This is a genomic window from Cognatundibacterium griseum (genome assembly GCF_014284195.1).
GTDB lineage: Bacteria > Pseudomonadota > Gammaproteobacteria > Burkholderiales > Burkholderiaceae_D > Undibacterium > Undibacterium griseum.
Genome location: NZ_JACOGC010000002.1, coordinates 172836 through 230506, shown reverse-complemented (window position 1 = coordinate 230506; position 57671 = coordinate 172836). Strand labels below are relative to the sequence as shown.

Here is a 57671-nt window from a genome sequence, read left to right as displayed (position 1 = left end):
CGCAGCATGATGCGAATTTTTCTGTGCGCTGGTCGATGATCAAACGCATGGTCTCGCAAGCTTGCGCGGCGGAATTTGGCGTGGACGATTTGTCCACTTCACGAACGCAAAGAAAAGAATCGGGTATCTGGCAACGACGTTTCTGGGAACATCAAATCCGTGACGACAAGGACTTTGCGCGGCATGTCGATTATATTCATTGGAATCCGGTTAAGCATGGTCTGGTTGCGCGTGCGGGTGATTGGCCACATTCGACATTTCATCGCTATGTGGCGCAACAGATGTTGCCGCAGGATTGGGGGATTGGTGCCGATGTTGCCGGGGACTTCGGAGAGTAACTATTTGCTGAGGATAGATTGGTGCGCATGGCGCACCCTACCTCTAATGATAATTTATTGATCTCTTCCCTTAGCCCGCGCCACGTGCAATTTTTTGTAGCTATCAATTAAGCGCTGGTGGCGCTCCAGACCTTCCAGTTTCATGCTCGTCGGCGTTAAACCATAGAAGCGCACGCTGCCGTTGACTGATCCAATCACTGCATCCATACGCTCATTGCCAAACATGCGGCGGAAATTGGTTTCGTAATCGTCCAGCTCCAGTTCATCGTCCAGCGTGACTTCGAGCACTACATTCAGCGCCTGATAAAACAAGCCACGTTCGACGCTGTTGTCGTTGTATTGCAGGAAGGCTTGCGTCAAATCCTGCGCATCATCGAGTTGCTCTAAAGCGAGATGGATCAGCAGTTTTAATTCCAGCACGGTGAGTTGTCCCCACACCGTATTTTCATCAAACTCGATGCCGATCAGGGTGGCGATATCGCTGTAATCGTCGAGTTCGTTATTTTCTAAACGATCGAGCAGCGCTTCTAAGGCATCATCGTCGAGCTGATGCAGATTCAGAATATCGTTGCGGAACAATAAGGCTTTGTTGGTGTTATCCCAGATCAGATCTTCGACTGGATACACTTCTGAATAACCCGGCACCAGGATGCGGCAAGCGGTGGCGCCTAACTGGTCGTACACCGCCATGTAAGCTTCTTTACCCATCTCGGCGAGGATGCCGAACAAGGTCGCGGCTTCATCGACATTGGAGTTTTCACCCTGACCGGAGAAATCCCATTCCACAAATTCATAGTCGGCTTTGGCACTGAAAAAGCGCCATGACACGACGCCGCTGGAATCGATGAAGTGTTCAACAAAGTTATTCGGCTCCGTCACAGCCTGACTGACAAAGGTCGGTTGCGGCAAATCATTCAGGCCCTCAAAACTGCGGCCTTGCAGCAATTCTGTCAGGCTGCGTTCCAGCGCAACTTCAAAGCTAGGGTGTGCGCCAAACGAAGCAAACACACCGCCGGTACGCGGGTTCATCAGGGTCACGCACATCACCGGATATTGCCCGCCGAGCGAAGCGTCTTTGACCAGCACCGGAAAGCCTTGTTCTTCCAAACCCTGTATGCCAGCGACGATGCCGGGATACTTTGCCAGCACGTCTTGCGGCACGTCGGGCAAGACGATTTCGCCCTCGAGAATTTCCCGTTTCACAGCGCGTTCAAAAATCTCAGACAGACATTGCACCTGCGCTTCGGCCAGCGTATTACCGGCGCTCATGCCATTGCTGGCAAACAGGTTTTCGATCAGGTTGGATGGAAAATAGACGGTCTCGCCATCTGATTGGCGCACAAACGGCAGCGAGCAGATACCACGTTCTGCATTACCGGAATTGGTATCAATCAGATGCGAACCACGCAGTTCTTTATCAGGGTTGTAAATCGCCAGGCTGTATGCATCCAGAATCTCTTTTGGCAGCGCGTCTTTTTTACCCGGCTTGAACCACTTTTCATTCGGGTAATGCACAAACTCCGCATTGGCGATGTCTTCACCCCAAAACGAACCAGCGTAAAAATGATTATTGCTCAAGCGCTCAATATATTCGCCCAGAGCCGACGCCAACGCGCTTTCTTTGGTCGCGCCTTTGCCATTGGTAAAACACATCGGTGAATGCGCATCGCGGATATGCAGCGACCACACATTCGGAATGATATTGCGCCACGATGCGATTTCGATTTTGATGCCCAAACCCGCCAGCAAGCCGGACATATTTGCGATGGTTTGCTCTAACGGTAAGTCTTTACCGAGGATGTAGGTGGCAGCGTCCGCATCGGGATTCAGGGTCAGCAAGGCCTGCGCATCGGCGTCGAGACTTTCGACTTCTTCGATCACGAACTGCGGGCCTTCCTGCACGACTTTTTTGACGGTGCAACGTTCAATCGAACGCAGAATACCCTGACGATCTTTATCAGAAATATCAGCGGGTAATTCAACCTGAATCTTGAAGATTTGCGCGTAACGGTTTTCCGGGTCAACGATATTGTTTTGCGAGAGGCGGATATTCTCGGTCGGAATATTGCGTGTATTGCAGTACAACTTCACAAAATACGCCGCGCACAAAGCAGACGATGCCAGAAAGTAATCGAAAGGCCCGGGCGCTGAGCCATCGCCTTTATAGCGGATAGGCTGATCAGCGATTACCGTGAAATCATCGAACTTGGCTTCCAGACGAAGCTTATCGAGAAAGTTGACCTTAATTTCCATGAGAGTATTCCAAAAAAGCAGCCAAAAGCGCGTTAAAAGTAAATCAGGCGCCATTATCCGTTCTTTTAGCCGCACAAGATAGGTTGCAGTACAAATCCCGCCCGCTTCGTCACACTGGCGTATGCGGCATAGCAGATACCTCGTCTGACTCTGTCAGCGACTTAACCTACGAGACATGCGGGGAACGATCTCCGAATGACGGTATGGTAAACTTGCCGCCCTCTGCCCGCACCGCGTTATCCAGGCAATACGGGTCTTACAGGATACTTATCGTGACTACTGCATCTGAGATCAATCAGTTATTTCCCCGCCCGCTGTGGCAATGGTTTGAGCAAATCTGCGCCATCCCGCATCCATCTAAACATGAAGCCGCATTGAGCGAACATATTCAGCAGTGGGCGAAGCAGCGCGGCTTGCCGGTGGTGGTCGATCACGTCGGCAACCTCATCATCCGCAAACCGGCCACTGCTGGCATGGAAGACCGCAAGACCGTGGTGATTCAGGCGCATCTGGACATGGTGCCGCAGAAGAATGCCGATAAAGTGCATGATTTCACGACCGATCCGATACAGCCGTGGATTGACGGTGAATGGGTCAAGGCAACCGGTACCACGCTGGGTGCAGACAACGGTATTGGTATGTCATCTGCGCTGGCGATACTGGGGGCTGAGGATATCCGCCACGGCCCGCTGGAAGTGTTGCTGACAGTGGATGAGGAAGCCGGTATGACCGGCGCTTTCGGCTTGCAGGCGGGCATGTTGAATGCCGACATCCTGATCAATACCGATTCTGAGCAGGAAGGTGAAATCTATATGGGTTGCGCTGGCGGCGTCGATGCTGAAATCAGCTTGCCATTGCAGTGGCAGGCACCGGCGCAGCAAGTGGCATACACGCTGAGTATTGCCGGTCTCAAGGGCGGCCATTCCGGTGTGAATATCCATCTGGGGCGGGGCAATGCCAACAAGCTGATCTCCCGCTTCCTTGCAGGACACGCGGCAGAACTCGGCTTGTCGTTGTCAGAGATCAAAGGTGGTTCGCTGCGTAATGCGATTCCGCGCGAAGCGCAGTGCAGCTTTGCGCTGGATGCAGCACAGCTTCCGTTACTGGAGCAACGCATCGCACAATATCAGGCGATATTACAGACTGAGCTGGCTGTCGTGGAGCCCGCATTAAAACTCAGTCTGCAAAGCACGCCATTGCCGGCGCAGGTATTGCAACCGGCAACCCAAAAAATGCTGATCAACCTGATCAACAGCTGCCCGAATGGCGTGATCCGCATGAGCGACGAAATCAGCGGTGTGACAGAAAGCTCGCTGAATGTCGGCGTCATCAGCACCGCACAAGATAAAGTGACAATCCTGTGTCTGATCCGTTCGCTGATTGACAGCGGTCGTGAAAATATCGAAAGCACCCTGCAATCGCTGAGCGACCTCGCAGGAGCGCAGATTACGTTTTCCGGCTGCTATCCGGGCTGGAAGCCCGACACCAGTTCAGCGGTCATGGCGATCGTCAAAGACACCTATCAAAGCATTTATCACAAAGAACCGGTGATCATGGTGATCCATGCGGGGCTGGAATGCGGTCTGTTCAAAAAGCATTATCCTGACCTGGATATGGTGTCTATCGGCCCGACTATCCGTTATCCGCACGGTCCCGATGAAATGGTGAATATTAAAACCGTCGGCCAGTACTGGACCTTGTTGCTGGCAGTACTGGAACGCATTCCCGTCAAATGAGCATGACGCCATATCCACTCCTGCTCGTTCTGGCGCTGCTGTCCGCTGGCAGTGCTCAGGCGGCGGGTGATGCGGTTGCCGGCCAGTCAGCCTTTCGTAAATGCGCATCCTGCCATCAGCTTGGTCCTTCGGCACGAGGCGGTTTCGCACCACAGTTAAACGCCGTTATCGGCCGGACGGCTGGGAGTACGACTGATTTTTCATATTCGGCTGCAATGAAAAATGCACGCATTATCTGGACGGAAAAAAATCTGGCGGCGTTTTTACGTGCGCCGGGTGATTTTATTCCCGGAAATAAGATGCGTTTTTACGGTATCAGCGATGAACAGCAAATTGCTGATTTACTGGCTTATCTCCGCACTCAGCACTAAAGTGCACCCGCCTTTTTTCGGGTGCGGACAATACAACGTGCTTTGAAAAATAATTCGTAAAATCCGGTAAAATGTTATTTTCTGCAATGAATCTGACTTGATCATCCATGAAAATACATGGCCTCTGGAAAATTTCGCTGGTTCGGAATGTGCTTGTCCGTACCACGGCCGGCAGTTTCAATGAAGCCGGGACACAAGCATGTTTTGCAGAAACACAGCAAAAAGCCCCCGTCGACAAACCCTGGGCTGGTCTCACGAATGCGGCCAACTGGGAAATGTCGAATGCCGCAGCGTTGCAATCTTTCCCCAAAATGCGTGAATGGGCGTTTCAGAACAACTGCGTGTGCCTTGCCGTGGTTGTTCCAAGCCAGATCCGACAATTGATCCATCAGCGTCAGACCGGCCACATGCCTGAAAATCTGGTGCGTTACTTTTCTAACATGGAAGAAGCATGCGACTGGCTGACAGAGCGCGGTTTTCCCTTTACCATTGCGGACTACCCTCATGAGGACTTTGTCCTCAGCACCCGCCAAGTACACAATACTGGCAAACACTGAAATGGCAGCATCCCTGCACTTCTGCATTCCGGATTAATGGCAATATCCTGCCGTCACTTATCCTGATTGACCTCATGCCAGGCAGCAATGCCATGGATTCACCTGCCTGTTGAAACTTTCGCTCATATTTTATGCATATCGTCTGGGAACAATTTACACCGTATTCTTCGCTCGCCGGAGGAATACTGATCGGCCTCGCCAGTATCCTGCTGTTATGGTGCCTCGGACGCATCGCCGGAATAACCGGTATCGTCGCTGGCCTGATCACGCCGGTTCGCGGTGACTGGAGCTGGCGGCTGGCCTTCGTCGCCGGGATGTTTTTATCTTCTTTTCTATACCGGATTGTTGCTCCCTTGCCTGCCATCCGTATCGATGCCAGTTGGGGTGTATTGATTCTGGCGGGATTCATCGTCGGTATCGGCACACGGCTCAGTAATGGCTGCACCAGCGGTCATGGCGTCTGTGGGCTGGCGCGCCTGTCCATGCGCTCCCTGATCGCCACACTGACTTTTATGCTGACCGGTTTCCTGACTGTTTTTGTGCTGCGGCACGTTTTCTGAGAAAGTTCACGGATGTTGAATATAATCATCGCCGCGATCAGCGGATGGGTGTTTGGCACCGGCCTGATCATTGCCGGCATGGCCAATCCTGCCAAAGTGCTGTCATTTCTCGACCTGGCCGGACACTGGGATCCGTCACTGGCCATGGTGATGGCCGGAGCAATCGGCATCGCGCTGTGGCCGTTTTATCTGGCGCGCAGGCGCCGCCGCAGCTTGCTGGATACGCCGATGCAATTACCGATACTGACCCGGATTACAGGGCGGTTAATTGCCGGCAGTGCCTTATTCGGTGCAGGGTGGGGGCTGGCAGGAATTTGTCCGGGACCTGCCCTGGTGGTCATCAGCATTGATCCGCTCAAAGGAGCTGCATTCATCCTGCCTATGTTGGCTGGCATGCTGCTTGTCGACCAGTGGGATAACAAAACCGAATCGTGAATATCTGATCAGTCATCAGAAACCGCATTTTCGGTTTTCAGAATTGCGGTTTCTGCTGATATGCCGGATCAGTCTATTTTCAGCTTCTGTACCCCGCCCGCTGTCCGTTTTTTAGGCAAGGTCAGCGTCAGGATACCATTGTCATATTTCGCGCCGGCATCACTGGCCTCAATATCCAGCGGTAACTGAAAACTGCGCGAAATCTCCCCAAAATACCGCTCGCTCCGCAGCACCTTGTGCTCCGTCTCGCTGCTGTCATGCTGCTTCACCTCAGCGCGCACCGTCACGACGTTGCCGTCCAGAGAAACATGAATATCGTCTTTCGCAACACCGGGTATTTCCGCATTCACGGTATAAGCGGCATCGGTTTCCTTCACATCAATCTTGATCTGGGAAGGATGTGGCAGCGGGTCGCCGTGGAGAGGTTTGACATAAAAACTGGGGCTCAAATCCCTGAAAAAATCATCAAAAAAACCACCACGATTACTTAATGCACCCATTTTCTTCTCCTTTTCAAAAATGAACTGGTTTCCAAAAAACCTCACCTAATGAGTAGTCCAGTATAGAAATTTTCCGGAGAATCACCAATTCTCCACTACCGGCATTTGATGCAAATCAAACCCCAAAAAAACGTCGTGGCAAGACCGGATTCATACATGCCTGATTACAACGGGGAAATAAAAAAGCCCGCAGAAAGCGGGCTTTTTTTCCAATATCTGATATCGCTCAGATCATCGAGTGCGGATCAGGCAGATTGCAGACTGCCATTAATCACCCGGACACGATCACCGGATTGCCAGCCGGGTTGGGAAGACGGTGTAAATGTGCGCAATTGCCCATTTTCCATACGAACCCGGACTTCATAGACGGTTGTCGTGTGCGTCCGTTTTTCAATCGCATTACCGGCAAAACCGCCACCGACAGCACCGGCGACTGTTGCTAATTTACGCCCGTCGCCACCACCGATCTGATTCCCCAGGACGCCACCGAGAACGGCACCAGCCACCGCACCCAGACCGCTGCCCTGTGCTGGCTGCTGCTCTACGGCACGGACAGATTCGACCACACCGCAATTGTCGCAGACCTGATGTGTCTGCTGATGCACGCTCTGATAGCTGCCACCAGAATGTGTCCGCGCTGGTTGTTCATGTGTTGATGTGGAGTTGGATGTAGCAACATTATTTCTGGTGTTATTGCCTTTTATTCCGGCATCTGTTTCAGCCACGGAAGATGCTGGCGCAGCGGCCAATAAAGAATCTGCCTTCGGTGTGCTGTTTGAGTTAGGGAATAAACCGGTCATCGCAGCAACGCCAACCAGACTCACCAGAATCACGGAAGCTGCTGCACCTGCAACCAGTGGATGAATACGTTTATTTGTTGTCTCGGCCATGATGTATTTCCTTTCAAAAAAGAGTGACTGCAATGTAATCCAAAAACGGTTCACGCCGTCATACAGTTGACTGGATCTGTGTTTCATTGGTAAGTAAATGTAAATCGGAAGGATATTGACCCGGTCAGGAAATGTGGCAGATAGTCCTGATTAAGCAATTCCTTCTTTCCAGTGCTGCAGAAAAGCAGCTGATAACTACTGTTACCGGTATCGCAGGAATTCGTGGTATCTCATGTGATGCGTGATATTTCCGGTATTGTTCATCGCCAGATGAATCACGAGTACTGAGGAAACCGCACCGGCAATCAAGCAGTACATATAGGGCAGTCAGCATTATGGAAAAATCTGCTGACTGCTCCGGCACAGATAGTCAGATGGCGTGATGAGTGCCGGATAATGATTTTCCAGCGAATTTCCGGTGCACTCACTTTTTCATTCAGCCCTGACAAAGTGAGGAGCCCACACCGGAATCAAGCAGTGCGGCGAGAGCCGGCACAGATCAGAAGCTGTATTGCAAACCGACAGAAACGTTATTCACAGCCTCTTTGTCGCCATTGAATTTGATCTTGCGTGTTTCAAATTCACCGCGCAGAGCCAGTTCTTTGGTCAGCTGATAGGTCGCGCCCAGCCCGAATACAGGTTGGGTCGAGGTCGTGCTGCCATTGGATACGCCAACACCTGCCACGCTGCCACTGCCTTCTGCTTTGATGCTGGCAATACCCAGTTTGGCAAATCCGCTCAGCTGCTGGGTGAATTCATGCTTATACAGGCCGGCCAGTTCAAAACCTTTTCCTTTTACTTCTGATGTTGCATTCACTCCGCCTGCACTGCTGTTGGCAGAAATCGTGCCCAGAGAAAAGTAACTGGCTTCGACTGCAAAATTCTTATCGATGTTGTAGCCGCCAAATACTTTGTAAGTATCCGAATTTGTGCTGCAGGAAACGACGTTTTTACAATCATCACTCCACTGCCCTTTACCGACAGTTGCGCCCATATATACCTGAGGCACCTGTGCCACCTGAGCAAATGCAGATCCGCTGACCATGGCTACTGCCATCAGACCAGCCAGAATGATTTTATTTCTCAACATGATGTTCTCCTTGTTTCATGAAATACCCTGACAGCTCCATCAGCTATTCAGGCAGAACCCGGAGTTGCTGGCATTCAGGAAGAATGCCGCTTAGGCCTCGGGTTTGAATCAAGTCTGGCACTGCGACGCATCATTGAAAACAAAAAATCCCCAGGCACCCCTCAGTGAAACAGCAGGTACCGCAATACGCTACCTTTCAATCGGTTACAAAATTTGATGAACGAATATTGCATCAGATCTGCAGGTCACACCGCACCTCTCATTGACCACCTGCACCAACGCGTTCTCGTTTGCGCGAAACATCTGGCGCATTTGATGGCGAATAGCTTTCTGCTCACTGGAAGATATCCATTCCCAAATACCTCTGATAAGAGCAAGTCGGGCAAGATACATGATTGGGGAAATAACCGCCCTTCCTGTGCTCTGCACAAGCTCCGTGATGTCAGCGTACAATGTAATCATTCTAAAAAAATAATTTGGTGTTTCTTCAGACGATCCCGCATCCCGGGTAATCCTGAATGCAAGAAACATCACGATGCGCTTACCTGCCGGCATCAGAACTGTCCGCCTATGCAAAATCCAAAATTTAATCCCGTTTTTAACGCCTATCTGATTTATATCGGTGTCGCGATTGCGTCCGGCGGAGTCGCCCTTTACACCCCTCTGATTGTTTCTGAAACAGGCCAGCATTTTTCCGGATTCTGGGCTGCTTCGATCTTATTTGGACTGAATCTGGGACGCGTGATCGGTTCCTATCTGGGCGGTAAATATTCAACACTGGCCAATCACCCCTGGTCAGTCTCTGGCAATATCCTGCTGGAAGGTGTTGCCCTGTACTGCATGGCTTTTCTTCCGCAGGCATGGATGCTGGCGCTGTTTGCATTACTGGCGGGACTGGGTAGCGGCCTGTCTTTTCCGGGATTGAAAAATTATCTGCTGAAACTGCGCGAACTGGATCAGTCTTCACTCTTCAGCCGTCTGGCGTTTGCAATCCGTATCGGCCTGGTGGGTGGCTATCTGACGGCAAGCTGGGTACCGCATGACAGCCTGAAACTGGTGTTTCTGATTGTGCTCATTACGTTCATTGCCTATGGTATTTTTATGCTGGTAGCCATGCGCTCCATTGCAGAGCATGAGCAGCAATACCTGTCGCAACAGGCGCTATCCGGACAAACTGGCACATCGGCCTCTGCGACCTATGCAACAGACAGAGTGGCATCCCCAGCGCAAGTCACAAAATTACCGCTGCTGTTTTATCTGTCGAATGCCGTATTCTGGTGCTTTGCGGTACAGCCGATGATCGGATTCAGCCTGCACATTCCAAAATTCACCCCCGAAATTCCGGTATCTACACCATTCTGGTTAGGTGCACTGGTGATCATTTTTTTCCAGATCCCGGTCTCAAAGCGTGCAATCCGTACCCGGGATCATTTCCTGTTTCTGCAGATCGGCTATGCATGCCTGTTTGCCAGCTTTGCCCTGATGGTAGGGCTGCCTCATTCCGCGGCGGCTGTGATTGCCTCTGCGGCATTGCTGTCATTTGGTCAGGTTTTTTACGGCCCGTCTCTCGATGTACTGACTGCGCGCTTTGCCAATAAGGTTTCTGCCGACACGGGAAAACTGATGTCGCAGCAAATGCTATATCAAAGCATGGGCAGTATGATTGGCAGCCTGACTGGCGGTGTTCTGTTCGATCTGGCGCAACGCTGGCACTTGCCAAGTCTGAACTGGCTGCTGTTGGCATTAGCCAGTCTGGTAATGGTCTTGCTCAGTCACAGGAAAATACCGGATCTGTACCGGAATACAGGCCAGCATTAACCGATGACATCTGGCGCCGCTTGTATCTATTCGTGTAATAAAACCAGTCGTTCACAATATTTTCCATTTTTACCAGTACCACAAATTCACGCCAGCGCTTAAAATCTGGACATGTTTTGCAGGTGATCCAATGAAAATACATGGTGAGTGGGAAATCAGTTTAGTCCGTAACATTGTGATACGCACTTTTGCGGGTGCGTTTAATGAACAGGGATTCAACGCTTTATTTGAAGAACTCAAAGCCATCGCACCCAGAGGGCGGCCGTGGGCCAGCATGGCGCAAGGTCAGTACTGGGAAATGGCGCCGGAAGCTGCCCTGAAATCCTACAGCTCCATGCTGCAATGGGTCCGGAAACATGGTTGTGAGTATGTGGTTTTCGTCTGCCCAAGCAAATTCCATCTGGATATTATGAAACGTAATGCCGGGGTCAATCCCGATGAGCGTTTTCATGTTTGCGAAACCACCGAAGAAGCCTGCGCCTGGTTAACCTCAAAAGGATTTCCACTCTCCATTCAGGAATACCCGCACCACGCCTTCATCGAAAAAGTCAGGATAGAGTTAGAAAGCGATCCGCATAGCAGCTTCTTTAAAGTGGCTTAGCCACGGGCTGGACGCTTTATCATCAGGTGACGCTCTGTTTCAATACTGGTCATATTTGCGCGCATCCCCATGAACGATATGGCGGGGATATTTCAGCGCATTCAAAGTCATTTTCTCATTCACGGCACTGATCAGATCAATCTCTAATTTATCTGCCAGCATCACCAGATAAGCCAGGACGTCTGCCATTTCATGCCGGACTGCCTGCCATTGCTGCTCCCCCAGTTCCTCCCTGTCTCCCCGTTGCAGCCATTGAAACGGCTCCAGCAATTCAGCCGCTTCCACGATCAATGCACTTGCCAGGTTTTTAGGTGTGTGAAACTGCGCCCAATTTCTCTGTGCAGAAAAGTCGCGCAGACGATCCCGGACATCTTCCAAATTTTGCATTGGTAATGACGAAGTTTCCATAGTGATACGCGCGTCCTTTAACATTTAAAAAAAAATCACGATTGCAGATGTTGTATCCCTGTCTTTTGGGACGCCGGATTTGTTGCATTGCAAATATATTTTGCAGCAATACCATACCAGCGATTACAATCAGCATTGCTGCATCGCGTCAATTTCTGATTTCCCATTGCCTGAAATATTCTGTCCCACCTTTAGGAGAGATTCATGCCTTTGATACAACAACAGATATCCACCGCTGCCCAAGAGCAGCTTGCGCAACAGATTACCGTGTTCCAGGCGCTGTCATCCACCACGCTGGCAGGTCTGAAAAAAATACTCGCACTGAATTTATCCGCTGTCAAAGAAGCCGTTTCTCAGGCAACTGCGCGCTCCCTGCAGCTATGGTCAGTCAAAGCGCCACAAGACTGGCTCCATCTGTCGCAGACACATAGCCAGCCTGAGGTAGAGCGTTTGCTGGCTTATGGACGACAGCTCGCAGCCATCTCTGAAGAAACCCGGGAAAACCTGTTGCAAACGGTCAGAACCGCACAAACTTCCGCCACACCGCATGCACATGCAACTCCAGTACACCGCACCGAAGCACCCGTTATCAAAGCTCAGGCTGCGCCGGAAGCCGATCACCCGCAGCAGCTGTTGCTTCCCGTAGTCAATACCGGTACAAAAAAAGCCAGTGTACCCGCCACCAAATCACCGGTAAAAGCGAACACAGCACAAAAAACATCCAAACCAGCTGCGAAGGCAAAAGCAACGATCGCTTCCGCAAAAACAGCTAAACCTGTCACCGCTGCCAGAACCGGAAAACCTGCATCCCCCGCGCCAGTCAGTGCAGCAGCGCCAGCCGCAACGCCGGCACCAGTTCAAAACACAATACCGGCATCAACCCCGTCAGTTCCTGCGACCAAAGCGGTGGCAGCAAAAGAACCAGGCGCCAAGTTTCCGTTTCCGGCACCGAAAAATTTGGCAAAGAGCACACCTGCCAATGCCAATGCAAACAACAAACCAACATCGAGCAGATCTGGCGCCGTCAAAAAACGTGCGTCAACACCTGGTGCCTGATTTATCCATTTTTTCCGGTGCCAGTCGTCTGCCGGCACCGGATTTTTATGCCACCGATGCAACAGGCTCAGCCGCGCAGCGCTTCCCAGTCTGTCCTGAGCAATGAGTACATCGCAATATCCACATGCTTGCCGCGTGAGAACACAGCACCCCGCGCAATGCCATCTTTCGTGAAACCGCAATGAATGGCTACTTTTTCCGAAGCCAGATTATCGGTATTCATGTGTATTTCCAGACGGTTTAACAAGGTCGTCTTAAACAGATAATCGGTCAGCAATTGCACCGCTTCCGTCATCAACCCTTTGCCTCGTAAGTGCCTGGCAAATAATCCGTATCCGATTTCGCGCGCATTAAAATAAGGTACGGTCTTGAAATGAAACACACGTCCAAGTATTTCATCGTTCTGGTCCACGATCAGGAATGTCTCACTGAACTCTTTGGAGCGCGATTCTTCTTCATATTTTTTCTCTGCAACGCCTGGCAACATTAATTCCAGTGACAGATAATCACCCTTTGAGTCGGGATGATTCAACAGCTCAACCAATTGCGACACATCATCTTTGCGGACATGACGGAGAGAAAAGCAACTGCCTTTGATCATAAACACGGCTCCGGGGAAAATTGTTGAAATCATATTTTAACAGTGCGTCTCCCTGACGGCTGCATACCCTGACTGACGAATACTGATGCGCCGGTGCGGACAAAACCCGTTTGTCGGCTACAATGCGCGCTCTTGCATTTCCATCTGCACACACTGCCATGAACATCATTCTTCACGACGAACTGCGCGCTTATATCGATCCGCTGACAGAGCATGAATACGCCGCACTGGAGCGCAGCCTGTTGACCGAAGGCTGCCGGGATGCGCTGATTCTGTGGGGAGATGTACTGATTGACGGACATAATCGCTATGCCATCTGCCAAAAGCATCAGCTACCGTTTAAAACGGTCCAGAACGGACAGTTTCAGAACATCGAGGATGTGCAGCTCTGGATGATAGAAAATCATTTGGCCCGGCGTAGCGTCAGCGATTTTCAGCGTGGAATGCTGGCATTACGAAAAAAAGAAATTCTGATCTCACGTCAGCAATCCACCAGCCAGACCGTCGTCGCGACAAGCGCTCCGGAACCAGCTGAAGAAGTCGCTCCTGTTATCAAACCGACACAGAGCCGCCAGGAAATCGCGCGGCTGGCTGGCATCAGCAGTCATGCTGTCGTACAGATCGAAAAAATCCAGCGTGCTGCCGCGCCAGAGCTGGTGCAGGCAGTCCGCGCCGGAACAATCTCCATCAGTGCCGCGGCAGCCATTGCCAGCCTTCCGGAGCAGGAGCAGGCCAGCGCCGTCGCCGGTGGACGCAAAGAGTTGCAACAACTGGCGCGCCAGGTCCGGGAGAAACAGCGCGAACAAAAACCACCCCGGAAAACACCTGCATCTTCCCCGGCTGACCAAGATGGCACGGAAATACCCCGTGAACAGATACCTGAAATTCCAGAACAGTCTGACATCAACCACCTGCTTCAGAAAATTCAGATACTTGAAGAAGAAAACTCTGCATTACATGCACAAATCCAGCAATTGAATCTGAGACTTTCCGCAGCAGCGAGCTGCACGACAGACTGAACGTCAACGCATCAGATATCAGCGAAAGATTCAACTTCCAAGTCCGTCATAGCGCATTTTTCTGCACCCAGCTTTTGTTTCCGATTTCAGGATATTTATGCCGACACGCCGCCAGAGTCTATCCAGCCTGTTCCTGAACAAACCCTCGCCGCAGGAAAAAATGCATCTGCAGGAGTTGGAAAAGCTATCGGTAGTCCATCAAGGTCGCCCGTTCCTGTTTGATGATGGTGATCTGCGTATGATGTACCTGACGCCTCACTGCATGCAAAGTGCCATGTCACGCTCTGAACCCGGGCGTTTGCTGTGTGCATATTCCAGAATGATGATGGGATTTTTATTATTTCATCCGGCACCACGACACATTATTTTAATCGGCCTGGGTGGCGGATCCTTAGTCAAATATTGCTATCACCATTTTCCTGCCTGTCGTATTACTGCGCTTGAAATCAGTGCTGACGTCATCGCCATGCGGGATCAGTTCAATCTGCCGCCTGACGGTGACCGGCTGACCGTTATTCACACCGATGCTGCTTTATGGCTGCGCGATCATCAGGAAAATGCTGACGTCATTTTTCTGGATGCCTATAGCGAACAGGGGCCGGTTCCGGCGCTCAACAGTACAGAATTTTATGCGGATTGCCAGCGTTGCCTGTCTCCAGATGGCGTGCTGGTTGCCAATATCTGGGGCAAACCCAGTGCTGTCGCACCGATGCTGTATCGCCTGCACCGGCAATTTGAACAACCTGTGCGCTGGATACGCTCAGAAGACAGCTATAACCTGCTGGTCTTTGTATCCCGCCACACGATATCGGATGACATGCTGCTGCAGCATCTGGAACTGTGTCAGGAAAAATTCCCCGAGCTGCCTTTACAGCAAATGCTGGCAACATTCCACCTGATTCAGCACCACACTGATCCGGATAATCTCATGCCCATCATTATGTCTCTGCGGTCGGTGCTGGTACACGATGTGAAGGTACCGCACACTTATGCCGAATGGAAAGCCAGCATACAAGCCATGGGGCAAGCTGCTGCGGCCGACAGAAATCGCCTGAAATGAATGCAAACAACACTTTCTGAATTTATGGCAATTGTCATTGCTGCATGAATTGTCAGAGCAACAGCTTTCTGGCAAGCTTAGGTATAAAGTTGTTAAAAAGCAGCAAAAATAAAGAAGCGTAAGGAGAAGGGCTATGTACGATGACAATGACTTTTTTGCAGTCGCCAAATTCCTGAAACTGGGAATTAAAATCGCGTTCAAAAATCCGATGGGGCAGCAACCATTGTTTGAAACCACTTTTCCCACCCCCAAAGGCGGCATGGTTTCGCTCAAAGAAGGCAGTCTGTACGAGATAGAAAAAAAACTTCGCGCGCTGATCAACAGTGATGTTCCGGTCAAAACAAAGCTGACTCCCTTCGCTTATCTGGGCACAAATTTCCGCGGACTGCTGTATTGCACCAAAGGATCAAACGAATATATCGTGCAGGAAACGCATGATCTTTTCGGTACAGAATCAAAGCGGATCGTGCGTCAGGCAGATCACTTCAATCAATTGCTCAGCTAAGCCTGCGGCGAATACGCAGATAAGCAAGCTGTCGCCTGCATGCTGCTGCAAATGCACCGACTGCATGAGGGTTTCTGCTGACGTTTGCTGATTTCATATCTCTTGAAACCGCTTGTCTTGCTCACTGTTTCACTGCTGCATTTCATCCGAAAATGGGCAGCAGCTTCATTTTTTCGCCATTCACCGACTATATTCCGCCACTCACCGAATTCAGAGCGACAAAATGCCGTCTGTCGCTTATCTTCACACCATCAGAAAAATGAATGCAGATCATTCGTTTCAGAATAAAAGGAGTCGCCATGAGTATCGATGAGGATAAAAGAAAATACAGGAATGGAAAAAATGTGAGTTTCGGTCTGGTGCTGGTTGTCATCGGGAGTTTATTTCTGATGGATAAGATGCACTGGGTCGATGCGGTCGACTATTGGTATCTGTTCCCGGCGCTGATTGCCTTGTCAGGCATCATCCTCATTTTCAGCAGCAGTCATCCCGACCTGATCGCGAAAGGTGTTTTTCGCATCATCTTTGCGTTCTGGCTGTATGCCTCCATCGAACATTTATGGGGATGGACTTTCCATTCCAGCTGGCCGGTGATCCTGATTGCCTGGGGCATACAAAGCATCATCGCCGGTATTCTCTCAAACCGTCAATAACGATTACGCTTTCAAACAGGAGCCAACATCATGGATAACCGCCAACCTCAGACCAGAATCTTTCTCGGTGCATTGCTATTGATTTTCGGTGTACTGGCAATGGTCGACAATCTGAACATTTTCAGTTTTACGCAATATATACAGTTCTGGCCAACCGTATTTATCTTAATTGGATTATTGAAAATTTCCCGCAGCCAAAACGTTGCCGGTCATCTCATCGGCGGTATCTTCATCGTCATTGGTGCCACAATGACGCTTCAACACCTGGGGATCGTTTATTTCAGAATGCGCGATTTATGGCCTGTTTTCATGATCGGAGCCGGTCTTTTGATTATTTTTAAAGACAAAATGCACGGACAGGGAGAATGGAATCCTTACCGGACAGAGAATCTGAGCAGTAATGAAAGCAATGTGTCGGCCATCATGAGTGGTGCCAAGTTACAAAATTCCACTCAGGATTTTCGTGGCGGAGAATTAACCGCCGTCATGGGAGGGATCGAACTCGATTTGCGCAATGCCTCCATCCAAAGCGAAGCAACATTGAATGTCTTTGCCATGTGGGGTGGCATTACACTGAAAATTCCGAATGACTGGACCGTGATTTCTCAGGGAGTACCGATTCTTGGCGGCTTTGATGACCAGACCGTTCCGCCGATGCAGAGAGACAAAAAATTGTACCTGCAGGGCTATGCCATCATGGGTGGCGTTGAAATCAAAAACTGACCATTCCGAGTCATAATGCATCCGGTACTGTCCGATTTTCGCCGCCTGCTCTGGTATGTCGTGACATGGCTGCTGACTGGAATTCTGTTTGCCAGATTTCTGGTCACAGCGGGCATGAGCGACTGGTCTTATTCCCTGTTGCTGACACTGCCGGTCATTTTTGTTTTCAGTTTTTTTGCCACTTCTGCCTACTATATCTGTCGTGCATTCCCGGTCAATCAAAGACCTTTCTATATTGCGATTGCGATTTTCGGCAGCAGCGCCCTGATTTCCGGGGCGATATTGCTGGGTCTGTGCCAGGGTTGGAATCAGGTACTGGCATTGTTCACCGGCAGTATTTATGCCTTACAAATGACGGAATATCTGAATGTTCTGTTACTGATTCTCGGTTTCACCCTGTACCTGCTGTCGCTGCTGGCTTATGACGTATTGATTGCCTTTCAAACGATGCGCGAAGCCGAACGCCGCGAAACCAATTCCAAGCTGGCTGCCAGAGATGCTGAACTACAGGTATTGCGCTCACAGATTGATCCGCACTTTTTATTTAACAGCCTGAATTCCATCAGCGCATTAACCGTAATTGATCCTGCTGCTGCCAGAGAAATGACGATTGCACTGGCGGATTTTTTCCGAAAGACTCTGACGCTGGCAGAGCAAGAAAAGGTAACGCTGCGTGCCGAGCTTGAATTGTGCGAGCATTTTCTGGCAGTCGAAAAAATTCGTTTTGGCAATAAACTGCAGACGGATATTCAACTTGCAGTCGATGCTGCCGATGCACTGGTACCGGGTATGCTGCTGCAGCCGCTGTTTGAAAACGCCATCAAGCACGGAATACGCCATTTACGATCTGGCGGCACCATTACCATGCATATACTGCAGCATCATGGCTGGCTGCATATCCGCACAGAAAATCCGTGCACCAGCAATACCTCGCCAGCAACAGGAAATGGGCTTGGTTTATTGAATATCCGCGAGCGACTGGCCACCCTGTATGGGGATCAGGCACGGGTACACTGGGAAAAAAAGGAACAGCAGTTCATTCTTGAAATCGCCTTACCATTGGAGCTGAAGCAAGATGAAATCTGATCTGAATGTGTTAATCGCTGATGATGAAGAACTGGCTCGCAGGCTGATCCGTGAGTATCTGCGCTCACACGACGATTTACAGATTGCCGGTGAATCTGAAACCGGCCTAGACACCGTGATACAGATTGAAGCATTACAACCGGATCTGATTTTTCTCGATATTCAGATGCCAGAAATGACTGGCCTCGATATACTGGAAATTACGGGGCGGCGGCACGGTGTTATTTTCACCACCGCCTACGATCAGTATGCTGTCAAAGCTTTTGACTTGCATGCTGTTGATTACCTGCTCAAACCATTTTCACAGCAGCGTTTTGATGAGGCTGTTTCAAAAGCAAAAAAAACCATCAGAAATACAGCTGCCGGTAATTACACCGCGAACGAAACTGCTGCCAGTACACAAAACAATTTGCAGCAGGTGCTGGCAGCCGCGACAGAAGCATCGCAGCGACTGCTGATCCGGGATCGCGGTATCGTGCATGCCTTGCCACTCAGTGATATTGATTATATCGAGGCGCAGGATGACTACATCGTCATTCATTCGGGGGAGAAATCATGGATGAAAACCCAGAGCCTGTCCGACATAGAAAAACAATTGAATCCAGCAAAATTTGTCCGGGTACACCGTTCTTATTTGCTGGGATTGCATGCGCTGACCGGCTTTGAGCGCTCCAGTAAAGATTCGCAATCAGCCTGCCTCAAAAGCGGCGTGAAGATTCCTGTCAGCCGCTCCGGCTATGAACGTGTCAGGTCTTTACTGGGTTAAATTAAGAACAGTGACTTCAGGCGGAATGAGATTAGCCGGTGACCTTGCGGTAGCGATTAATCGCATCACGCGTCTCAACGGCAATCCGTCTGGCTGCTGCCGCATATGTCTCAGATTCAAGCTGTTTTGCATACAAAATAGCGCGGGATGAATTGATCATCATACCTGTGCCATTTGTCGTCTGACCAGCATGGACTGTCGCAGCGATATCTCCCCCCTGGGCGCCGATACCCGGTACCAGCAAAGGCATATCGCCGATGACTTGCCGCACTTGCGCCAGTTCCCCAGGAAAAGTGGCGCCGACAACCAGCGAACATTGCCCGTTCAGATTCCATTTATCTGCTACCAGTTGAGCGACATGCAGATAAAGCGGCTTACCACCAACATCCAGAAATTGCAGGTCTGAACCACCGGCATTCGAAGTTCTGCACAATATAATAACGCCACGGTCTTTCCATTCCAGGTAGGGCGCCACTGAATCAAATCCCATATACGGATTCACGGTAACGGCATCTGCCTCATAACGTTCATACGCCTCACGGGCATACTGTTCGGCTGTCGCTCCGATGTCTCCGCGCTTTGCATCGAGCACGACAGGAATGGCAGGATAAGTTGTTCTGATATAACGGCAAATTTCTTCCAGCTGATCTTCTGCCCGCAAAGCGGCAAAATACGCGATCTGCGGTTTGAATGCACATGCCACATCTGCAGTAGCATCAATGATCGCTTTGCAAAAAGTAAAAATTCCATCTGCTTTTCCTTGCAGCTCTGCAGGAAAACGCGTGATGTCCGGATCCAGCCCCACGCAAAGCAAGGATTGATTGCCGCGCCATGCGGTATTGAGTTTCTCTGTAAATGTCACAACAAACCCTTAGGTATTAAAAAGCATCTGTATGCTTGAGGAGTAATGAGAAATAATGCCCGAAAATGCGCTATTTCAGAAATATGTCATTATACCTGCCCTGTCTGATGCGAAACCTGCTGGCAGAACAGCGACTTTTTATTATGATAGCGACATCCTTCATTTTTCTGGAATTCACCGGTCACATTCATGAACGCAAAATCTTCCACGGAATCCGATGTTGATGTACTGGCACTGAATAACCAGTTTTGCTTTGCGCTCTATTCCGCATCACTGGCATTAACCAAAACATACAAACCTTTACTGGATAAACTTGGTCTCACCTACCCCCAGTATCTGGTGATGCTGGTACTGTGGGAGCAGGATGATGTTTTAGTAAAAGAAATCGGAAACCTGTTATTTCTCGACTCTGGCACACTGACACCGCTGCTGAAACGGCTCGAAGCGGCAGGATTTATACAAAGAAACCGTGATGCATCGGACGAACGTCAGGTGAGAATCACGCTCACCACGCAAGGCAAACATCTCAAGAAAGCTGCCCGGGAAGTCCCCCTTCAAATCATGTGTGCCAGTGGCTTGCAAAGAGACTCCGTCGCCGGTTTACGACAGCAACTATCTGCCTTACGCGATCAGTTAAACGAACAGCTAAGCCGCCAGGAATAAATTTTCAATACATCTCATAGAAAATTTCAATCGCCATTTATATTGCACACAATTAAATTTCACACTAAAATAATTACACAGTCTTTTGATTGTTTCTACTATTTTTTAAGGAGCCTTACCATGCAGATTCTTTACACTGCCAATGCCACCGCAACAGGCGGGCGTGATGGCCGCGCTATTTCAGACGATCAGCAATTAGAGGTAAAACTGACCACCCCTAAAGCGCTGGGAGGCGCTGGTGGTGATGGCACCAATCCTGAGCAGTTATTTGCTGCTGGTTACTCAGCCTGCTTCATTGGTGCGATGAAATTTGTTGCTGCTGCCGGAAAAATCCCTATGCCGGCGGATGTTTCCGTTCACGGTCAAGTAGGTATCGGACCAAATGGAAAAGGTGGATTCGGTATTCAGGTCACACTGAATATTTCCCTTCCCGGCATGGACAAAGCTGCCGCATCTGCGCTGGTACAAAAAGCACATGAAGTCTGCCCCTATTCCAATGCCACAAGAGGCAATATTGACGTGCAGCTCAACGTTCTCTGAGCATAGCAATCCCCACCATCTCAGCGCATCTCCACGTTGTGACAGAAAATTATCCGCATTGTTGGATAATTTTCTGTAAAGCGTACTTGACAAGATAGTTTTATCAACTATTATGTAAAGCATGCTTGACATGATAATATTTCATGATCAAGCAACCCCTTAGACTTAGCAGGAAAATTATTTTCCCTGCTTTTTTCTTCACCAGCGATGTCAAGCTTACTTGACAAAAAAGGAGAGTAACATGCGCGAAAAAGAGATGAATCACCAATACCAACGTGAATTATGGATCAGTATTGCTGGTTATTGCATCATTCTGTTTGCCTCCGTCAGTTTTGCGCGGAGTATGGATCACGGTTTATCACGGACACTCATTATCATCAGTCCGATCATTCCTTCGCTGGCTACGCTATGGGCGATAGTGCGCCAATTTCAACGAATGGACGCTTATCTGCGTTTATGGTCGCTGGAAAACATCGGTATCGCCGCCGGTCTGACCGCCGCTTTATCACTCACCTATGGCTTTATGGAATCGGCCAACTTTCCCCTGATCAGCATGTTCTGGGTTTGGCCGGCCCTGCTAGGCTCCTGGGGAGGAATCAGCTGTATTCGTAAATGGATGGAACGCCATTCATGAAAAATATCCTGAGAGAATTACGAATGCAGAAGGAATGGAGCCAGGCAGAACTGGCGGATCACCTGGAGGTGTCACGCCAAACGATCAACGCGATTGAAACTGATCGCTATGACCCTAGCCTGCCCCTTGCCTTTGCCATTTCTCGCCTGTTTCAATTACCGATAGAACATATATTTCAATCAGAAGAACACAAAACTTGAGGGAAATAGGATATGTGCCAGCATCAAACTGCTTTCCATCAGGAGCGCATACATCCCGATCAAAATTCCCCCCGACAATCAGAAAATGGCTCTTCCACTGGGAATTTTTCCGCACCACACTGGAGTATGAATGATTCCATATTTTGACAGACAACAAATCCGGCAAGCCCTGCCATATCAGAAACTGATCAGCGCACTGGGCGAACAGTTTTGTCAGCTGATTCAGGCCCCGCAGCGTCATGTCCACACGATTTCAGAGCAACCAATCAGTACGCTGCTATTAATGCCCGCCTGGCAGGAAGGTGGTAAAGCCGGCGTCAAACTGGTGACCGTAGCGCCGGAAAACACAACGGCACCATCCGTACATGCGCTTTTTATCCTGTTAGATTGCCGGACCGGAGTTCCACTGGCAATCATGGATGGCGAAGAGCTGACGTTAAGAAGAACGGCTGCGGCATCAGCGTTGGCATCCTCTTATTTGTCCCGGCCCGACAGCCGTACACTGTTAATGGTTGGTACAGGAACACTGATTCCGGCACTGGCAGCTGCGCATACTGTTACCCGCGCGCTCAGACAGGTGCAAATCTGGGGACGTGATGAAAAAAAAGCGCATCAATGCGCGATGAATATCAGAAATAATCCGGACTTTCCATCCGATGTGGAAGTCATCGTCGCCACCGACTTAGCTAACGCAGCGGGCCAGGCAGATGTCATCAGTTGTGCGACGACCAGCCGCGCACCGATTATCCATGGAGACTGGCTGAAACCCGGTACGCATCTGGATCTTGTTGGTGGATTCCGACCGGACATGCGGGAAGTGGATGATGCCGCTGTCGACCGCAGCCGGATCGCGGTAGATACATATTCCGGAGCATTGTCTGAAGCCGGTGATTTAACTCAGCCAATTAAAAACGGAATTATCGCTCGTGAGAATATTCTGGCAGAACTCAGTGAATTGTGTGCCGGTAAAAAAATACCGGCATCAATTCCAGGGCGGGATATCACACTGTTCAAATCAGTCGGTACCGCCATCGAAGACTTATGCGCTGCCGAGCTGGTATGGAATCAACATCCTGCGCGGCAGGCAGAATAGTACGCCAGCTCCGGAGAAAATCAGCGTTTAGGCAAGCCGCCCAGCAAGGCAGCACGGCGCACTGGCTTTGTATCATCGGCAGCAGATTTTGTTTTGCTGCCCATGGTTGCTGAATGCGTGGCGACAGGAGCCGCGACGCTTGGTTCGTACGGCTTCAAAAACCAGGGGTCGATTTTTTCTCTGGGTGCGGCATAACCACGTTTCTCGCTGCGATCCGGATAGTCGTTTCTGTCACGATGCGAACGTGCGCGCTCAGGCTGATGAACCGATGTGGCAACAAACCCTGCCAGACTCAGACGCACAATCTTTTGCTTAATCAGTTTTTCAATATCGACCAGCAAACGCTCATCCTGATCGGTGTGCAGGGAGATGGCGTCACCTTTGGCGCCGGCACGGCCTGTACGACCAATCCGGTGTACATAATCTTCCGCGTTGTATGGCAGATCAAAATTGATCACACATGGCATTTCCGAAATATCGAGTCCACGTGCCGCAACATCCGTTGCCACCAGAACTTCCACTTCACCACGTTTAAAATCATCCAGTGCCAGCATACGTTCATTCTGGGATTTATCGCCGTGAATAGCTGCCGCCTTCACACCTTGTTTGACAAGGTGTACAGCCAACCGTGAAGCGCCGATTTTGGTGTTGCTGAAAACGATCACCTGTTTCAGACCACGCTCACGAATAATGAAGGAGACAGCATCCCTTTTTTCATCCTCAGCGACTTTGTACAGAATCTGGGTCACATTATCGGCAGTCGCATTGCTGCGGGCAACTTCGATAGTTTGCGGCTGATTCAGAAAGCTGGCTGCCAGCTTTTTAATTTCCGGTGAAAAAGTCGCAGAGAACATCAGATTCTGCCGACTCTTGGGCAGCAGATTGATAATGCGTTGCAGGTCGGGCAAAAAGCCCATGTCCAGCATACGATCCGCTTCATCCATGACCAGAATTTGTGTCTGGGACAGATTAATTGTCTTTTGCTGAACATGATCCAGCAAGCGGCCAGGCGTGGCAATGACAATCTCCACACCCGCACGCAATGCTGCTGTTTGCGGTGTCATGTCAACGCCACCAAATACGACGGTCGAGCGTAATGGCGTGTAACGTGAATACGCTTTCACATTGTCTGCCACCTGGTCCGCCAACTCACGGGTCGGTGTCAGTATCAATGCCCGAACCGGATGGCGTGCAGGTGATGCGCTGCTGCTGGCATGCGCCAGCAAGCGCTGAATGATTGGCAGGGAAAAACCTGCCGTTTTTCCAGTTCCGGTCTGAGCTGCGCCCATCACGTCCTTGCCTTGCAAGACAACGGGAATGGCCTGCGCCTGAATTGGTGTCGGATGCACATAGCCCTGCTCGGACAATGCGCGCAATATATCGGGAGACAAACCAAAATCGTCAAACTTGACGTCTGAACCAGTGGTGTCTGCGGAAGAGTTGGATTGGGACTTTGTATCAGTCATGATAATTGAATGGTGGGCCTCCCGTGAGTCGAACACGGTACCAACGGATTATGAGTCCGCTGCTCTAACCAGCATGAGCTAGAGGCCCAATTCTTTCTGCAAGCTCTGCCTGCGGTAATCTGAGGTGAATCCAGGATTGGATGCTGACTTCAGTCTTTGCAGGAAAAACCTGATGCTGCCGCCTGCAAAATATTGCGCCGAACAATCAGCACAACTTATTAAACGGGCACCGAAAAAAATCAGCGCCCATTGTATACCATTAATTGCCTTCGAGGAAGCTCTTGAGCTTGTCGGAACGCGATGGATGGCGCAGTTTCCGCAGTGCTTTTGCTTCAATCTGGCGAATCCGTTCGCGGGTCACATCGAACTGTTTTCCGACCTCTTCCAATGTGTGGTCAGTCGACATTTCCACACCAAAACGCATGCGCAGAACCTTGGCTTCACGCGGCGTCAGGGAGTCGAGCACATCTTTCACGACATTGCGCATTGACGCATGCAATGCGGCATCTGCCGGTGCCAGCGTATGATTATCTTCAATGAAATCCCCGAGATGCGAATCATCGTCATCACCGATCGGTGTTTCCATCGAAATCGGTTCTTTCGCAATCTTCATGATCTTGCGGATTTTATCTTCCGGCATTTCCATCTTGATCGCCAGCGTGGCCGGATCCGGTTCCACACCGGTTTCCTGCAAAATCTGACGTGAAATACGATTCATCTTATTAATCGTTTCAATCATGTGTACAGGAATACGGATGGTACGTGCCTGATCTGCGATCGAACGGGTAATTGCCTGACGAATCCACCAGGTGGCATAAGTCGAAAACTTGTAGCCCCGGCGATACTCAAATTTATCCACGGCTTTCATCAGACCGATATTGCCTTCCTGAATCAGATCGAGGAATTGCAAACCACGGTTGGTATATTTTTTAGCGATCGAAATCACGAGCCGCAAGTTCGCCTCGGTCATTTCCCGCTTGGCTTTACGTGCCTTCATTTCACCGGCAGACATCTTTTTATTGATGTTGCGTAAATCAGTTAATGGCAGAACGACCCGTGCCTGCAAATCAATCAGTTTCTGCTGCAATTGCTGGACTGCAGGCACATTACGCCCGAGAACAGCACTGTATGCATGACCAGAATTGACTTCACCCTCAACCCAGCTCAGGTTGGTTTCATTTCCGGGGAAAACCTTGATGAAATGCGAACGCGGCATACCGCAACGATTCACAGCAACGTCCAGAATCTGCTTCTCAATGTGCCGCACTTCATCCACCTGACCGCGCAGCGTATCGCATAATTTTTCAACTACTTTAGCGGTGAAGCGGATGCCGAGTAATTCATTAGAAATGGCTTCCTGCGCTTTGACATATGATTTCGAGTTATAGCCTTCCTTTTCAAAGGACTTGCGCATTTTCTCGAAATTGGAAGCGATGATTTCAAACTTGGCGAGCGCATCGCGCTTCATCTGCTCAAGTTGCTCAGAAGAGATTGCAGCTGCACCTGCAGCGCCGCCATCTTCCTCTTCTTCCTCGTCTTCCTCGTCCTCGTCTTCTTCGTCGTCAGACTCTTCATCTGATGCGGCAGCAACCACCGGTGCAGCATCTTCCGATGCATTCGGATCAACCAGGCCATCAACGATTTCATCGATTTTGATTTCGTCGGAGGCAATTTTGTCTGCCGCTGCCAGAATTTCTGCAATCGTGGTCGGACATGCGGAAATCGCCTGAATCATGTCTTTCAGGCCTTCCTCGATTTTCTTCGCAATAACAATTTCGCCTTCTCGCGTCAGCAATTCGACTGATCCCATTTCACGCATATACATGCGCACAGGATCTGTTGTGCGACCAAAATCTGAATCGACAGTTGACAGGGCAGCTTCTGCCGCTGCTTCAACTTCATCATCATCCGTGGTGACCGTCACCACATTATCGGACAACAATAATGTCTCGGCATCGGGGGCCTGTTCATAGACAGCCACGCCCATATCGTTAAATGTGCCGATGATGCCTTCAATTGCTTCAGGATCAACCACATTCTCAGGAAGGTGATCGTTAATTTCGGCAAAAGTCAGGTAGCCGCGATCCTTACCGAGCTTGATCAGTGTTTTCAGCTTTTGGCGGCGACGCTCCAGTTCTTCTTCTGTCGCTTCCGGATCAGAAGAAAACGCGTCTTTCAACAATGCTTTTTCTTTCGCTTTGCGATCTTTTGCCTTGGCCTTGTCAATGGCCTTCATCTCAGCACGCTCTACCGCATTCAATGCAGCGATTTCATCATTCTCAGGCTGGTATTCTTTCGGCTTGCGTCCGCGACGTCCCGGCACTTTTACCCCCGGTAATACATAACCGGAGGTGTCAATCGCAGCGAGCACCGCAGCATCCGTCGTCTGACTGACAGTCGGTGCTGCACCGGTCTTGATTTCCTGAATTTCAGGCGCCGCTTTTGTTGATTTCTTGGTAGGCTTAGTCACTGTTTTTGAATCGGTTCTGTTAGTTGTCACGGAAGCTTTCGATACTGCGGAAACAGCCTGTTTTTCAACTGTTTCTCCTGCTTTTGCACGATTGTTTTTTCCGGCGACCTGATGCGCAATGACTTCCTCGGGCTTGACATCATTCTTTCTGGTTTTCGGTGGCAACTTGGCCGTTACTTCTTTTACTGCCACTTCTTGAGCAGCCGGTTTCTTCGATGACGGACTGACGACCTTTTGAACAATTGCTTTTGGAGAGACCGCTTTTGCTCCTGCTTTGCTCACACTCTTTGCCGCTGACGGCGCTGCCGTTCTGACGGTTGGCTTAACCACCGGTTTAGCTGCCGGTTTAGCTGCAGATTTTGTTGCAGTACGCGCAGATGCCGGCGAAGCTGCCTTATTCACTTTAGGCGCTTTAACATCTTTCGCAACCACTTTTTTATCGGCAACCCTGACTGGTGCCGACTTCGTTTTTGCCGTGACTTTGGCTGCTGTGCTGGCTTTTGCTGCCGGAGCAGCAGCAGTTTTCTTAGTAGGTTTCAATTGTGTTTTAGGAGTTGCAGTGGTTGCTCTGGCTGCTGGTTGACGCGACGTTTTCGCTGCTGCAGCGGTACTAGCATCTTTGGATGTCTTTGTCGCAGTTTTTTTTACCGTTGCAGGCATCAGGTTTTTTACGGGTTTCTTCATTGCGTCAGCCATTGAATTAAACCATCCGGAACTGAGGAAGTCGTCTGTCACTAACGCAAAAAGAAAATAAGCTGCCGCCAGACCTGGTGGCCTGCATACGGTGCCAACTGTTTTTGCTTCAGACTTCCCGAGTCTCAGCGCCAGTGTTTTGGGTTACTCGGAGGAGCACTACGCTCGCCTAAACAACACATTCCGGACGAAATCCGCTTATCGCAATACGGCGACAACACGCTTCCGAACAGAATGAAACAACCTAAGACCTTGAATCGTAAGCCTTTAATTATACCATGACGACCGTCTTTTCTCTACCCCGAAACCCGTATAAAGACAAGTAATTTGATAAAAATTTAGGCAAATTAACTTCTGGTTAAGTTTTCTATTTTCCAGGCAATCTCTTTGCGGCAAGCAGTATCAGAATTTACCGGGCAGCAGCTTCCTGTATCGCCTGCTGACGTAAGGTATCTTGTAAGAGCATAATTTCCCGCCACCGGGCGCGCTCAGTCTCAGTCCCCAGCCCACCAGCAACCAGTTGATCCGCTTCCATTTTGAGTGCCTGAGAGCGGATCTGCCGTATTGCTCCCTGCAATTCCAGCCTGATTAATTCAGGATCAGGGTCGGTTTGCCCCGCCACTTCGGCAATCAACTCATCGAAGTCGGCACCAGTTTCCCGCAAACGTTCCGCCAGCGCGACGAACTGCGCTTCAGCGCCCATTTCCTGCGCAATACCCACCAGCTGACGTAACATCGCCGCACCATCCGGTGCCACCTGAGCTGCCTCCTGCAAAGCCTGCTGATCCAGCAACACAGCATGCGCAGGATAAGCAACCAGTATCCGCATAATCTGCCGCTCCAGCCCAACTGGCGCACTGCGCCGTGCTTTTGGCGGTGCGACCTTCTGACGGGAAACGGGCTGTGCCAGTTCAAACAGCGTTTCAATTTCAGCAGGAGTGCTTTGCGTTAGCTGCGCCAGATTGCGAACCATCTGCAACCGCAAAGCCGATGGCTGCATCTGCTGCAGCAGTGGCTTAGCATCAAATTGTGTTTTTGCACGGCCCTCTGCAGATCCCATATCGTGATCAGCCATCACTTCCCGCATAAAGAATTGTGACAAAGGCATCGCCTCCTGCACTTCCCGGGCAAAAGCATCCGCCCCAAATTCGCGGATATAGCTATCCGGATCATGCTCGGCCGGCAAAAACAGGAATTTAATAAATTTATCGTCATTCACATGCGGCAAACAGGCATCGAGCGCGCGCCTGGCTGCCCGGCGTCCGGCAGCATCGCCGTCAAAACTGAAAATAACGTGATCAGTTTGTCTCAGCAATTTCTGCACATGCGTCGGTGTACACGCAGTTCCCAGGGTTGCCACAGCCTGCGGAAACCCCATTTGCGCGAGCGCCACCACATCCATATACCCTTCGGTCACCAATACATAGCCTGCATCACGAATCGACTGGCGCGCTTCAAATAAACCATACAACTCATAACCCTTCTGAAACAACGGTGTTTCAGGAGAATTCAGATATTTGGGTTCACCCTGCTCCATGATCCGCCCACCAAAACCAATAATCTGACCTTTGGTATTACGGATCGGGAACATGATCCGGTCACGGAAACGGTCGTAACGCTTCCGCCCCGCATTGGCTTCATCACTCTTATCAATGACCAGTCCCGCCTCCACCAGCTCAGGCGCCTGATAATCGACAAAAACTGAGCGCAATCCATCCCAGGCATCCGGCGCAAAGCCCAAACCAAAACGGGCAGCAATCTCTCCTGTCAGTCCGCGTTTTTTGAGATATGCCACGGCTGCTGGCGCACCACGCAATTGCCGCTTGTAGTAGTCGCCGGCTTTACTCATCACCTCTGACAAAGCCAAAGTTTTTGCCTGCACCTCGGCCCGCTGCGCCGGCAGCATGCGATCCTCTTCCGGCACAATCATGCCATTTGCCTGCGCCAGTTCACGAATGGCATCGACATAACTGACGCCGGAATACTCCATCAGAAAACCAATGGAGCTACCGTGCGCACCACACCCAAAGCAATGATAAAACTGCTTTGTGGGACTAACAGTGAAACTGGGGGACTTTTCGTTATGAAACGGACACAAACCCATATAGTTTGCGCCGCCTTTTTTCAATTGAACGTACTTACCCACGACATCAACGATATCGACGCGGGCAAGTAAGTCCTGAATAAAACTTTGAGGTATCAAGTCCGGAATGAAAAATCAGTCAATAGGTGGAAATGGGTATTCACAGAGTACGAATCTCTATCAGCGCGTCAACGCAGCCTTGACCAGTCCGGATACTTTCCCCATATCAGCACGGCCTGCGAGCCTGGCTTTCAGCACATCAATCACCTTGCGCATATCCTGCGGCCCGGCAGCGCCTGTTTCTGTCACCGCAGCAGCCACCGCAGCAGCCACCTCATCATCCGATAATGCCGCTGGCATATAGGTACCCAATACAGCCAGCTCTGCTTTTTCGATATCCGCGAGATCCTGACGGCCACCAGCTTCGAACTGCTGAATCGAGTCTTTACGCTGCTTGATCATTTTTTCGATGATCGCCAGAATCATGCCATCATCCAGTTCGACCCGCTCATCCACCTCTTTTTGCTTCATCGCGGCAGTCAACAACCGGATTGTGCCGAGCTTGCCAGCTTCCTTGGCGCGCATCGCAGCTTTCATGTCATCGGTGATTTGGTCTTTTAAGCTCATTACTTACCCCTGGATAAAAACAGATAAAAACAACAAAGCCCGCTGCGGACTACCGGAGCGGGCATGCACACCTAAGGAATAACAGACTGAGCGCATCTGACAGTGCCAGATACACGCCCGGAATTAATACATTTTCTTAGGCAATTGCTGACTACGAATGCGTTTGTAGTGACGCTTAACTGCTGCTGCCAGCTTGCGCTTGCGCTCTGCAGTTGGCTTCTCGTAGAACTCGCGAGCGCGCAATTCGGTCAACAGACCGGTCTTTTCGATAGTGCGCTTGAAGCGGCGCATGGCGACTTCGAACGGCTCGTTTTCTTTAAGGCGAATTGTGGTCATGTAAGTTCAAACCAATTGAAAGATTTATAGAAGAACGAGATATTAACAGGCTTTTTCAATTATGGGAAGAACGATGATTAAATCTTACGCAAATTTATCTCACCGGAAATGCACCGCCTGATGCAGCATGATTCCAAAAAAGATTATTTCCACACAGAATCAGGGGAGTATCCTCAAAAATACGCCGAACATCTATGTATTTAAAGGATGTCAAAATATACTCCCCCTCAGTATATTCTCATCTCCTACTGAACACAGTTTCCATCGCCTCCAATATCGCCGATACCATAACCTTATATACCGTCGCATCCAAACGACAGCAGCAAAAGTACGAAAATGATGGCATTCACTACACCGCCTGTCCGGCAGCATAGCCTGACGCCCATGCCCATTGAAAATTAAAGCCTCCCAGCCATCCGGTGACATCCACTGCTTCACCGATAAAATATAAGCCTGAGACCCGGTGACTCATCATGCTTTGCTGCGACAGCTCACGGGTATCCACGCCACCGCGCGTGACCTCTGCCTTGCGGTATCCCTCAGAACCATTCGGAAACAACTCCCAGCGGTTAATTTTCTCCCCCAGCAAACGCAAACGTTTATCCTGCATATCAGCCAGTTTCTGACTGCCATCGAAGCCATGCGCCCTGATCAGCCCCTCAGCCAACCGGGCCGGCAGATATTGGGCAAGATAATTATCCAGATTCTTTTTGGTCACCGTTTTGGCATTCACCAGTTCGTCAGCCAGATCAATCTCCGGCAGCAGATTCACTCGAATCGCTGTGCCTGACTGCCAATAACTGGAGATTTGCAACACACCGGGACCGGACAAACCACGATGCGTCAGCAACAAATCTTCGCGGAAAACGATTTTATTTTTCTTTTCCCCCGTTTCGATATCCACTTCAAGAGAGATACCGGATAAAGACACGAAAGGCTCCCAGGCTGTGGCATCAAATGTCAGCGGCACCAGTGCTGGCCGGGTTTCGATAACCTTCAGTCCGAACTGCCTGGCCACGCTGAATGCAAAATCCGTCGCCCCGATTTTGGGAATCGACAAACCACCGGTGGCGATCACGACCTGCCCCACACGAACAAGACCCTGAGCCGTCTGCAGGCAAAATCCGCCTTCCGGTTCCTGCTGCACGCCTTCCACGGCAACACCCATGCGCCACTGCACCCGGCCAGCATCACATTCCACCTTCAACATCCGGATAATATCTTCGGCGCTGTCATCGCAAAACAGCTGTCCCTTATGTTTTTCATGCCAGGCAACTCCATGCTGCTTCAATTTTTCGAGAAAATCCTGCGGCGTAAAACGCGATAATGCGCTTTTGCAAAAATGCGGATTGTCCGATAAAAAATTCCTGGCGCTGGTGTGCAGATTCGTAAAATTGCACCGGCCTCCGCCAGAAATACGGATTTTTTCAGCCAGGCGGCTGGCATGATCAATCAGAATAACCCGCTTACCCCGTTGCCCCGCCACTGCCGCACACATCATGCCGGCAGCACCTGCCCCGATCACAGCGACATCAAATTGTTTATTCATAACCATCCTAAAAAAATGCAGACCGGATTGTAACTGGTAACCGGATCGGCAAATTCAGTGCATCTGTACCTCCCCCGACAACTGCGGTACCGGAAGCGCCCGTTATCTCGGATGACGCAGTACATATCCGCTCAATCCAGTGCATAGTCATGGACACATCTGGTCGCAAAACATCACTGCAATCGATCATGCCCTGTTTCCGTGCGATGCAACATTTCTTTCCCTACGGCACAACCTGCAGACAAACAAAAAAACTGCTGTGAAAAATCCACAACATTTTCAGGATATATCGTTTCTTTTTGATGCCATCAAAGCGGTTGTTCTTGACTTCAGAATCCCAAGAAGCGATAACTGACAACAGCAATAGCAAACGTTTGCGCACCCGTGATTTCATGAGCAGTATCATGATTAATCCGGGTTTCAAAATCGCATTGCACCAAAATAAAACACGCTCACATTCACAACAGGATCAACGCCATGTCTGATTTTTCTCTTTATTCTCCATTCGTTAAAGGGGCGAGCCGCACACTGATTGCCCTCGCCATCACCTCTGCTTTTCCGCTGCAGGCCAGCTGGGCGCAGGAAGCCAAACAGGACGCCGCCAAAAACGATCCCACCAAGCTCGAAACCGTGATCGTGACGGCGAACCGCCGGGCAGAAAATATCAAAGAAGTGCCAATGTCGATTTCCGCCATCAAAGGCGATGCGCTCGACACCTACAACACCAGCGGTCAGGATATCCGCTTCCTGGCGTCGCGCGTGCCGAGTCTGAATATTGAATCCGATTTCGGCCGTTCATTCCCGCGCTTTTATATCCGCGGCCTCGGCAATACTGATTTTGACCTGAACGCATCCCAGCCAGTCGGCCTGATTTATGATGATGTGGTGCAGGAAAACCCGATCCTCAAAGGCTTCCCGATATTTGACGTCGATCAGGTCGAAGTATTGCGTGGCCCGCAAGGGACCCTGTTCGGGCGTAACTCTCCGGCCGGCGTGATCAAATTTGACTCTGCCAAACCAAGCAATGTGCTGGAAGGCTATGCAAATCTGGGTTACGGCAATTACAACGCGGTGAATCTGGAAAGCGCGATCAATATTCCGCTGAACAGCGACTGGGCATTGCGCCTGTCTGGTCAGTCTCAATCCCGCGATGACCGCGTGACCAATCCACGCAGCACCGGCACCAAGAATTTTGAAGGCTATCAGGATAAAGCCGGCCGTATTCAGCTGGCTTACAAAAACGGCGGATTCAGCGCGCTGTTTAACGTTCATGGCCGCGATATGTCAGGCAATGCGACCCTGTTCCGCGCCAACATCATCCAGAAAGGCACCAATGAACTGGTGCCGGGCTTCAATTACAGCAGCTACCCGACGGATGGCATCAACACCCAGACCCTGACCTCCAGTGGCGCCAGCATGCGTCTGCGCTGGGATTGGGACGGTATGTCGCTGTACTCGATTACGGCTTACGACAAGGCAAAATTCTACAGCCGCGCAGACGTTGATGGCGGCTACGGTGCTTCGTTCGCACCGCCAATGGGACCAGGCTTTATTCCATTCCCTGCAGAAACCGCCGACGGCGTCCCTGATCTGAAGCAGATCACCCAGGAAGTACGTCTGCAATCGAACACCAAAGATCCATTGCAGTGGATTGCCGGCGTCTATTATTTCAGAGAAGACTTGCAAGTCGACAGTTTCGATTTCAATTCCTTAGGTGGCAATGTGCAGGATGGCTACGCTGTGCAGCATCAGCACGCCAAAGCCTGGGCAGCATTCGGCTCACTGAATTATGCCGTCAACAGCCAACTGAAAATACGCGGCGGGGTACGTTATACCAGCGACAAAAAAGACTTTGACGCACAACGCACCTGGACTCCTGGCTCCGCTCCCGGCGTCAATACCACACCGCTGTTGACCACGCATCCAAGTTCAACCAATGTCAGCTGGGACTTGGGCGCCAACTATGCGGCTGACGCCAGCACCAACTTCTTTGGACGAATTGCAACCGGTTATCGCGCACCGAGCGTTCAGGGTCGCGTTCTGTTCGGCGACAGCATCTCTGTTGCCAACTCAGAAAAAACCTTGTCGTTTGAAGCCGGTGTCAAGAAAGATATTCTGGATAACACTGCCCGTATCACGGCAACCGTATTCCAGTACACAGCCAAAGACTTGCAGCTGACTGCAGGTAGCGGCTCAGTTAATCAAAACCGTCTGGTCAATGCTGACAAGGCAACTGGTCAGGGCTTTGAAGTTGATCTGCAAGCCAATCTGAGCCGTAACTGGAAGTCCACCTTAGGCGTCAGTTACAACGATACCGAAATCAAGGATGCCAACCTGTTTGTGTCCCCATGCGGTAACGGCTGTACTGTCACGAATCCTGCCGGTCCGGTAAAAGGCACAGTACTGATTGGCGGCAATCCTTTGCCACGTGCGCCGAAATGGGTAGGAAATTTCACGCTGAAATATACTGCGCCGATCGCTAATGGTGAGATGTATGTCTTTACGGACTGGGCATACAAAGACACTTACAACATGTTCCTGTACGAAGCCAAGGAATACAAAGCCAAATCCCTGCTGGAAGGCGGCCTGCGCGTCGGCTACAAATGGGCAGATGGCAAATATGAAGTGGCTGCCTACGGTCGTAATATCACCAATCAGCAACAAGTCATCGCTGCAATCGACTTCAATAACCTGACCGGTATTCTGAACGAGCCACGCAGCTATGGTGTGCAATTCAAAGCCAATTTCTGATTGCCTGCGAACTGAACGCTTTAGAACTGATACTTAATTTCGTGCATTAATTTCGTTCATTCAATAAAAACTAAAAACGCACCGGACATCAATGCCGGTGCGTTTTTTTATGCGTTTCAGGCTTTCTCTGTTTTAACTGGCAAAAGAGCGATGCCGGATCAGGCGCGCAACGGCAACACAGTGCTCCACTTGCGCTGTGATGTTATGCGGTACCTCGATTTTTCCAGCCAGCACCTGCTCAATCCAGGCAGCGGTACTGTTTGCGTCGATGTGATCCGGTGTTTCCGTAACGGCGCCGATAATTGTCTGATGCGTATACTCCAGCGTCGTACACTCCCCCGCATGCAGCCAGTCTATCTGCTGCATGCGCCCGGTGCTTGCCACCGTTTCTCCTTCGGTTCCACGCATCAGAAAAACATCGCCTTCCTGCGGAGATACCTTGTGAGTGAAATAAGAAGTCAGCATCTCACGGTATTCAGGATGCGTGTAAGAAGTCAGCCGCAGCGCAGGCACATCAAATGGCTGCAAAATCTTAACCAGCGTATGCGTGGAATTTCTCACCCCCAGTATCTGGCGCAAGGACAATAAGTGCGCCATCGCCGGAGAAAGGCAGTCAATTGACATCAGCGCCGGCCGGCCGGCCGTCATCTGTGCGAGCACCTGAGCAGCATCAACTGCCAGCGGCCAGCCCATTGCCTCAAAAATTTCAACCGTCGTTACCCTGCCAGCATCCGTCTGCACGCCATGCACAAGCACCGGCACACCGCGACGTGCCAGCAACATCGCCAGCAAAGGCGTGAGATTGGCTTTTTTACGGGCACCGTTATAAGTCGGAATCAGCACAGGTGCATACTGACTATCTGCAGGTATCTGCAACGGCAACAGGAAAGACTTTGCCGCCGCCAGAAAGCCAGCAATTTCATCGACAGACTCACCCTTAATCCGCATCGATAATAAAATCGCCCCCAACTCCAGCGCGGAAACACGTCCGGCGAGCATGGCATGATAGAGCTGTTCAGCATCCTGCATGGACATGCTTCTGGCGCCATCTTTGCCGCGCCCGATTTCCTTGATAAACCGTGCTGCCGGAAACTGTATCTGGTCTTCGTTGTTACTCATGTTTACTCATGTGCAATCAGGGATAAGGTTGATCCAGCAGTTGTAAAATCTGCTGCCATTCGTCGGCAGTGACCGGGGTGATAGACAACCGGCTGCCTTTTTGCAGCACTCGCATTGACGACAGCGACGGCACAGTACGTAATTCGGCAAGACTAAGCAAGCGGGTTTTACGTACGCCTTTCACATCCACCATCATCCAGCGGGGGTTTTCAGGCGTCGCCTTCGGATCAAAATAGTGGCTGGAGGAGTCAAATTGCGTATGATCCGGGTAAGCCGTGCTGACGACTTCTGCCAGACCCGCGATACCGGGCGCAGGACAACTCGAATGATAAAACAGAACGCCATCGCCAATCCGCATCGCATCCCGCATGAAATTCCTGGCCTGATAATTTCTCACGCCAAACCAGGGGATAGAAGATGCCGCCATCACATCATCGATACTGACCTCATCCGGTTCTGATTTCATCAACCAATAAGCCATAGCCGCCCTCTTGATTAAAATTGGATTGTCGCATAACTCTGCCATATTCCGTCGACTCCGGCAGCGTCAGTTAGCAGGTGACGAAAAGCACAGGTACCGGATATGGATCGGGCATGTGGCGCCCCAATAAAAAACGGCTGCTCACCGGAGCAGCCGTTCAAAGAGAGTCCCCACCGATGCCGCTATGCCGGCATCCTGAACCTGGCGGTTCAAGTTGGCTGCAGTCAGTTCAATTTCGGGTTCATCGGACTAGCGACGCTCACGCCCATCGAACAATGTTCTGCGGCCTATGCACATAAATGGTTCAAGGAATATATGACATTGGCGAACACGGCAGGGAACTGAAGTTTACTCCCAAACCATGCTTTCCGGTAAACGATTTCATCAAATTCTGATTGAATTAAGTAATAACTCTAAATTTCAGAATAGCTTTTTTCAGAACAATTTTTCCTGAGGCGTCAACGCCTGATCCAGCACATCGTGCATGGCCTGCATTTTCTGGTTCACCTCAGAAAGCGACATACCGGACAAAGGCCCCTCTGGCGATTTCGTTGCCAAGAGTTCGGTGGTCATCCCCAATGCCGCCATGACCGCAATTCTGTCTGTCCCCTTGACTTTCGATGAATCACGGATCGCACACATCTTGGCATCCAGAAAGGCGGCGGCTTCGCGCAAAGCACGATCCTCGCCTTCCTTACAAGAGAGTTTGTACCCTTGTCCCATGATGGAGACATCGACCTGAATTATTTTTTTATCCATTATGCGGCGTCCTCATCAGCAATCACTTCTGCCGGCATACGCGACAGTAATGCCGCCACCCGGTCGTGCGCCTGTTGCATACGTGATCGCAACTCCTGATTGTCCGCATTCAGCGATGCCAGTTCATGGCGCAATCCCGCGTTTTCCGTGCGCAGGGAGTGCGTCAGTTCAGCAAGTTTCGCCACTTTTTCGGCAAGCAACTCAAAATCAGAAATCATCATAAATGTATTGTTCTACAGCAAATCCGGAGTCTTATTATACGAGTAAATTTTCTCAGCTCAGTGACCATCCGTAATTAAAAACACAAATTCTTCCTGATTTTTATTGCTTAGCCCAAATTGCTTGAAACATGCGCAGGGAACCATGCAACAAATTCGACGTGCAAGAGTCAGCAAAGACGTGCTCACGCAAAAAAAACGGTCAGGGAACAAAATCGCATCCGGCATCACAATTTTTTTAAAAATAGGTTATTATCTGGCGTATAGCTAACCACGCTTGACACTTGTTGGCACAGTCATGGTGCAATACCCATCTGGCACCATTGAAATTGCAGCCAGTCGCCACCAGATAACGTCTGGATAAATGGCGAGTTCCAATATACCTGACCGATATCTGTGGCGTTGTTACTACCCCTTAATTTTTCCCTCTCAATGAGGATTCCATGAGCGAAAACATCAAATATGTAAGCGATGCTTCTTTTGAAGCTGATGTATTAAAATCTGAAAAACCGGTACTGGTTGACTTCTGGGCTGAATGGTGCGGTCCATGCAAAATGATTGCGCCGATTCTGGAAGAAGTCGCGAAAGAATACGACGGCAAGATTGTTGTCGCCAAAATGGACGTCGATGCAAACCAGTCAGTACCAGCCAAATTTGGTATTCGTGGCATCCCAACCCTGATTCTGTTTAAGAACGGTGCGGCAGCGGCTCAAAAGGTCGGTGCTCTTGCCAAAGGCCAGCTCGTTTCATTCATTGACAGCAATATCTGACGCGCGTGAATTGGCGGTCAGCCTGCATCCAAGATGGTGTACAATCACAATCTGCTGATGCAGCTGACGCAGCAAAACCATTATCCCCTGGTTGAAACGGCCAAGGGTCATCAGAGACAAGTAATAGACCTGTAACGATTCTGTTTATTCCGTAGTTCCTCCGTTCACTCCCCCACCTCATATTCCCCAGTCCGGGACATTCACCATGCATCTATCTGAATTAAAGGCCCTGCACGTATCTGCTTTGCTCGAAATGGCTGTAGGGCTCGACATCGACAATGCAGCGCGCATGCGCAAGCAAGAACTCATGTTTGCGATTCTGAAAAAGCGAGCCAAAGCAGGCGAGCAGATTTTCGGCGATGGCGCGCTTGAAGTATTACCCGATGGCTTTGGCTTTCTGCGCTCTCCCGATGCGAGTTACATGGCATCGACAGATGATATTTATATTTCACCTTCGCAGATCCGCCGCTTCAATCTGCATACCGGTGATTCCATTGAAGGGGAAGTCCGAACACCAAAAGACGGGGAACGGTATTTTGCTCTGGTCAAAGTGGATAAAGTCAACGGAGAATCTCCGGAAGCATCCAAACACCGTATCCTGTTTGAAAACCTGACACCACTGCACCCGAACAAAGTATTGAATCTGGAACGCGATATGCGCGGCGAGGAAAATACCACAGGTCGCATCATTGACATGATTGCCCCTATCGGCCGTGGTCAGCGCGGTTTGCTGGTGGCATCGCCCAAATCCGGTAAGTCCGTGATGCTGCAGCACGTTGCACACGCAATTACCACTAATCATCCTGACGTCACATTGATCGTACTGCTGATCGACGAACGTCCTGAAGAAGTGACCGAGATGCAACGCTCGGTACGCGGTGAAGTAGTCGCTTCAACATTTGACGAACCAGCCACCCGCCACGTGCAAGTTGCCGAGATGGTGCTGGAAAAAGCCAAACGCTTAGTCGAAATGAAAAAAGATGTCGTGATCCTGCTGGACTCGATCACCCGTCTGGCACGCGCCTACAATACCGTCATTCCGGCATCCGGCAAAGTACTGACCGGCGGCGTTGATGCGAATGCGCTGCAGCGCCCTAAACGGTTCTTCGGCGCAGCCCGTAACGTCGAAGAAGGCGGCTCGCTGACCATTATCGCCACCGCGCTGATCGAAACCGGCAGCCGTATGGATGACGTGATTTACGAAGAATTCAAAGGTACCGGCAACATGGAAGTTCACCTTGAACGCCGCCTGGCTGAGAAACGCGTCTACCCGGCAATCAATCTGAACAAATCCGGCACCCGCCGCGAGGAATTGCTGATCAAGCCGGATCAGCTGCAAAAGATCTGGATCTTGCGCAAGCTGCTGTACTCAATGGACGAGATCGAGGCGATGGAATTCATTCTCGACAAAATGAAAGCCACGAAGAACAATGCAGAGTTTTTTGAGATGATGCGTCGTGGTGGTTAATTCACCGGATTATCCGGGATGAATTTTCCGTTCAATAAAAAGCGCTGGGAATCCTTCCCAGCGCTTTTTTATTGTCGGCATCAAAATTACTGATCGCTCTCAGATTATCTGCATTATTTAATACTTTCTAATACACATAATCCGGAGCTTATTGATCAGAAAACTATGCGATATCCTGCGGACATCGCATGCGTCCAATCACTTATTTCAGCCACCCAGTTCGGTCTTGCTCCAGCCGCCGCCGACTGCCTTGTACAAACCGATTACAGCGCTCAGGTGCGCACGCTGCATATCGATCAGCGCGGTTTCGGCCTGAGCCAGATCACGCTGGGTATTCAGGACTTCGAGATAGCTGCTGTAACCATTCCGGTAACGTAAATCGGTCAGTCGCAGACTGTCTTTCAATGCCATCACGCGCTTCTGGTTCGCGACGTACTGTAATTCATTTGATGCGGCACTGTTCAATGCATCATGAACATCACGGAAGGCAGACTGCACAGCCTGTACATATTGCGCCATAGCCTGTGTTTTACGCGCCTCGGCACCGGATACGACTGCTCCGATAGCTCCTGCGCGAAATACCGGCTGAACCAGATTCGCGCCGATATTCCATAGCCAGGATGCCGGATTAACCAGGTCATGAAAGGCTTTGGATTCATAACCAGCGCCTGTCGTCAGCTTCAGGCTGGGGAAATACTGTGATTTAGCCTGTCCAATATCGGCATTTGCCGCAATCAGAGCCTGCTCCGCTGCCAGCACATCGGGGCGACGGTTCAGCAAATCCGAAGGCAAATCATTTGGCATGCTCAGATTCTGGTACAAATTACCAATCGTGTTACCGCGCGGAATACTCGGATGCGCAATGGCATCCGGAGCCCGGCCCAGCAATACCGCCATCGCAGACTCTGTGATGGCAACCAGCTGCTGTGCCTGAGCCGCGGAAATTTCAGCGGCTGCCGCCTCTGATTCCGCCTGATGCAGATCCAGTTCACCAATCGCACCGGCAGTAAAACGCTTTTGTTGTAAGCGTAAATTTTCCTGGCGGGTTTTCAGTGTCGCCTGCGCCAATGCCAGCTGGGCATCTCCAGCCCGCAGGGTGAAATAAGTCTGCGCCAGATTACTGTACAAGCCAGACAGCACGACTGCACGGTTGTTTTCTTGCGCCAGCAAACGGGCACGCGCAGCCTCGTCTGCCCGGGATAATTTACCCCACAAATCGACTTCGTAGGAAGCGCTCAGGCCAAGCTGGTAATCGGTATTGATCAGTGCAGCGCCAGCAGGCAGCTTGCCGGAATTCTGACTCGTTCTGGCTTTCGTACCGCCCAGCGTCGCATCAACAGAAGGAAAGCGGCTCGAACGGGCTGAAGTGGCCAGCGCGCGCGCTTCTTCAATCCGCCCGGAAGCCAGCAACAGATCCTGATTATTCGCCGCTGCTTCTTCCAGCAACTGATTCAGGACAGGGTCCTGAAAACCTTTCCACCAGCTCACATAATCGGTAGCGGTCGTTTTATTGTTGGTGACAACAGTGCCGACGCTGGCAGGAAGCTGCAGCGCTGGGCGCTGGTAATCCGGGCCGACGGAAGCACACCCAGCAAGAATCAGGCTGGCAGTAATGGCGCTGAATATAAATGGTGTTCTCAACATAACTTATTCCTTCGCCTCAACAGAGGATGCCGGAGGCAAAATGGGAGCTGGATGTTTAAAATCCTCTTCCGTTGTTTTAAAGCGCTTGTCGTTAATCAGTTTGAAAAACAATGGCACGAAGAAAATCGCCAGGAATGTCGCTGCCAGCATGCCGCCAAACACACCCGTTCCCAGTGACTGACGGGCAGCAGCACCGGCGCCGTGAGAAAACGCGAGCGGCGCCACACCGAGAATGAATGCCATCGAGGTCATCAGAATCGGGCGGAAACGCAGGCGTGCCGCCTCCACTGCCGCGGCTACCGGTGCATAGCCTTCATGCACTTTCATCACTGCGAACTCAACGATCAGAATCGCGTTCTTTGCAGATAATCCCAGCAAAGTCACCAGACCAATCTGGAAATAGACGTCGTTATTGAAATGACGCAGATAAACCGCCAGCAACGCACCGAAAATACCGAACGGCATTGCCAGCAGAACGGAAAACGGCAGCGACCATTTTTCATACTGTGCCGCCAGAATCAGGAAAATCATCAGCACGCCAGCGCCTAGTGCCAGCCCTGCGGCATTGCTGCTGCGTTTTTCCTGGAACGAGGCGCCACCCCAGTCATAGACAACGTCAGCCGGCAAAATATTTTTGGCAGCCCGCTCCATGGCCGCAATCGCCTGACCCGAGCTGTAACCCGGCTTGGCATCTCCCAGCAATTTAATTGCTGGCAATGCGTTAAAGCGCTGCACAGAATCCGGCCCGGTAATGAATTTAATCGTCGTGAACGCTCTGACTGGCACCATAGCACCACTTGCCGAACGCACATACATGCCACCGATATCATCTGGTTTGGCGCGGTATTGACCTTCAGCCTGTAACTGGACCGTGTAGATGCGTCCGTTTTTATTAAAGTCATTCACATAATAGCTGCCCATGGTCGCGGCCAGCGTATTGTAGACATCGGATAAAGTCACGCCCATAGAACGTGCTTTTTCATTGTCCACATCCACATACAGCTGCGGCGAATTAGCCTGCCATAATGTTTTCACGCCGGCCAGTTCAGGTTGCTTATTGGCTTCGGCAATCAACAGGGGTAACAACTCAGCCAGTCGCTTGACGCCACCTTCGCCGGCATTCTGCAGATAAAACTCAAAACCGCCAGTCTGCCCTAACCCCTGAATTGCAGGAGGACTGAAAAACAGCGGTAAGCCTTCTTTGATATGGCCGGTTTTCATATAGCTCTCGCCCACCATCTGCTGCGCGGACTGATTGCGCTGATCCCAGGGCTTCAAGGGGAAGAACATTGTTGCTGCCGATGATTTCAAGCCACCACCACCGAGAAAATCAAGACCAACCAGTGCAAAAGTCGTATCGATATTCTTATTGGTCTGCATGATGCCTTCGACCTGTTTCACCATATTGTTGGTACGGTCGAGCGAAGCGCCATCAGGCATGATTGCAGCACCGAGGAAATACCCCTGATCTTCGTCCGGCACCAGACCGCCGGGAACATTTTTCCACAGCAGGCCCGTCATCAGTATCATACCGATCACCAGGGAGGTTCCCAGGACAGCACGTTTGAGGAAAAACGAAACACCGTTGGTATAGCGCTTCGTCAGTCTCAGGAAGGCCGCATTAAACCAGGTAAAAAAGCGATTATGATTTTCCGAGCCAGGCTTGAGCAACAATGCGCATAAGGCCGGTGTGAGTGTCAGTGCAACGATACCGGACAACACGACTGCCAGCGAGATGGTGACAGAAAACTGCCGGTACAATTCACCGGCCAAACCACCGAGGAAAGCAATCGGACCAAATGCTGCCACCAGCACCAGTACAATCGCGATCACTGGTCCTGTCACCTCACGCATCGCTTCAATCGCAGCCGCATTCGGTGTCATGCCTTCTTCATTGATCAGACGTTCCACGTTTTCCAGCACCACGATCGCGTCATCCACCACAATACCGATCGCCAGCACCATTCCAAACAAGGTCAGGGTGTTAATACTGTATCCCAGCAAATGCAGACCTGCCAGCGTGCCAATCAAAGAAACCGGTACGGCCAGTGTCGGAATGATGGTCGCGCGCCAGCTTTGCAAAAACAGATATACCACGATAAACACCAGCACCATCGCTTCACCCAGCGTCTTCAGCACTTCGGCAATCGACTCCGTCACAAATGGCGTGGTGTCGTAAGGCGTGGTGTATTCCATTCCTTCCGGAAATTTGGCCTTCAGTTCCTGCAGCGTTTTCTCCACCGCTTTCCGGGTTTCCAGTGCGTTCGCTCCGGTCTGTAAAAACACACCGATATTGGCGGAAGGATGGCCGTTAACACGCCCATACAGACTGTAGTCTTTCGAGCCGAGTTCTACCCGTGCCACATCGCTGATGCGGACCGTGCCGCCATTTTTGGAAGATTTAACAATGATATTGGCAAACTCGGCCGGCTCCAGCAAACGCCCTTTCGCCGTCACAGTCATGGTCAGCTCTTCGGTATTGTTGGGCGGTGCGCCAACCTTACCAGCTGCATACTGTGCGTTCTGCTCCGATACCGCATTCGAGATATCGTTCACAGTCACGCCAAGCTGTGCCATCCGGTCCGGACGCATCCAGATACGCATTGCATAGTCTTTGGCACCGAAAATCTGCACATTGGTGGTGCCGGGAACACGCTTGATCGCATCCAGTACATTCTGCGTCGCATAATTCGACAGATACAGGGCATCGTAACGGTTATCCGGTGAGAACAACGCTGCCACAACCAGGAAATTGGAGGAACTCTTGGCAACCGTCACCCCCTGACGGCGCACTTCCTGAGGCAATTTCGCATCAGCCTGACGCACCCGGTTATTCACGTTAACCGCAGCAATATCCAGATTAGTGCCGACTTCAAAAGTCACATTAATCGAAACCCGGCCATCGGCAGAAGAAACCGAATCCATGTACAGCATGTGTTCGACACCATTGATCTGCTCTTCAATCGGTGCAGCTACGGTGCGCTCCACCACTTCAGCAGAAGCGCCGGGGTAAAACGCAGTAACGTTGACAACCGGAGGAGCAATTTCCGGATAACGTGAAATCGGCAGGACACGCAACGCGGCCAGGCCTGCCAGCACGATAATCAGCGACATCACAGTCGCCAGGATCGGCCGGTTAATAAAAAATTTAGAGAACATGAAAAATTCCTTGTCGCCTGTGCTGACTATGCAGCAGGATGTTCATTAAGAATACTGACTGACACAACAAATACAGGTGATTTATGGTTTGGCTGGCGCCCCGCCACTGGCAGCATTACCCGCCGCCGCAGACGCAGGTGATTTTGCCGCAACAGCAGCTGGCGCAACCCCTGCCGCAGGTGCTGCATCTTGTGCACTGACTGCGACTGGCTTGACCGTCATACCCGGTTCATGGGCTTTAATCACACCGTCGACCATGACCCGGTCACCATTTTGTAAACCTTTGGTGACGATCCACTCACCATGCGACCAGCCATCCAGCTCAACTGGTTTAGGGACTAATTTGTTATCAGGCGAAACGGTGAAAACCATTTTACCCATGGGACTGTCAATCACTGCACGCTGAGGCACCGCAAGCGCGGAACTACGCTTTGCGCCAGCCAGCATCACACGCACGAACTGACCGGGACGCAAACTGCCGTCCTGATTCGCAATCTGTGCCCGGGCATCAAAGCCGCCCGTCGCCGGATTCACTTTTTCGCTGACAAAATTCATTTTTCCAGCAACAGGGAACATGCTGCCGTCAGCCAGTTTCAACCGTACATCAAAACCCAGGCTGCCATTACTGGCACGCTGTCCGGGCATCGCAATTTTGCCGCTGCGTACTTCCTTCACCGCTTTCAGATAATCCGCTTCGGGAATGCTGAAATTGATATAAATCGTGTCAGTCTGAACAATGGTCGTCAACAGGCTGTCTGCCGTCGTTACCAGACTGCCATTTGATTTTGCCGCAATACCTGTCACACCATCAATCGGTGCCACCACGCGGGTATAGCCCAGATTCAGGCGGGCTTCGTTGACCTGCGCCCGGACCTGTTTGAAACTCGCTTCTGCAGTTTCCAGATTCGATTTGGCATCATCAAATTCTTTCTGACTGATCGCTTTCTCAGCAGCCAGCGGCGCAAGACGCGCATATTCGCGCTTAGCCTGATTCAGCTTCGCTTCACTCACGCCTGCCGCAGCTTCGGCAGAGGCCAGCTGGGTTTGATAGGTGCCCGGATCAATTTGAAACAACACGGTGCCAGCCTTTACACGGGAACCTTCTTCATACAAGCGGTTTTCCAGAATACCGGGAACCCGCGCCCGGATTTCTGTTTCTTTGGAGCCGGCAGTCTGGCCAACATATTCAAAGTCCACGGCGAGATCACGCTGATTCACCGTGACGACATTGACTTCCGGCGGCGGCATTTTACCCGCGCCAGCAGCGCCTCCTGCGGCCTGGTTACCGCAGGCAACCAACGCCGCCACCGGCAGACTGATCAGCACGCGCTGGACGGCATGACGACTGAATAAACGGCGGATCTGAAGCGAAAGAGAATTATTAACAGCGGAAACAGAGGAAATTGAGCGGTCTGGAGAGCGCATAGGAATTCTTTCTTCGAAAGGGAAGGAGGACGTGCTATTATATACATTCACGAATGTTTGTAAATCAGCTTTTATAACAGCCTTACAAATCCATCAGGTATTGATACACCCCAATAACGGAAATAACATTCATCATCAAACTCAATCCTGAAAAGTCATGTGGGTCAGGGAATCAGCTGAATTGCGCATTGCATTATACAAAGATAAAAGGTTTTTGGTTTTATTGGCAAAACTATGCGGGACAACTGGCGTCAGACCGGGATTGCAGTATCCGGGGAGCACTTTTAAGATACCGCCAAATGAAAATAATGCAGTGAATAATTTGCCGGCACAGCAATGCGCTTCCGGTTTTCATGCATACCTATAATACCTATATTGCAAGAAAGAATTCAAATGGTCAGGAAAACCAAAGAAGAAGCCCAGGAAACTTATACTGCCCTGCTGAATGCAGCGGAGCAGGTTTTTTCTGCCAAAGGCGTGACCAACACCACATTAAACGATGTGGCGCAGGCAGCGGGCATGACACGCGGTGCAATTTACTGGCATTTCAAAGACAAAAATGCCCTGTTTCAGGCAATGTGCGATCGCGCTTTTTTGCCAATGGAGGGCTTGTTGAATGAAATCGCGGGCACCCCGCAAACCGATCCGATCACCGCCCTACGGGAACTGAATCTGCACTTTTTGCAACTGGTCTCTGGCGACCAGCAGCAACGCCGGGTTTTTGACATTATTTTTCACCGTTGTGAAAAAAATCTTGATCTCCCTTTTTTTGAAACGGAGCAGGAAAAACGCACGGAATGCCTGTCCAAAGTGGAGTCCATCATTCAGCATGCCGTCCGGATCGGTCAGCTGCATCCGGATACCGACAGCTGGATTGCAATGCAGGCAAACCATGCCTTTCTGGTAGGCATTGTTCATGAGTGGCTGGAAGATCCCTCAGCTTATTCGCTGGCTGACCATGCTGAAGACATGATCGATATGTTTTTGGCCGGGCTATTCGCCCGCCCGCCGTTGAAAAAGAAATCAAAGGAAAGCAGCTGATCAGGCGGGTAATTTCCAGTCAAACTTAATCGCAAGAATACGCAGAGCAAACGTCGTGCAAATACCTGCCAGCAGGGATAATGCCTCCGAAGCCTGCAACCAGTTCAGGAATAAAAATACCCAGCAACCACTGAATGCGCAAGTGGCATACAACTGGCTGCGACGAAACACCAGAGGGATTTCATTGCAAATAACATCCCTTAACACGCCGCCAAAAATACCGGTGATAACGCCCATCATGGCGCAGATAAAAACCGGCATTTCGGCTTCCAGTGCCAGCGAGGTTCCCGTCACGCTGAACAACCCTAACCCAAGCGCGTCCGCCCATTCCAGCACGCTCTCCGTCACGGCATGGCGCAGATGACGCAAAAACGGCATGGCAATTAATGCCAGTACAAAGATCAGTATCGGATACTCCTGATTTTCCACCCAGAACAAAGGGCGCCGGTCGAGCAGCAAATCACGTAGTGTGCCGCCGCCAAAGGCCGTGATGAATGCTACGGTGAATACCCCGACAATATCCATCCGCTTGCGCCGGGCCTCAATAAAGCCCGAACTCGCAAAAGCAATGATGCCAGCCACTTCAATGGTGTGCAGCATCGCATTCATTCCCAGATAACTCACATTCCCCTCTTCTTTCACTTCAAGACTGACAGATATTGTAACGGCGGAAATGATACGCCTGCGATGCGATCAGCTGTTTTTACAAAAAAACAAAGTCAGATAAAGAAAGTCAGGAACAAAAAGCCTGTGCAACACGATAATTTTTCATTGTATAATCATGGGCTTGGCGTTTTGCAGATGCAAAAATCCAATATTTAACATTAACTCTGGCAAGTGGTACGCAATCGGGTCAAGAAGCTGGGCGACCGACGAAGTGCGGATTGGCTACCTAACTTATTTTTGAGGCAAGCATGAAAGACGGCATCCACCCAAATTATCGTGAAGTGTTGTTCCACGACGTTTCTAACGATTTCAAATTCATTACACGCTCGACAATTCAGACTAGAGAAAAAGCTGAGTTTGAAGGTAAAGAATACCCGCTGGTAAAGATCGAGGTTTCTGCGGAATCCCATCCTTTCTACACAGGTAAGCACAAGATCGTGGATACTGCTGGTCGCGTTGAAAAATTCCGCCAGAAGTTCGGCAAAGTCGGATCCAAGACATCCGTTGCCAACTAATCAGCAAAACGATTTGTACAAAAAAGGCAGCTCAGGCTGCCTTTTTTACTGCCGCTTTACTTACAATAGGCACGCTCCCGGCCACTGAATCAAAATATGAAACCAGTCCGTCTACCCGCTGCTGCAACCATTGCACTCCCCCGTTGGGGAATTGTCGCCTTATGCCTGCTTTATATCCTGCCCGGACTGATTGGCCGCGATCCCTGGAAAGGCGATGATGCAACCAGCTTCGGCATCATGTGGACCATGGCGCACGGTACAATGGCTGACTGGTTATGGCCGCATATCGTTGGCTTGCCGATGGCAGACAAAGGACCGCTGGCATTCTGGATCGGTGCGCTGTGCATCAAAATCTTTGGCGGCATACTGGGAGAACCCATGGCAGCCCGTTTATCTACGGGCGTCTTTTTTTTACTGGGCTCCGTGTCGGTCTGGTATGCCACCTACCTGCTGGGTCGCCGGACAGAAGCGCAACCACTGAAGCTCGCTTTTGGCGGTCAGCCGGAAGCCCGGGATTTTGGTCGGACGCTGGCCGATGGTGCGTTACTGATTTATCTTGGTTGTCTCGGACTGTTGATCCGCAGCCATGAAACCAGTGCAGAAACGCTGCAGATTTCCCTAACCGCATTCATTCTCTACCTGAGCGTGCGGCTGTTCGACACCCCTAGAATACGGCTGGCGCTGCAGCTCGGCGTCAGCCTTGGTTTGCTGGTGCTGACAAAAGGCTGGGTTGCGCCAGCAAGCATTGCTCTGACGTTGATTTTACTGAGCCTGTACCGCCAGCAGACGTCCTTACTCAGGCTGATAGGATTAGCCATCCCGGTCGCACTGATTCTTCCGGCCTGCTGGATCCTTGCCATCCATCTGGTTCATCCATACGACAGCAGTCCAATACCTGCCTGGATGGAGTGGAATTACCGTCAGTTAGATTTACCGGGAGTGGAAAGCGTCAGCTACTTTTTTAAATATGGCATCTGGTTTGCATGGCCAGCCTGGCCCTTTGCAGGCTGGGCTATTTATGCCTGGCGCAGGCAAGAAAAGGCACTGCATATTTCATTACCAGCGGCCTTCTTTCTCTGTTTCGTCCTGCTGGCGTTGATGAATCCCTTTTCAGAAGAAAGCCTGCTATTACCTATCCTGCCGCCATTGGCGATTCTGGCAGCATTTGGCCTGCCAACCATGAAGCGCAGCGCCATCAATGCCGTAGACTGGTTCGCCGTCACAGTATTGACCGCCACAGCCGGATTTATCTGGCTGGGATGGATTGCCGAGCAAACTGGCTGGCCAGTCAAACTGGGCGCCAAAATCCTGCATCTGGCGCCGGGATTTTCTGCCAGCTTTAATCCATTTATTTTTGTGCTGGCACTGGCTGCCACCATCGCCTGGTTTTTGCTGGTTTACTGGCGTATTTCCCGTCAGCCGTCTGTACTCTGGCGCGCCGTCGTCTTGTCCAGCGGTGGTGTGATTTTGTGTTGGCTGCTGCTGCTGACGCTCTGGCTGCCCTGGATCAATCACCGGATCACCTACGCTCCTGTTGCCGAAGAGTTGGCACAGCAATTACCCAACAAGAGCTATTGCATCGAAGCGTTTATCGGCCCTTCGCAACGCAGCTCTTTTGCCTATTTCGGAAAAATACAGTTCGCCACCTTCTCCGACCACGAGTGTGGATATATGCTGTTGCAGAGCAGCCGGCGACACATACTCAAAACCGAATTGCCTGCGCCTTATCAGCCCGAACAATGGGATCAGGTCTGGTCTGGTCACCGCGCAGCAGACAAGGATGAAATATTTACCCTGTACCGCCGGAAAATGTAATGTCTCCGGCATCAGCCTCCGTTTTTTTACAGCATGCACGACGGATTACCGGTATTGCCTGGCCGATGCTGATTGGCCAGCTTGCCGTCGTTGCGAATGGCGTCATCGACACCGCGATGACCTCCCGATTCTCTGCCACAGACCTGGCAGCCCTGTCTCTCGGTGTGTCTATCTATGTCAGTATTTTTGTCGGGCTCAATGGGGTTCTGCAAGCCATCTCCCCGATTATTGGTCAGTTGTTCGGTGCCAGAGAATTCCGGGAAATCGGTAGCCAGGTCAAACAGGCAGTCTGGCTGGCGCTATTTCTCGCATTAATTGGTTGCGGCATTCTGCTTCATCCTCAGCCGCTGCTGAATATCGCCCAGGCAGACAGCATGCTGAACAGCAAGGCAACACTGTATCTGGGGATTCTCGCCTGCGCCTTACCGGCAACACTCGGATTCCGGATTTACAGTGCCCTGAATAATGCCGTTGGAAAAACCAAAATGGTGATGGCGATACAGCTCATCTCTCTGGCATTAAAAATACCGCTGAACACCTTATTTATTTTCGGCGGTTTAGGTATTCCAGCAATGGGTGGCCCGGGCTGTGCTATCGCAACGACGTGCATCTCCTGGCTGATGCTGATCACAGCCTGGCTGATACTGCACCGGGTTCGGTACTATCAATTATTCACCCTGTTTGGCAGTGGCTGGGTACCCCCGCACTGGCCATCACTCAAAGCGCTGCTGCACTTAGGAATTCCAATGGGATTCAGCTATCTCATCGAAGTAACCGCCTACGCATTCATGGCACTGTTCATTGCCAGGCTTGGCGCTGTTGCAGTAGCAGGCCATCAGTTGACAGCCAATTTCGGCACAATCCTCTACATGCTGCCATTGTCGATTGCCAGCTCAACCAGCACTCTGGTCGCGCAAGCTATCGGCGCCAGAGAAACACAAAAAGCCAGGCAAATCAGCCACGCCGGCATACTGCTTGCAATCAGTTTTGCACTCCCTCTTGCGCTGATCATCTGGTATAAAAAATCCGACATACTGCATGCTTATACCCCCGATGAAACGATCATTGCAGCAGCAATTCCGCTATTTGGATTTATTGCCTTTTATCAGATTTTTGATGCGATTCAGGTGGTCGTCGCGTTCATTCTGAGGGCCTATAAAATTACGGTCATCCCAACCCTGCTATATGCTTTCTCGCTGTGGGGCTGCGGACTTGGCGGAGGATACCTGATCGGACTCAATCCTCCTCAGATCATCCCGGCAGAACTGCATGGTGCAACCGGATTCTGGTTCGCAAATACCATCAGCATCGCCTTGGCTGCAGTCACACTCTGGCTGTATCTGGCCTTCCTGCAAAAAAAAATCATCTGACAACAAGCAATCCAGCACGACCTGACAAACGGCGGATATTGCATTCTTCGCCGTCTCCTGTCATAATCTCTTGATGCGTTGCCGAGATGGCGGAATAGGTAGACGCACGGGACTCAAAATCCCGCGCCGCAAGGCGTGCCGGTTCGATTCCGGCTCTCGGCACCAAGCACTAGTTTAAAACAGTATCAAATCGACTCAAGACCCGCATGTTTGCACGCATAGCGGGTTTTTTGTTGTCTCAAGCTATTGCACCCGATATCATGACATACCAACATTTTGATGGTATCTGTGTTGGTATTCTTTGAATCCTGGATTTCAGGTACCAACACTGGGGTGCAACATGGCGTTAACCGATACATTCATCCGACAAGTTAAACACACGGGATCACCTGCTGGTGACAAATACACCGACGGCCAGGGGCTTCTCCTACTTGTTAAAGCTGCTGGAAAATATTGGCGCTTCAATTACCGTTATGCGGATAAGCAGAAAACGCTAGCACTGGGAGTCTACCCAGAGGTCTCGCTTGCCAAAGCACGTAAGCGCCGCGAAGAAGCACGTGAGCTACTGGCTGATGGAAAAGACCCTGGGCAAGCAAAACGTGAAGACAAAATCGCGAAGATCGCCGCCGCTAACCATACCTTTGAAAAAGTCGCCCGCTCCTGGCTAGAAAAAACTGCTGCATCACGTGCCGAAAGCACGCAAGAGAAAATCACCACTTGGCTAGAAAATCACGTGTTCACACAAATTGGCAAAATGGCGATTTCTGAAATCACCCCACGCGACGTATTGGCAGCAATCCAGAAAATAGAAAACCGAGGTGCGATTGAGTCAGCTCATCGCGTTAAGCAAGTCTGCGGGCAAGTGTTCCGCTATGCGGTCGCAACGGGTGCGGCCGAACGTGATGTCACAGCAGACCTCAAAGGCGCAATTTCTGTTGCGGTCAAAGTTCATTATGCGGCCATCACAGAACCCAAACAGGCAGGTGAACTCATGCGTTCAATACACGCGTACACCGGGCATGCCTATGCGATGGCCGCATTAAAGCTGGCCCCACTGGTATTTGTGCGCCCAGGTGAATTGAGAGCGGCAGAGTGGCAAGAAATTGATCTAGACAATGCAGAATGGCGCATTCCAGGCAGCAAAATGAAAATGGGAGTTGACCATCTTGTTCCCCTTTCCACGCAGGCGGTCGAAATATTAAGATCCGTTCATAAACTTACCGGAACGCGAAAATTCGTTTTCCCATCAATTCGCACAGAAGAACGCCCAATGAGCGAGAACACAATTAATGCAGCTCTCCGTAGCATGGGCTACAGCAAAGATGTCATGACAGGCCATGGATTTCGCGCAATGGCGCGCACGATCATGGATGAAGTATTAGGCGAGCGCGTTGACCTAATTGAGCATCAACTTGCCCATGCAGTGAAAGATCCCAACGGTCGCGCATATAACCGAACCGCTCACCTGCCGGCACGGCGAGAGATGATGCAAAGATGGGCAGACTATTTGGATGGTTTGTGCGCAGGAGCTACCGTTATTCCTTTCTTGGCCAAGGCTTAGTTTCATTCGAAAATGACAGTCGCTAAGTCTGTGGATAAGTAAAAATTACGTTCGCTGAAAGACTCCCAAAACCTAGAATCGTGCTAAAAGCAAGCAAACACAAAGGTTTTCACAACAAATTTGCGAATTTACCAACGATGAAACGCGCTCAAATTTCCGCTGAAATACACTCAAGCAAATGCTGAATGAATCTCAAAAAATCAGCGATGAATTACCCTCAATCCTTGATTGGCGCGACTTTCTAGCGAGTGGATTGGTTCTGCAAGTAGCTATTCAAGTAGCCTTCAAGTATTTAAAAACAAGTAGCGTATTTTTTTGTGAATAACTACGTCAATAGGATTCAAATCAAAAAAAAACCACACGCACTTATGTACGAAATCAAATACTCGAATGCGCAAGCCATCAAACCGAAAACTTATTGAGACCTGCATGGTAAGAATTTTCTAAAGCAATACTTTCACCAGTATTCTGGGTGTATTGCCACCTATTTCTTTACTCACAGAAGGCATAGCGGTTAGCCCTTGCATCATATAAAGCATGATGCAAGGGCAGACGATTTTTTTGGTAAAATTCATATCGTAAAACTTCATTAATTTGATGTGAAATCAAGCGTGGTCTACACCATTCTGGAATTGAGTAATTGAGCACATCAGCAAATAAACACCAGTCCGTTTGATAGTCGAAACAGATCACAACATCTTCGTTATTCCTGCGCACCGCTGACAGCCACTCCAGCATGCGTTCGCACAATTCATCAACTGAAAAAATGTATTGCGGCTCTTTCCTCAATAAAGGAATGACTGCTTCTCTGACGAAGGAAGAGCAAAGGTGATCTGGATACGGAACCTCGGCATAAAACTCCTTCCCTGATTCCGTGACCATGCCAAGACTCATCAAATGAGTGTCAATGAAATCTGTGAATTCTGTGTCGATAAATATTTTCAACATTTACCTGGCCGATTGATTGCCTGCCTGCGTTGATTCAAACTGTATTTATATTTTGATCGAAATGAACAGATAACATTTCATCATCCTGTAATTTTTGGGCACTGAGTAGCCCAGGAGGAGTGTGTCCGGAATTTTCAGTAAAGACTAACGCTTAAAAGATTCAACGCAAGAAAATCCATCCGCTCCCATGCTATTAAGTTAATTATTCGCTTGTACAATCCACCAGTAGGAAAATGCCATAAGGTCTGCATGGCGAGAGTCAGCTAAAGCAAGATTTTCACCAACATTTGGGCTTCCGTTCGGCTCGCGCAAAATTAAAGCTTTATGAATGTGCCCTGGAATACCAAGGAGATACGGCGCAAAATCGTCGACAAAGGCCAGTGGATTAAGCACCTGAAGTGCTTGAGCTTTCGGACTGATGCCATCGTCCGAAGAATTTGCCGTTGCAACGACCCGCGTAATGGGAAAACCGCAGTTCTGCAAGTTCTTTAGTCGAGTCGTTTCGAATTGAGATTCAATTGCGGATACACAGACCAATTCATAACCTGCGTCAGACAAATCCTGGCAGGCGGCAACAGCCCCAGAAATGGGAGGAATATTTGCCCAATACTCCTCATCAAAACAGGCTCGAAAACTCGCTAACTCTGCGCCAGACAGCTTCTGAACATCCCATCGGTCTATGGGCCAATACGCCTCAGAATCACGCAATTCTGGTAGCACACCGAATGCTTTTTCCCAGGCATGACGATAAGCAGCGTGATAATCCAATAGAACACCGTCGGCATCCAGGGCTATAATTTTTCGCATATAAATCGCCTTATCTCAATCGGCAGTTACTGATACGATACTCTGACAAGCAACTTTTCCGCATAAAGAAATAAAATTAAATTTCCATTCAAATCAGTTATTACTTGCTGCTGTCGATATCGTGAATGACTTGGTAAATGCCCTGCCATTCGAAGCACCTTTGAAAAGCACGTTGTATGTTGTCGATGGTTTAAATGGGGACTTGCCTACAAACGTGATTTGATAAGAAGCCAAGAATTTATTCGCGTCATTCGCAGCAGTTAACACCCGCATATCCAAAGCGGCAGTCGAACCTTGCTCCGTTACAGTCATACTGTCCATTATCAATACCGAGCCAGCGGCCACGCCAATCGTGATCGGGTAAGACGTACCATTTTTCCAATCAAAATTACCGAACTGATCTTTAGGCATATCAGTGAATGGCAGCGGAGCTTCTGGAACCATCGACAGCGGCACATTGGTCTGATTTGCCATTGGATAGCTGTAAGTAAAATCCGATGCATTGGTTTGACAGCCTGTCTGATAGCCCAGGTTAATGACGACTGGATTAATAATCACGCCAATTGGTGTTACGTGATTTCTGTACCCGATGCCAACATCTTTGAAGCATTGTCCCAAGATCGATGCACGGTGATACACGCTACCCAACAAAGCTTGGACAGGAGACTGAATTGCACCGCTGTAGTTATTGCTCACAACGTCTTCAGCAACCGCATTTCCATACCCTGCAAATACACCGCGATCTGCCGGAGTCACTCCTGTAAATCCAGGTAACGCGGCATCTTCACTGTGGCTGAATGCAGTAGGATTGGTGTCGATATTTACGTCGATAAAACCAGCATGGTTCGATGTAGACAAATCCAGTTTGACGTTTTGATATAAGGGGCCAAGCTTAAGTGCCTGGCGAACTGCCGCCAGCTCGCTATACACTTGTAATTGCACAGAGCCAGAAGCATACGTTGGTGCAGGCGCTTCTTTTTGCAAATTTGCTGGCGTCACTGCTGGAGTGCAAGTCGGCCAATCGGCAGCGCCGTTAGCGCACGTTTGACTTACAGGTGGATTGCTTGGTGCCGAAGTCGATCCGCCACCGCATGCTGTGAGAGAAAGAGTTGCTACGATCAAGGTGAGTTTTAGCGTCGATTTCATTTCTTGTTTTCTTTGGTGTATTCCATGGGCATTTGGTATGCCAAATCCAAATGATCAGCGAGATAGATTGTTAGCATTGTCGAAAAAATTCTATTCTTAGTCACCCGTTGACGATTGCATTCAGCTTTGCACACCATTCTTTCGCTGCACGCTCACTCATGGGAAATTTCAGGACTGGATTGTTTTCATTTGCCAATTCAAGCACTAGTGCGAAGCTTTCGCGCCGCTCCACGCGCTCGAAGGAAGGTGCATGCATGTTTGTACCGTCTATTTGTCGGCCGATACCGGACAACTCCATGCTCTGCTTATTCTTCCATTCGTAACGCCAGGCTAGCAGGTAGGCTAAGTCGTGTATCTGAAAATCCCCTGTACTGCTATTGCAAACTGCCAATTTCCGATTTGACTTATCAAATACAAGAAAGACCGTAGCCGGATAGCCCAAGAGATTGCTTGGATTGAAGCTTAAATTCGATTGCCGATTTATATCATCGACTAAATTTTGTGCTTTTTTATGTAGCGCGGCGAGAAAGCGTATTGCCAGTAAACATGTCGTGCTTGCAACGACAAAAAACAGAAACATGCCACCAGTCCTGTTCTGCGCTGAAAATATCCATGCAAGCAATGATCCGATTGCACCCAGACCGGCTATTCCAGCCACAGGAATAGCAAACGCGCCGAATACTGAGGTGCCAACGGTTTTTACAATCCCATGCATAGCTTTTTCCTGAACTCGAGAATTTAGTCTTGATTGATGAAATAGCGCTTCAAGCAAAGAGCTTAAACGCCGCTAATTAAATATTGGCAAAATAGCTCGGAAACATAGTACTAGAAAATGAGATTTAAAAACAGTAGAGTTATGAGCTGTAGATAGAAAGACAGTAGAGGTTCAATCTCTCTTTCCTATGAAAGAGAGAAAAATACCTCATGAAAATGCGAGACAACGTATTGCTTCAAATTTGAAGCGCTTGCGTAAAGAACGTGGCTGGAGTCAGGAATATATGGCTGAACGTGCCGAATTTCATCGAACCTATGTTTCGCAACTTGAGCGGTGCGTTACAAATATTTCGATTGATGGCCTAGAAAAATTGGCTATCGCACTTGGCGTTGATATATTAGAGCTGTTGCACAATTAAGACTGAGGTATAAGCAGTCATTGGCAGGTGCTGTAATTTGTAAAAGACCACCCTGTCTTTGAAATGAATATCCTGTTCTTTAATGATAACTAAGCCACCACGTGCAGAATGGCATCAATCGTGGATCCAAAGGCAGATCGGCTTGTACGCATCGCATCCAAAAATTGAACCCAGAATCGCTCTGTCTTGCGATGGTCTACGTGATATATAAAACTTTCACCTTTGGGGAGTAGATGAACCGGAAACTTAAACAGCGGTTCCTGCAGTTGAGAAATGCGCTTCCTCGCAGCTTCTGCGGAAATTTTTTGGTCATGCGTAAGCCAAGTCACAATATCAGAGGAACGAGATGGGCCGTGCTGCTGAAGGTAATTCAAAATTGTGGCCATGATGTCACACAGCGTAATTTATTAAACCTACTACCCATAGTTCTTTACATTTTCGCTTTTCTGATAAAATTATTAAAAATTCAATAACTTAAGGGAAAGGAATATGCTCTGAATTGAGATCGAATGTCCGAAAGCTTGTCTCAGTGTCGAGCATAGACTGGTCTATAGCTGGTCGAGTTGAAGCGTATCGAACTCAAACCAAATAAGTTATGGAGCTGAGAATTGCTTATGTGTGTTGATTGTTAAT

General features: G+C 50.2%; 56 protein-coding genes, 2 tRNA genes and 1 other RNA gene (1 of these 59 only partly in view). 31 read left to right on the top strand and 28 right to left on the bottom strand.

Annotated features, from left to right (window positions below; translation table 11 throughout):
- Positions 1–338, top strand: partial view of an REP-associated tyrosine transposase gene (locus H8K27_RS05530; RefSeq protein ID WP_329604345.1) — the 3' portion only. 244 nt of this gene lie to the left of the window's left edge; 338 of the gene's 582 nt are visible here — the last part of the coding sequence; the start codon falls outside the window, past its left edge; the stop codon is at positions 336–338.
- Positions 339–392: 54 nt separating this feature from the next.
- On the opposite strand, the gene H8K27_RS05525 is transcribed toward H8K27_RS05530, so the two are convergent.
- Positions 393–2591 carry an OsmC domain/YcaO domain-containing protein gene (locus H8K27_RS05525; protein WP_186862205.1) on the bottom strand — a complete coding sequence of 733 codons (2199 nt, stop codon included), beginning with the start codon at positions 2589–2591 and terminating at the stop codon, positions 393–395.
- A 272-nt stretch (positions 2592–2863) separates the two neighbouring features.
- Between H8K27_RS05525 and H8K27_RS05520 the strand changes: the two genes are divergently transcribed.
- The 5 genes from H8K27_RS05520 (at position 2864) to H8K27_RS05500 (ending at position 6250) form a co-directional block, all read left to right on the top strand.
- Complete coding sequence (locus tag H8K27_RS05520) at positions 2864–4327, top strand: aminoacyl-histidine dipeptidase (protein WP_222610605.1); 1464 nt, start codon at positions 2864–2866, stop codon at positions 4325–4327.
- Between the two features lie 2 nt (positions 4328–4329).
- Positions 4330–4698: a c-type cytochrome gene (locus tag H8K27_RS05515; RefSeq protein WP_186862203.1), complete on the top strand. Its 369-nt coding sequence runs from the start codon at positions 4330–4332 to the stop codon at positions 4696–4698.
- Positions 4699–4805: 107 nt separating this feature from the next.
- Positions 4806–5255 carry a hypothetical protein gene (locus H8K27_RS05510; RefSeq protein WP_186862202.1) on the top strand — a complete coding sequence of 150 codons (450 nt, stop codon included), beginning with the start codon at positions 4806–4808 and terminating at the stop codon, positions 5253–5255.
- Between the two features lie 131 nt (positions 5256–5386).
- Positions 5387–5815, top strand: a complete 429-nt coding sequence (locus H8K27_RS05505; RefSeq protein WP_186862201.1) for a YeeE/YedE family protein — start codon at positions 5387–5389, stop codon at positions 5813–5815.
- A gap of 12 nt (positions 5816–5827) precedes the next feature.
- Positions 5828–6250 carry a DUF6691 family protein gene (locus tag H8K27_RS05500; RefSeq protein ID WP_186862200.1) on the top strand — a complete coding sequence of 141 codons (423 nt, stop codon included), beginning with the start codon at positions 5828–5830 and terminating at the stop codon, positions 6248–6250.
- A gap of 68 nt (positions 6251–6318) precedes the next feature.
- Here the strand turns inward: H8K27_RS05500 and H8K27_RS05495 are convergent, their stop codons facing one another.
- The 4 genes from H8K27_RS05495 to H8K27_RS05480 form a co-directional block, all read right to left on the bottom strand.
- Complete coding sequence (locus tag H8K27_RS05495) at positions 6319–6750, bottom strand: Hsp20/alpha crystallin family protein (protein ID WP_186862199.1); 432 nt, start codon at positions 6748–6750, stop codon at positions 6319–6321.
- A 245-nt stretch (positions 6751–6995) separates the two neighbouring features.
- The gene (locus tag H8K27_RS05490; RefSeq protein ID WP_186862198.1) at positions 6996–7640 is read right to left on the bottom strand and encodes an outer membrane lipoprotein; all 645 of its coding nucleotides are present in this window, start codon (positions 7638–7640) and stop codon (positions 6996–6998) included.
- Between the two features lie 499 nt (positions 7641–8139).
- A complete protein-coding gene (locus H8K27_RS05485) occupies positions 8140–8730 on the bottom strand; it encodes an outer membrane beta-barrel protein (RefSeq protein ID WP_186862197.1) in 591 nt (196 codons plus the stop codon).
- A 204-nt stretch (positions 8731–8934) separates the two neighbouring features.
- Positions 8935–9285, bottom strand: coding sequence for a hypothetical protein (locus H8K27_RS05480; protein WP_186862196.1), 351 nt, complete (start codon positions 9283–9285; stop codon positions 8935–8937).
- Positions 9286–9300: 15 nt separating this feature from the next.
- On the opposite strand from H8K27_RS05480, the gene H8K27_RS05475 reads away from it, so the two are divergent.
- Both H8K27_RS05475 and H8K27_RS05470 read left to right on the top strand, forming a co-directional pair.
- Positions 9301–10548 carry an MFS transporter gene (locus H8K27_RS05475; protein WP_186862195.1) on the top strand — a complete coding sequence of 416 codons (1248 nt, stop codon included), beginning with the start codon at positions 9301–9303 and terminating at the stop codon, positions 10546–10548.
- 130 nt (positions 10549–10678) lie between these two features.
- Positions 10679–11149, top strand: coding sequence for a hypothetical protein (locus tag H8K27_RS05470; protein ID WP_186862194.1), 471 nt, complete (start codon positions 10679–10681; stop codon positions 11147–11149).
- Positions 11150–11188: 39 nt separating this feature from the next.
- On the opposite strand, the gene H8K27_RS05465 is transcribed toward H8K27_RS05470, so the two are convergent.
- On the bottom strand, positions 11189–11536 hold the full coding sequence (locus H8K27_RS05465; protein WP_230418956.1) for a nucleotide pyrophosphohydrolase: 348 nt from the start codon (positions 11534–11536) through the stop codon (positions 11189–11191).
- 225 nt (positions 11537–11761) lie between these two features.
- On the opposite strand from H8K27_RS05465, the gene H8K27_RS05460 reads away from it, so the two are divergent.
- Positions 11762–12613: a phasin family protein gene (locus H8K27_RS05460; protein ID WP_186862192.1), complete on the top strand. Its 852-nt coding sequence runs from the start codon at positions 11762–11764 to the stop codon at positions 12611–12613.
- 67 nt (positions 12614–12680) lie between these two features.
- On the opposite strand, the gene H8K27_RS05455 is transcribed toward H8K27_RS05460, so the two are convergent.
- Entirely contained in the window at positions 12681–13214 is a 534-nt protein-coding gene (locus tag H8K27_RS05455) for a GNAT family N-acetyltransferase (RefSeq protein ID WP_186862191.1), read from the bottom strand.
- Positions 13215–13372: 158 nt separating this feature from the next.
- On the opposite strand from H8K27_RS05455, the gene H8K27_RS05450 reads away from it, so the two are divergent.
- From H8K27_RS05450 to H8K27_RS05420, 7 genes are all read left to right on the top strand, one after another.
- A complete protein-coding gene (locus tag H8K27_RS05450) occupies positions 13373–14233 on the top strand; it encodes a ParB N-terminal domain-containing protein (RefSeq protein WP_186862190.1) in 861 nt (286 codons plus the stop codon).
- Positions 14234–14330: 97 nt separating this feature from the next.
- The gene (locus H8K27_RS05445; RefSeq protein WP_186862189.1) at positions 14331–15293 is read left to right on the top strand and encodes a fused MFS/spermidine synthase; all 963 of its coding nucleotides are present in this window, start codon (positions 14331–14333) and stop codon (positions 15291–15293) included.
- 133 nt (positions 15294–15426) lie between these two features.
- Positions 15427–15798, top strand: a complete 372-nt coding sequence (locus H8K27_RS05440) for a hypothetical protein (RefSeq protein ID WP_186862188.1) — start codon at positions 15427–15429, stop codon at positions 15796–15798.
- A gap of 299 nt (positions 15799–16097) precedes the next feature.
- Complete coding sequence (locus tag H8K27_RS05435; protein WP_186862187.1) at positions 16098–16451, top strand: LiaI-LiaF-like domain-containing protein; 354 nt, start codon at positions 16098–16100, stop codon at positions 16449–16451.
- Between the two features lie 30 nt (positions 16452–16481).
- Complete coding sequence (locus H8K27_RS05430) at positions 16482–17174, top strand: LiaI-LiaF-like domain-containing protein (protein WP_186862186.1); 693 nt, start codon at positions 16482–16484, stop codon at positions 17172–17174.
- A 15-nt stretch (positions 17175–17189) separates the two neighbouring features.
- Positions 17190–18260: a sensor histidine kinase gene (locus H8K27_RS05425; protein ID WP_186862185.1), complete on the top strand. Its 1071-nt coding sequence runs from the start codon at positions 17190–17192 to the stop codon at positions 18258–18260.
- The gene (locus tag H8K27_RS05420; RefSeq protein ID WP_230418954.1) at positions 18250–19026 is read left to right on the top strand and encodes a LytR/AlgR family response regulator transcription factor; all 777 of its coding nucleotides are present in this window, start codon (positions 18250–18252) and stop codon (positions 19024–19026) included. The genes H8K27_RS05425 and H8K27_RS05420 overlap by 11 nt, the downstream gene beginning before the upstream one ends.
- Positions 19027–19057: 31 nt before the next feature.
- Here H8K27_RS05420 and pyrF read toward each other — a convergent pair whose 3' ends face one another.
- Positions 19058–19888 carry an orotidine-5'-phosphate decarboxylase gene (pyrF, locus tag H8K27_RS05415; protein ID WP_186862184.1) on the bottom strand — a complete coding sequence of 277 codons (831 nt, stop codon included), beginning with the start codon at positions 19886–19888 and terminating at the stop codon, positions 19058–19060.
- A 189-nt stretch (positions 19889–20077) separates the two neighbouring features.
- On the opposite strand from pyrF, the gene H8K27_RS05410 reads away from it, so the two are divergent.
- From H8K27_RS05410 to lhpI, 5 genes are all read left to right on the top strand, one after another.
- Entirely contained in the window at positions 20078–20551 is a 474-nt protein-coding gene (locus H8K27_RS05410) for a MarR family winged helix-turn-helix transcriptional regulator (protein WP_186862183.1), read from the top strand.
- Between the two features lie 120 nt (positions 20552–20671).
- Complete coding sequence (locus H8K27_RS05405; protein ID WP_186862182.1) at positions 20672–21091, top strand: organic hydroperoxide resistance protein; 420 nt, start codon at positions 20672–20674, stop codon at positions 21089–21091.
- A 241-nt stretch (positions 21092–21332) separates the two neighbouring features.
- A complete protein-coding gene (locus tag H8K27_RS05400) occupies positions 21333–21725 on the top strand; it encodes a hypothetical protein (RefSeq protein ID WP_186862181.1) in 393 nt (130 codons plus the stop codon).
- Complete coding sequence (locus tag H8K27_RS05395; RefSeq protein WP_186862180.1) at positions 21722–21925, top strand: helix-turn-helix transcriptional regulator; 204 nt, start codon at positions 21722–21724, stop codon at positions 21923–21925. Before H8K27_RS05400 ends, H8K27_RS05395 begins: the two co-directional genes overlap by 4 nt.
- A 130-nt stretch (positions 21926–22055) precedes the next feature.
- Positions 22056–23018 (top strand): bifunctional Delta(1)-pyrroline-2-carboxylate/Delta(1)-piperideine-2-carboxylate reductase, encoded by a 963-nt coding sequence (gene lhpI, locus H8K27_RS05390; protein ID WP_186862179.1) that lies wholly within the window; start codon positions 22056–22058, stop codon positions 23016–23018.
- Between the two features lie 20 nt (positions 23019–23038).
- On the opposite strand, the gene H8K27_RS05385 is transcribed toward lhpI, so the two are convergent.
- The 7 genes from H8K27_RS05385 to H8K27_RS05355 form a co-directional block, all read right to left on the bottom strand.
- Positions 23039–24484 (bottom strand): DEAD/DEAH box helicase, encoded by a 1446-nt coding sequence (locus H8K27_RS05385; RefSeq protein ID WP_186862178.1) that lies wholly within the window; start codon positions 24482–24484, stop codon positions 23039–23041.
- Positions 24485–24494: 10 nt separating this feature from the next.
- Positions 24495–24572 (bottom strand) — tRNA-Ile (locus tag H8K27_RS05380).
- Between the two features lie 171 nt (positions 24573–24743).
- Positions 24744–26984, bottom strand: a complete 2241-nt coding sequence (gene rpoD / locus H8K27_RS05375; protein WP_186862678.1) for an RNA polymerase sigma factor RpoD — start codon at positions 26982–26984, stop codon at positions 24744–24746.
- 1072 nt (positions 26985–28056) lie between these two features.
- Positions 28057–29850, bottom strand: a complete 1794-nt coding sequence (gene dnaG, locus H8K27_RS05370) for a DNA primase (protein WP_186862177.1) — start codon at positions 29848–29850, stop codon at positions 28057–28059.
- A 60-nt stretch (positions 29851–29910) separates the two neighbouring features.
- Complete coding sequence (locus H8K27_RS05365) at positions 29911–30357, bottom strand: GatB/YqeY domain-containing protein (protein WP_186862176.1); 447 nt, start codon at positions 30355–30357, stop codon at positions 29911–29913.
- A 123-nt stretch (positions 30358–30480) separates the two neighbouring features.
- Positions 30481–30693, bottom strand: coding sequence for a 30S ribosomal protein S21 (gene rpsU, locus H8K27_RS05360; RefSeq protein ID WP_005877634.1), 213 nt, complete (start codon positions 30691–30693; stop codon positions 30481–30483).
- Positions 30694–31042: 349 nt separating this feature from the next.
- Entirely contained in the window at positions 31043–32242 is a 1200-nt protein-coding gene (locus H8K27_RS05355) for a BaiN/RdsA family NAD(P)/FAD-dependent oxidoreductase (RefSeq protein WP_186862175.1), read from the bottom strand.
- Between the two features lie 477 nt (positions 32243–32719).
- Between H8K27_RS05355 and H8K27_RS05350 the strand changes: the two genes are divergently transcribed.
- On the top strand, positions 32720–34993 hold the full coding sequence (locus H8K27_RS05350; protein WP_186862174.1) for a TonB-dependent receptor: 2274 nt from the start codon (positions 32720–32722) through the stop codon (positions 34991–34993).
- Positions 34994–35125: 132 nt separating this feature from the next.
- Here H8K27_RS05350 and ybiB read toward each other — a convergent pair whose 3' ends face one another.
- The 5 genes from ybiB to H8K27_RS05325 all read right to left on the bottom strand — a co-directional run bounded on the left by ybiB (position 35126) and on the right by H8K27_RS05325 (position 37573).
- Complete coding sequence (gene ybiB / locus H8K27_RS05345; RefSeq protein ID WP_186862173.1) at positions 35126–36112, bottom strand: DNA-binding protein YbiB; 987 nt, start codon at positions 36110–36112, stop codon at positions 35126–35128.
- A 16-nt stretch (positions 36113–36128) separates the two neighbouring features.
- A complete protein-coding gene (locus H8K27_RS05340) occupies positions 36129–36593 on the bottom strand; it encodes an EVE domain-containing protein (RefSeq protein WP_186862172.1) in 465 nt (154 codons plus the stop codon).
- A 163-nt stretch (positions 36594–36756) separates the two neighbouring features.
- Positions 36757–36936, bottom strand: a non-coding RNA gene (gene ssrS, locus H8K27_RS05335) — 6S RNA.
- A gap of 92 nt (positions 36937–37028) precedes the next feature.
- Positions 37029–37340 carry a cell division protein ZapA gene (locus H8K27_RS05330; RefSeq protein WP_186862677.1) on the bottom strand — a complete coding sequence of 104 codons (312 nt, stop codon included), beginning with the start codon at positions 37338–37340 and terminating at the stop codon, positions 37029–37031.
- Between the two features lie 11 nt (positions 37341–37351).
- Positions 37352–37573: a DUF904 domain-containing protein gene (locus H8K27_RS05325; RefSeq protein ID WP_329604344.1), complete on the bottom strand. Its 222-nt coding sequence runs from the start codon at positions 37571–37573 to the stop codon at positions 37352–37354.
- Between the two features lie 440 nt (positions 37574–38013).
- Between H8K27_RS05325 and trxA the strand changes: the two genes are divergently transcribed.
- Together trxA and rho are read left to right on the top strand one after the other, a co-directional pair.
- Entirely contained in the window at positions 38014–38340 is a 327-nt protein-coding gene (gene trxA / locus H8K27_RS05320) for a thioredoxin TrxA (protein WP_186862171.1), read from the top strand.
- 205 nt (positions 38341–38545) lie between these two features.
- Positions 38546–39808 (top strand): transcription termination factor Rho, encoded by a 1263-nt coding sequence (gene rho / locus H8K27_RS05315; protein WP_176802379.1) that lies wholly within the window; start codon positions 38546–38548, stop codon positions 39806–39808.
- Positions 39809–40015: 207 nt separating this feature from the next.
- Here rho and H8K27_RS05310 read toward each other — a convergent pair whose 3' ends face one another.
- The 3 genes from H8K27_RS05310 to H8K27_RS05300 form a co-directional block, all read right to left on the bottom strand.
- The gene (locus H8K27_RS05310; protein ID WP_186862170.1) at positions 40016–41452 is read right to left on the bottom strand and encodes an efflux transporter outer membrane subunit; all 1437 of its coding nucleotides are present in this window, start codon (positions 41450–41452) and stop codon (positions 40016–40018) included.
- A gap of 3 nt (positions 41453–41455) precedes the next feature.
- The gene (locus H8K27_RS05305; protein WP_186862169.1) at positions 41456–44611 is read right to left on the bottom strand and encodes an efflux RND transporter permease subunit; all 3156 of its coding nucleotides are present in this window, start codon (positions 44609–44611) and stop codon (positions 41456–41458) included.
- A gap of 81 nt (positions 44612–44692) precedes the next feature.
- Positions 44693–46036, bottom strand: coding sequence for an efflux RND transporter periplasmic adaptor subunit (locus H8K27_RS05300; protein WP_186862168.1), 1344 nt, complete (start codon positions 46034–46036; stop codon positions 44693–44695).
- A gap of 393 nt (positions 46037–46429) precedes the next feature.
- On the opposite strand from H8K27_RS05300, the gene H8K27_RS05295 reads away from it, so the two are divergent.
- On the top strand, positions 46430–47077 hold the full coding sequence (locus H8K27_RS05295) for a TetR family transcriptional regulator (RefSeq protein WP_186862167.1): 648 nt from the start codon (positions 46430–46432) through the stop codon (positions 47075–47077).
- Here the strand turns inward: H8K27_RS05295 and H8K27_RS05290 are convergent, their stop codons facing one another.
- Entirely contained in the window at positions 47078–47686 is a 609-nt protein-coding gene (locus H8K27_RS05290; RefSeq protein WP_186862675.1) for a trimeric intracellular cation channel family protein, read from the bottom strand.
- Between the two features lie 305 nt (positions 47687–47991).
- On the opposite strand from H8K27_RS05290, the gene H8K27_RS05285 reads away from it, so the two are divergent.
- From H8K27_RS05285 to H8K27_RS05265, 5 genes are all read left to right on the top strand, one after another.
- Positions 47992–48258 (top strand): type B 50S ribosomal protein L31, encoded by a 267-nt coding sequence (locus H8K27_RS05285; RefSeq protein ID WP_176802385.1) that lies wholly within the window; start codon positions 47992–47994, stop codon positions 48256–48258.
- 96 nt (positions 48259–48354) lie between these two features.
- On the top strand, positions 48355–50073 hold the full coding sequence (locus tag H8K27_RS05280) for an ArnT family glycosyltransferase (protein ID WP_186862166.1): 1719 nt from the start codon (positions 48355–48357) through the stop codon (positions 50071–50073).
- Positions 50073–51443 (top strand): MATE family efflux transporter, encoded by a 1371-nt coding sequence (locus H8K27_RS05275; protein WP_186862165.1) that lies wholly within the window; start codon positions 50073–50075, stop codon positions 51441–51443. The genes H8K27_RS05280 and H8K27_RS05275 overlap by 1 nt, the downstream gene beginning before the upstream one ends.
- Positions 51444–51523: 80 nt before the next feature.
- Positions 51524–51608 (top strand) — tRNA-Leu (locus H8K27_RS05270).
- A gap of 175 nt (positions 51609–51783) precedes the next feature.
- Positions 51784–53004 (top strand): tyrosine-type recombinase/integrase, encoded by a 1221-nt coding sequence (locus H8K27_RS05265; protein WP_186862164.1) that lies wholly within the window; start codon positions 51784–51786, stop codon positions 53002–53004.
- Between the two features lie 492 nt (positions 53005–53496).
- On the opposite strand, the gene H8K27_RS05260 is transcribed toward H8K27_RS05265, so the two are convergent.
- From H8K27_RS05260 to H8K27_RS05245, 4 genes are all read right to left on the bottom strand, one after another.
- Positions 53497–53952: a 3'-5' exoribonuclease gene (locus tag H8K27_RS05260; protein WP_186862163.1), complete on the bottom strand. Its 456-nt coding sequence runs from the start codon at positions 53950–53952 to the stop codon at positions 53497–53499.
- Positions 53953–54150: 198 nt separating this feature from the next.
- Positions 54151–54759, bottom strand: a complete 609-nt coding sequence (locus H8K27_RS05255) for an HAD family hydrolase (protein ID WP_186862162.1) — start codon at positions 54757–54759, stop codon at positions 54151–54153.
- Positions 54760–54852: 93 nt separating this feature from the next.
- Positions 54853–55905 (bottom strand): CAP domain-containing protein, encoded by a 1053-nt coding sequence (locus tag H8K27_RS05250; protein WP_186862161.1) that lies wholly within the window; start codon positions 55903–55905, stop codon positions 54853–54855.
- Positions 55906–56005: 100 nt separating this feature from the next.
- A complete protein-coding gene (locus tag H8K27_RS05245) occupies positions 56006–56620 on the bottom strand; it encodes a hypothetical protein (protein ID WP_186862160.1) in 615 nt (204 codons plus the stop codon).
- A gap of 187 nt (positions 56621–56807) precedes the next feature.
- Between H8K27_RS05245 and H8K27_RS05240 the strand changes: the two genes are divergently transcribed.
- Positions 56808–57038 (top strand): helix-turn-helix domain-containing protein, encoded by a 231-nt coding sequence (locus H8K27_RS05240; RefSeq protein WP_186862159.1) that lies wholly within the window; start codon positions 56808–56810, stop codon positions 57036–57038.
- The last annotated feature ends 633 nt before the right edge of the window (positions 57039–57671 follow it).

What these genes read in the sequence shown, in the direction of transcription:
- H8K27_RS05525 (WP_186862205.1), bottom strand. Translation starts at nt 2,591, where the DNA reads ATGGAAATTAAGGTCAACTTTCTCGATAAGCTTCGTCTGGAAGCCAAG.
- H8K27_RS05515 (WP_186862203.1), top strand. Translation starts at nt 4,330, where the DNA reads ATGACGCCATATCCACTCCTGCTCGTTCTGGCGCTGCTGTCCGCTGGC.
- H8K27_RS05510 (WP_186862202.1), top strand. Translation starts at nt 4,806, where the DNA reads ATGAAAATACATGGCCTCTGGAAAATTTCGCTGGTTCGGAATGTGCTT.
- H8K27_RS05505 (WP_186862201.1), top strand. Translation starts at nt 5,387, where the DNA reads ATGCATATCGTCTGGGAACAATTTACACCGTATTCTTCGCTCGCCGGA.
- H8K27_RS05500 (WP_186862200.1), top strand. Translation starts at nt 5,828, where the DNA reads ATGTTGAATATAATCATCGCCGCGATCAGCGGATGGGTGTTTGGCACC.
- H8K27_RS05495 (WP_186862199.1), bottom strand. Translation starts at nt 6,750, where the DNA reads ATGGGTGCATTAAGTAATCGTGGTGGTTTTTTTGATGATTTTTTCAGG.
- H8K27_RS05490 (WP_186862198.1), bottom strand. Translation starts at nt 7,640, where the DNA reads ATGGCCGAGACAACAAATAAACGTATTCATCCACTGGTTGCAGGTGCA.
- H8K27_RS05485 (WP_186862197.1), bottom strand. Translation starts at nt 8,730, where the DNA reads ATGTTGAGAAATAAAATCATTCTGGCTGGTCTGATGGCAGTAGCCATG.
- H8K27_RS05480 (WP_186862196.1), bottom strand. Translation starts at nt 9,285, where the DNA reads ATGCCGGCAGGTAAGCGCATCGTGATGTTTCTTGCATTCAGGATTACC.
- H8K27_RS05475 (WP_186862195.1), top strand. Translation starts at nt 9,301, where the DNA reads ATGCAAAATCCAAAATTTAATCCCGTTTTTAACGCCTATCTGATTTAT.
- H8K27_RS05470 (WP_186862194.1), top strand. Translation starts at nt 10,679, where the DNA reads ATGAAAATACATGGTGAGTGGGAAATCAGTTTAGTCCGTAACATTGTG.
- H8K27_RS05465 (WP_230418956.1), bottom strand. Translation starts at nt 11,536, where the DNA reads ATGCAAAATTTGGAAGATGTCCGGGATCGTCTGCGCGACTTTTCTGCA.
- H8K27_RS05460 (WP_186862192.1), top strand. Translation starts at nt 11,762, where the DNA reads ATGCCTTTGATACAACAACAGATATCCACCGCTGCCCAAGAGCAGCTT.
- H8K27_RS05455 (WP_186862191.1), bottom strand. Translation starts at nt 13,214, where the DNA reads ATGATCAAAGGCAGTTGCTTTTCTCTCCGTCATGTCCGCAAAGATGAT.
- H8K27_RS05450 (WP_186862190.1), top strand. Translation starts at nt 13,373, where the DNA reads ATGAACATCATTCTTCACGACGAACTGCGCGCTTATATCGATCCGCTG.
- H8K27_RS05445 (WP_186862189.1), top strand. Translation starts at nt 14,331, where the DNA reads ATGCCGACACGCCGCCAGAGTCTATCCAGCCTGTTCCTGAACAAACCC.
- H8K27_RS05440 (WP_186862188.1), top strand. Translation starts at nt 15,427, where the DNA reads ATGTACGATGACAATGACTTTTTTGCAGTCGCCAAATTCCTGAAACTG.
- H8K27_RS05435 (WP_186862187.1), top strand. Translation starts at nt 16,098, where the DNA reads ATGAGTATCGATGAGGATAAAAGAAAATACAGGAATGGAAAAAATGTG.
- H8K27_RS05430 (WP_186862186.1), top strand. Translation starts at nt 16,482, where the DNA reads ATGGATAACCGCCAACCTCAGACCAGAATCTTTCTCGGTGCATTGCTA.
- H8K27_RS05425 (WP_186862185.1), top strand. Translation starts at nt 17,190, where the DNA reads ATGCATCCGGTACTGTCCGATTTTCGCCGCCTGCTCTGGTATGTCGTG.
- H8K27_RS05420 (WP_230418954.1), top strand. Translation starts at nt 18,250, where the DNA reads ATGAAATCTGATCTGAATGTGTTAATCGCTGATGATGAAGAACTGGCT.
- H8K27_RS05410 (WP_186862183.1), top strand. Translation starts at nt 20,078, where the DNA reads ATGAACGCAAAATCTTCCACGGAATCCGATGTTGATGTACTGGCACTG.
- H8K27_RS05405 (WP_186862182.1), top strand. Translation starts at nt 20,672, where the DNA reads ATGCAGATTCTTTACACTGCCAATGCCACCGCAACAGGCGGGCGTGAT.
- H8K27_RS05400 (WP_186862181.1), top strand. Translation starts at nt 21,333, where the DNA reads ATGCGCGAAAAAGAGATGAATCACCAATACCAACGTGAATTATGGATC.
- H8K27_RS05395 (WP_186862180.1), top strand. Translation starts at nt 21,722, where the DNA reads ATGAAAAATATCCTGAGAGAATTACGAATGCAGAAGGAATGGAGCCAG.
- lhpI (WP_186862179.1), top strand. Translation starts at nt 22,056, where the DNA reads ATGATTCCATATTTTGACAGACAACAAATCCGGCAAGCCCTGCCATAT.
- H8K27_RS05385 (WP_186862178.1), bottom strand. Translation starts at nt 24,484, where the DNA reads ATGACTGATACAAAGTCCCAATCCAACTCTTCCGCAGACACCACTGGT.
- H8K27_RS05365 (WP_186862176.1), bottom strand. Translation starts at nt 30,357, where the DNA reads ATGAGCTTAAAAGACCAAATCACCGATGACATGAAAGCTGCGATGCGC.
- rpsU (WP_005877634.1), bottom strand. Translation starts at nt 30,693, where the DNA reads ATGACCACAATTCGCCTTAAAGAAAACGAGCCGTTCGAAGTCGCCATG.
- H8K27_RS05355 (WP_186862175.1), bottom strand. Translation starts at nt 32,242, where the DNA reads ATGAATAAACAATTTGATGTCGCTGTGATCGGGGCAGGTGCTGCCGGC.
- H8K27_RS05350 (WP_186862174.1), top strand. Translation starts at nt 32,720, where the DNA reads ATGTCTGATTTTTCTCTTTATTCTCCATTCGTTAAAGGGGCGAGCCGC.
- ybiB (WP_186862173.1), bottom strand. Translation starts at nt 36,112, where the DNA reads ATGAGTAACAACGAAGACCAGATACAGTTTCCGGCAGCACGGTTTATC.
- H8K27_RS05340 (WP_186862172.1), bottom strand. Translation starts at nt 36,593, where the DNA reads ATGGCTTATTGGTTGATGAAATCAGAACCGGATGAGGTCAGTATCGAT.
- H8K27_RS05325 (WP_329604344.1), bottom strand. Translation starts at nt 37,573, where the DNA reads ATGATGATTTCTGATTTTGAGTTGCTTGCCGAAAAAGTGGCGAAACTT.
- trxA (WP_186862171.1), top strand. Translation starts at nt 38,014, where the DNA reads ATGAGCGAAAACATCAAATATGTAAGCGATGCTTCTTTTGAAGCTGAT.
- rho (WP_176802379.1), top strand. Translation starts at nt 38,546, where the DNA reads ATGCATCTATCTGAATTAAAGGCCCTGCACGTATCTGCTTTGCTCGAA.
- H8K27_RS05310 (WP_186862170.1), bottom strand. Translation starts at nt 41,452, where the DNA reads ATGTTGAGAACACCATTTATATTCAGCGCCATTACTGCCAGCCTGATT.
- H8K27_RS05305 (WP_186862169.1), bottom strand. Translation starts at nt 44,611, where the DNA reads ATGTTCTCTAAATTTTTTATTAACCGGCCGATCCTGGCGACTGTGATG.
- H8K27_RS05300 (WP_186862168.1), bottom strand. Translation starts at nt 46,036, where the DNA reads ATGCGCTCTCCAGACCGCTCAATTTCCTCTGTTTCCGCTGTTAATAAT.
- H8K27_RS05295 (WP_186862167.1), top strand. Translation starts at nt 46,430, where the DNA reads ATGGTCAGGAAAACCAAAGAAGAAGCCCAGGAAACTTATACTGCCCTG.
- H8K27_RS05290 (WP_186862675.1), bottom strand. Translation starts at nt 47,686, where the DNA reads ATGAATGCGATGCTGCACACCATTGAAGTGGCTGGCATCATTGCTTTT.
- H8K27_RS05285 (WP_176802385.1), top strand. Translation starts at nt 47,992, where the DNA reads ATGAAAGACGGCATCCACCCAAATTATCGTGAAGTGTTGTTCCACGAC.
- H8K27_RS05280 (WP_186862166.1), top strand. Translation starts at nt 48,355, where the DNA reads ATGAAACCAGTCCGTCTACCCGCTGCTGCAACCATTGCACTCCCCCGT.
- H8K27_RS05275 (WP_186862165.1), top strand. Translation starts at nt 50,073, where the DNA reads ATGTCTCCGGCATCAGCCTCCGTTTTTTTACAGCATGCACGACGGATT.
- H8K27_RS05265 (WP_186862164.1), top strand. Translation starts at nt 51,784, where the DNA reads ATGGCGTTAACCGATACATTCATCCGACAAGTTAAACACACGGGATCA.
- H8K27_RS05260 (WP_186862163.1), bottom strand. Translation starts at nt 53,952, where the DNA reads ATGTTGAAAATATTTATCGACACAGAATTCACAGATTTCATTGACACT.
- H8K27_RS05255 (WP_186862162.1), bottom strand. Translation starts at nt 54,759, where the DNA reads ATGCGAAAAATTATAGCCCTGGATGCCGACGGTGTTCTATTGGATTAT.
- H8K27_RS05250 (WP_186862161.1), bottom strand. Translation starts at nt 55,905, where the DNA reads ATGAAATCGACGCTAAAACTCACCTTGATCGTAGCAACTCTTTCTCTC.
- H8K27_RS05245 (WP_186862160.1), bottom strand. Translation starts at nt 56,620, where the DNA reads ATGCATGGGATTGTAAAAACCGTTGGCACCTCAGTATTCGGCGCGTTT.
- H8K27_RS05240 (WP_186862159.1), top strand. Translation starts at nt 56,808, where the DNA reads ATGAAAGAGAGAAAAATACCTCATGAAAATGCGAGACAACGTATTGCT.